Here is a 56423-nt window from a genome sequence, read left to right on the forward strand (position 1 = left end):
GCTCTGGACGATCGGCTTCATGGTGACGTTTGCCGTGGGCGGCATGACGGGCGTGCTGCTGGCCGTGCCGGGCGCGGACTTCGTGCTGCACAACTCGCTCTTTCTCGTCGCGCACTTTCACAACGTGATCATCGGCGGCGTGGTGTTCGGCTGCCTCGCGGGCGTGAGCTTCTGGTTCCCGAAGGTGTTCGGTTTCACGCTCAACGAGTTCTGGGGCAAGGTGTCGTTCTGGTGCTGGCTGATCGGCTACTGGCTTGCCTTCACGCCGCTTTACATCCTCGGCTTCATGGGCATGACGCGGCGCATGAATCACTACGACGTGCCCGGGTGGCATCCGTGGCTCGTGGTGGCGCTGGTGGGCGCGGTGTTCGTGGGCCTCGGCATCCTTGCCCTGATCGTGCAGATCGTGGTGAGCGTGCGCGACCGGGAAGCGAACCGCGATCTCACGGGCGACCCGTGGGACGGCCGCAGCCTCGAATGGTCCACGGCCTCGCCCGCGCCGTTCTACAACTTCGCCGTGCTGCCGCGGATCACGTCGATGGAGCAGCACTGGGACAACAAGGAAACGGGGCGTGCCTATGCGCAGCCGCCGGCCTACGAAGACATCCACATGCCGCGCAATACCGGCGCGGGTTTCATCATCGCCGCGTTCAGCCTGCTGTTCGGTTTTGCGTTCGTCTGGCACATGTGGCCTTTCGTGGCGGTGGGCTTCATCGGCATGCTCGGCACGTTCATTCTGCGCAGCTACGACCAGGACGTCGATTACTGGGTGCCGGCCGCCCAGGTCGAACGCATGGAGAACGCCCGCTTCGAACAACTGGCGGAACTGGAACTGAAGGAGGTGGCGTAAGTCATGGCTCACGCGGCAATACATCACAATGGCCACGCGCACGGCCACGAGGACAGCACGAAGACCACGCTCGGCTTCTGGATCTACCTGATGAGCGACTGCCTCATCTTCGCGACGCTCTTCGCCACCTTCGGCGTGCTCGCGAACGCGACAGCGGGCGGTCCCGGTGCGAAGGAACTGTTCGAACTACCTTACGTGCTGGGCGAAACGCTGCTGCTGCTCGCGAGCAGCGTCACGTTCGGCATGGCGATGCTGGGCTTGCACGCGAACCGGCGCGCCCAGGTGTTCGCGTGGCTCGCCGTGACCTTCGTGTTCGGCGCGGGTTTCGTGGGCATGGAGGTGAACGAGTTCGCCAAGCTCGTGGCCGATGGCGCGGGCCCCGACACCAGTGCGTATCTTTCGGCGTACTTCACGCTGGTCGGCACGCACGGGCTGCACGTGACGGCCGGCCTGCTGTGGATCGCGATCACGATGCATCAGACCGTGAAGTTTGGCCTCACCGGCACGGTGCGCCGGCGCCTTGCGTGCCTGAGCCTCTTCTGGCACTTCCTCGATCTCGTGTGGATCTGCGTTTTCACCTTCGTCTATTTGCGAGGCATGCTGTGACCCACGCTCACGCTCACGCACCCCATCCAGCCGGCCACGACCCTGCGCACGGCAGCCTGAAAAGCTATTTGATCGGCACGGTCCTTTCGCTCGTGCTGACGCTCGCGTCGTTCGGCGTGGTCATGTTTCATCTCGTCTCGCCCGCCGTGGGGCTCGCGGCCATCGTCGTGCTGTGCGTCGCCCAGCTGGTCGTGCAGCTTGCGTATTTCCTGCATATCGGCGCGGCGCGCAGCCAGCGTGCGAACACCTGCATTTTCGTGTGCACGGCATTCCTGATCGTCGTGATCGTCGGGCTTTCGCTGTGGGTCATGCGCAATGCGAACGACAACATGATGCCCACGCAGTTGAGCGTCGAGCGTGCGAGGGCGCACGACTAGGCTTGAGGTGAGGGTTTTCGGGGGACTGGGCGGTGCGTGATACAGGAGAATACGCATCACCCTGGGCATGCGGCAGCGAAAAGAGGGAAAAATGAGTAGTTCCAGGAGACATTCCGCACGTTTTGCAGCGAAAACGTGAAGGTTTTCGATCTGCCAGGTTCACCTGAGCGATTAAAACACGTCGTTAGCGGTCCCGACCTCCTGGAAAGGCTCACCTGAACCGGTTTAACCGGCTGTGCGGCACCCATCGCGCCGGCTGTTTCCCGAAAAGCCTCACCTTTCCTGTCCGGCGTCGCCCGGCCTCGCGATGGCCGGGCGCTGCGGGAAGTGTCTCAGAACTTGTAATCGGGATTCTTCGGATCGAACACGGCCGCGTCGAAGGTCTTCGGTTCGATCTTGTCGATCACGATCCTCTCGAACATCTGGCCACTGTCGTCATACGCTTCGACCGTGCGGAAGTACGGATGCCGCAGATCGAGGCCGAGCGTCTGTTTCTTCGCGTAGTACTGCGGCTTGCCGGCCGGCGAGACGTAGGTCAGCGCCACCACGCGCACGCCGTTCATCACCTTCACCTCGACTTGCGGCGTGTACGCGGCGCCCACTTCGACATACTTCTTCGCGTCGGTCATGAACTGGCTCGTGATGAATTCGGTGCCGAGGTCGGTGATCTTGTGGTTCGACTGCGAGCGCGCGAGCGTGCCGTCGAGTGCCGTCCACATCGTCATCACGCCCAGGATGCCGCCCAGGTGGCCGTACATTTCGTCGCTGCGCTTCGAGGCGTCGTAGATCACCTCTTCGCCCGAATGATCGCCGTCGGGCAGCCACTTCGCGTAGATGCGCAGCGGGTCGTGCTCGAGCTTCACGAGCATGTGCGCGGGCCGGCTCGGCCACTTGCCGTTCAGCCGCTCCCAGCGCCACAGTTCGAACTCGTAGGACGGATAGCCCGAGGGGCCGAGCTTGATGAGCGTGGGCACCACGAGCGGATCGAATGACTGGAAGAGCGAGGTCAACTGGGCGTCGTCCATTTTCTCGAGCGCGCCGCTGCGCTGGGCGTGCTGGAGCCAGCGTACCTGCTGTTCGACGGGCAGCTTGCCGACCTGCGCGGGGGCGGTGTTGGCTACGCCCTGGGCCGCGCCGGTGTCGTCGCCGGCGGCGGCCGGTGCGCCGCTTTGCGCGAGCGCCACGGCCGAAGCCAGCGCGAGCGCCGTACAGGCCACAGCCCGGGTGAAGCGGGTTGTGGTGCGAGGCGCTTGCGGTTGCTGCATGTTCATTTTTTGTCTCCCTGATTGAGTGATGGGCAGGACCGTGAGCGCCGGGTCCCGCGCGTTGGCTACGTGGTGCCTGCGGGGCTCGCGAGTCGCGCGGTCTCCTCGTCGCGCAGCGCGCGCCGCAGGATCTTGCCGACGTTCGTTTGCGGCAACGCGTCGCGGAACTCGACGGCGCGCGGCATCTTGTAGCCCGTGAGGTTGCGGCGGCAGTGCTGCAGAAGGTCTTCGGCGGTGAGCGCGGGATTGCGCGAGACCACGAAGATCTTCACGCGCTCGCCCTGTGCGGGGTCGGGCACGCCGATGGCCGCGACTTCGCGCACGTCCGGATGCATGGCCACCACCTCCTCGATCTCGTTCGGATAGACGTTGAAGCCCGAGACGATGATCATGTCCTTCTTGCGATCGACGATCTTCATGAAGCCCTGCGCATTCATCACGCCGATGTCGCCGGTTGCGAGCCACCCCTCGGAATCGAGCACCTTCGCCGTTTCCTCGGGCCGCCCCCAGTAGCCGAGCATCACCTGCGGACCCTTCACGCATAGCTCGCCCGCTTCGTCGATGCCGGCCCACGTGCCGTCCTCGCGCCGCAGGCGCACCTGGGTGGAAGGCACGGGCAGGCCGATCGACCCTTCGAAGTCGCGCATGTTCTTGAGATCGACGGGGTTCGTCGAGACGATGGGCGAGCACTCCGTGAGCCCGTAGCCTTCGATGATCGGCTGGCCCGTCACGGCCTTGAACCGGTCCGCCACGGCCTTCTGGGTGGCCATGCCGCCCGCCATGGCGAGCTTGAGCGCGGAGAAGTCGCGCCGGCAGAATGCCTCGTTGTCGAGGAGTGCGTTGTAAAGCGTATTGATGGCCGTGATGCCGGTGAAGGTCTCGCGGCGCAGGATCATCATCATGCGCTTCGTGTCGCGCGGGTTCGCGATCAGGATGTTGCGGCCGCCGAGGCCCAGGAAGATCAGCGCGTTCACCGTGAGCGAATAGATGTGATAGAGCGGCAGGGGCGTGAGAACCGTTTCGATCTCGCCCGTGAGCTGCGATTCGGACCACGCCTTCGCCTGCAGCACGTTCGCGATGATGTTGCGATGCGTGAGCATCGCGCCCTTCGCGACACCGGTGGTGCCGCCCGTGTACTGCAGGAAAGCAAGGTCGCCGGGGGCGCGCGGCACGGGCACGAGCGTGCGCTTTGCGCCTGCCGCGAGCGCGGCGCGCAGTTTCACTGCATGTGGAAGGCGGTATTTAGGCACCATCTTTTTCACGTGCCGCAGCACGAAGTTCAGCAGATGGCCCTTGAGGTTCGCGCCGTCGGCAAGCAGGTCGCCCAGCGCGGTGACCACGATGTGTTTCACCTGGGTGCCCGGCAGCGCTTCTTCGAGCGTGCGCGCGAAGTTCTCGAACACGACGATGGCGCGCGCGCCGCTGTCCTTGAGCTGATGCGCGAGCTCGCGCGGCGTGTAGAGCGGATTTACGTTGACGACCACGGCGCCGGCCTTGAGCGCGCCGAAGAGCGCAACCGGGTACTGGAAGGTGTTCGGCAGCATGATCGCGACACGCTCGCCCGCCTGCACACCCATCCCCTGCAACCAGGCCGCGAAGGCCTCGGCCTTGCGTGCGAGTTCGCCATAGGTGAGCGTCGAGCCGATGCTCACATAGGCCACGCGTTCGCTAAAGGTCGTCACGCATTCGTCGAAATACTCGACGATCGAAGCGTAGCGCGACACGTCGATCTCGTGCGGCACGCCCGGTGGGTAGGACGCGTACCAGATGCCGTCGGTTTCGGGCGTACCGGCTTCGGGCATACCGGCTTCGGGCGTACCGGCTACGGGCATGAGCGCGGACAAGGCCGCGCTTTGGGGTTGGGCTGCCATGCTTTGTCTCCGTTTTTTTGTGGGCGATACGTGCGCTACCTCCACAATAGCAAGGCAATCTTGTCTTGACATTTAGGTCTACCGAGCAGTTGCTCTAGTGCGTGCAATACACGCTACGCATGCCGGCGCGGGGCCTGAACGGCTTCGGGCACCCCGGCGTCGGCCGTCTCGCGAGCGCCGTCCGCCCCGCGCACCGTCGCGCCCGCCACCACGGCCTGCAGCCACGCGGCCGTCGCCTGCGGCGCGGTAACGGGCAGCATATGGCCGCCCTCCACCACCTTCAGTGCGACGCGCTTCGAGCGCCGCCGCAGCGCGTCGCCGTGGCGGACCCAGTTGAGCACGACGTCGCCGCGGCCGAACAGCACGTCGGTGTCCACTTCCAGTTGCGCATAGCGCTGCTCCATGTCGGCGAGGTCGCCGGTTCCTTCGATGGCGACGAGGTCCTCCGATGCGCCGAGAAACCCCTGGGGCCGCAGGCTCAGCATGCCGCCGCCGCGCTGCGGAAAGTCGGCCGGCACGGCCTCGGGCGCGAAGACCTGCCTGAGCACGGTTGCGCTGGTGGCGAGCGCAACGGGCGTGGCCAGCGTGCGCGCCACGATGCGCCGCACGAGCGCCGAGCGGATCACGAGCGCGCGAAACGCCTTCGGCACTTCGGTCTGTACGTGCGTGAGCGGCGCGATCAGCGCGAGCCGCGACACCGTCTGCGGATGATTGAGCGCGACGGCAAGCGCCACCGCGCCGCCCAGCGAGTGCCCCACCAGTACGGGTTTTTCGAGCTTGAGCGCCTGGAAGACGCGCACGACGGTCTGCGCCTGGGCATAGAGATTCGCCGGGGATTGCGGGCCGCGCGTGGAATAGCCGGTGCCGGGGCGGTCGATCAGGATCACGCGGTGCCGGCGCGCAAGCGCTTCGATCGGCAGGTAGGCGAAGTTGCGCATCTGCCCGGCCAGCCCATGGACGAACACGATGGGCGGTCCTTCGCCGCGCTCGACATAGTGAATGCGGTCGTCGCCGATCTCGATGAGCTGGCCGTCCATCGGCACGGCCTGTTCGATGCGGCGCGCCGTGCGCCGCGAGAAGACGGCGAGGCCCGCGCCGGCGAGGGCCAGGGCCGCCGCGGCTGCGGCGACGGTGAGAGAAAGCGTTGCGATGTCGTGCACCGGCTGACCTCTTGATGTTGGAGTGGGTCGAGGATGGGTGTGGGGTATAGGGTGCCCCGTGTCTCTTCGTCGGGTTGTCTCTCAGGTCCCTTCGGGCAAAGCATGGGCCGCCGCGGGCGCGGCGGCCGGTATGGCGGGCGGGGGCGATTCGCGCGCTACCCAGGCGGCAAAGCTGTCGATGCGCGCGGCGATGAGCGGCGCATCGCGCACCACGGTCCAGTGCGTCGATCCGATGACCTCGCGCCGGTAGCGTCCCAGCCACCGGTCGAGTCCTTCGGAGAGCGCGGGCGTGACGTAGCGGTCGAAACGCGGCACGAGGAACTGCACCGGTATGCGGGTGCTGCGCTCGCGCGGCTTGCGCGCGCGGGCGAGAAAGTTCGCGCGATACAGCTTCAACCCATTGAGGCTGTTGCGCAACTGGTGCGGATCGCGCGGCGCGCGCACGCGCTCGGTTTTCCAGAGCCACCATGGCCATAGCCGCGCGCCGCCCGCGCGCCAGACGAACTCGGGCACGAGCGGCAGATGGAAGAACGCGATGTACCACGACTTCAGCGTCTGGCGCAGGTCGAGCGGAGCGCGAAACACATGATCGAGGCATGGCCCCGAGATCGACGTGTACGACGCGATCCGCGTCGCATAAGCCGGCTCGGTGACGGCTTCCCAGCTCTGGATCGACCCCCAGTCGTGGCCCACCAGATGGAACGGCTGTGCGCCGCAGGTCGCGTCGGCGACCGCCATCAGATCGCGGGCGAGTTGCGCGAGACGGTAGGCGGCGCGCCCGCGCGGCGCTTGCGAAGCGCCGGCGCCGCGCACGTCGTAGGCGATCACGCGGTAGCGCGCATTCAGCTCGCGGCGCAGCAGCTCCCACACGGCCGCCGAGTCGGGATAGCCGTGCACGAGGATCACGGGCGGTGCGTCGATGGGGCCGCTCGCATAGACCGCGAGCCGCGCATCGCCGGACTGCACCGTGAAGGTCTCGCGCGCAGCTTCGCGCGCTGCTTCGGCCGTGGGGCGCATGGCGTCGCTCACGCGGGCTTCGCGTTCGTGCGCGGATGCAGCGGCACGCGGCGCGGTGCGGCTTGCGCCGCATATTGCGAATTGGTCGCGTCGATCTGCTCGATCAGGCCGTCGAGGCGCGCGAGATGGCGCCGGTTGTCCTGATCCCACGGATGAAAGCTGGGCTTGAAAAACCGGAGCCATTCGAGCGCGATGCCGGGGAACACGCCATGACGCGGACCATAGAGGAACTTGATGAGGCGCCACTTGCCCGTCACCTTGCCCTGGCAGCGGCCATGCGCGCGCATGAGCGCCGTGTGATAGTCGAACACGATGACCCAGAACAGCACCGTGGTCGCGAGCATGGTGCCCGTGCGCATCAGATAGCGTTTCAGGCCCGGCTTGACGGAGACGTTCCAGACGTCGAACGAGACGGACTTGTGTTCGGTTTCTTCGAGCGCGTGCCACAGCCACATCTGCTTGTAGCCTTCTACGGAGCCCCCCATGTGGCGCTCCGTATCGGCGAGCAGCAGGTCGGCGAGCATGGCCGTGTAGTGTTCCAGCGCCACCGTCTGCGCGAGCTGCAGCGAAGGCGGCAGTACCTTGCGCGCGAAGTTCAGGATGGCCCACAGCCGCTTGTCGAGCTTGTGCGCGGGCAACCCCGCGGCCTGCAGCAGATCGTTGTATTCGATGTGCTCCCGGGTGTGCATCGCTTCCTGGCCGATGAAGCCCATCACCTGCTTCTTGAGATCCGGGTCCTGTATGCCGTCGCGGTAATGCCGCACGGAGTCCATGAAAAAGCGTTCGCCCGCTGGAAAGAGGAGCGAAAGCGCGTTGAAGAAGTGAGTGACTGCCACGCCCTCGGCGTGCCAGTCACAAGCCCGGTCGGGCGGTAGTGCGAAACGTATGTCGCGCCGTATCGGCATCATGCTGTTTCTCCCTGTCGGTCCGGAGCGAGTGCTTCAGCACCTGCCCCGGTTCCATGCAACGACTGTTGCGGTTTATTGCCTGCCTCGTTATGCGTTGACGTGTGCGCGAAATCCGGTGCGCGCGCGCGGCCGGCGCTGCGCCGGGCCTTCGCGGCTTCGCGTTTCGCGCTCATGACCACGAGCGCCTGGTAGGCCGCGGGCAGCGTGCGCGCGAGCCAGTCGGCGGCGCGCGCGTCGCGCCCGATCAGCACGCGCCGGCTGTTGCGGCGCACGCCGCGCAGGATGGCGCGTGCGGCGTCGTCGGCCGTCGTGATGAAGAACTTCTCGAAGTCGTCCTTGCCCTGCTGCTCGCTCGCCACCATGAAGCCGATCATGTTGGGCGAGATGCGGCTCGACTGGGCAATGTTGGTGTGGATGCCGCCCGGGTGGACACAGGTGGCCGAAACGCCGCACTGCATCATGTCGAGCTCCTGGCGCAGCGATTCGGTGAAGCCGCGCACCGCGTACTTGGTGGCGTTGTAGGCGCTCATGCCGGGCTGCGCGAAGATGCCGAAAATGCTCGACGTATTGACGATATGCCCTTCGCCCGCGGCCTTGAGGTAAGGCAGGAACGCCTTGGTCCCGTGCACCACGCCCCAGAAGTTGACGTTCATGATCCATTCGAGGTCGGCATACGCCATGCCCTCGATCGTGCTGGAAAGCGCCACGCCCGCGTTGTTGAAGATGAGGTTCACGCGGCCGTGCGCGGCGGCGGTTTCGTCCGCGAAGGCCTGCATTGCCTCGCGGTTCGCCACGTCGAACACGAACGTCGTTACCCGCACCCTGGGAGCGAGCGTGCGCACGATGCGCTCAGTTTCGGCAAGTCCCGTGGCGCTGCGGTCGGCGAGCGAGAGATGGCAGCCGGCTTCGGCGAGCTGGATCGCGAGCGCGCGGCCCATGCCCGATCCGGCGCCGGTGATGGCCGCGATCTTGTTGCTGAAATCCTTCATGATCGGAGGTCTTCCTTTGGCTGATTTGGCTGATTTGGCTGATACACCCGCTCGTTCAGGCCGGTTCGATGGTGGAGGGTGCGGCGACGGCGACCGGCGCCTGGGCATGCTCGGGCTGCCGCACGCGGTACACCTGGTAGTCGGCCAGCGAGAAGTGCGCGGTGGCCTGCCGGAAGCGCCACGTGAAGCCCGGCCACAGCGTGGTGTTCTTGCCGCTGCGCGGGTCCAGATACCAGCTCTTGCAGCCGCCCACCGACCAGATCGCCCGCTCGAGCTTCTTCTGGATGCGTTCGTTGTAGCGCGCCTCCACATGCGGACGCACTTCGATCGCATCGGCGCGGTCGCGCTGCATGGCATCGAGCGCACCGAGGATGTATTCGATCTGCGACTCGATCATGAACACCATCGAGTTGTGACCCAGCCCGGTGTTCGGGCCCACGATCATGAAAAAGTTCGGATAACCAGGCAGTGCGGTGCCGAGGTAGGCATGGGCGCCGTTGCGCCAGGTCTCGACGATATCCGCGCCGCCGCGGCCCACCACCGTGCCGGGCGGGAATGGATCGGCCACCTGGAAGCCGGTGCCGTAAATCAGGCAGTCCACTTCGTGGTGCACGCCGTCGGCCGTGACGACGCCGCTGGCGTTCACGCGCTCGATGGGGGCCGTCACGACACTCACGTTCTTGCGCGAGAGCGCCGGGTAGTAGTCGTTCGAAATCAGCACGCGCTTGCAGCCGATGGTGTAGTCGGGCGTGACCGCCGCACGCAATGCCGGGTCGGGCACCTGGTGGCGGATATGGCGCAGCGCGAGCTTCTGCACGTTCTTCATGAGCGACGGATGGATCGCGAAGCCGAGCACGCGCGATTCGAGCATCCAGTAGAGGCCGGCGCGCGCGAGCTTCTGCGTGGAGGGCAGAGCGCGGAACATCCACTGCTCGAACTTCGAGAGCGCGCGATCGGGCTTGGGCATGATCCATGGCGGCGTGCGCTGGAAGAGCGCGAGCCGCGCCACGCGCGGCGCGATCTGCGGCACGAACTGGATCGCGCTCGCGCCCGTGCCGATCACGGCTACGCGCTTGCCTTCGAGCGCATAGCCATGGTCCCAGTGCTGCGAGTGGAACGCCTTGCCCGCGAAGGTTTCGATGCCGGCTATGGCGGGCAGTGCCGCACGCGAAAGGCCGCCCATGCCGGAGATCAGCACGCGCGCGGCAAGCCGCTTGCCGTTGGCGAAGACGAGGCGCCAGCAATGCGCGGCTTCGTCGTAGGTGGCGCTCGTGAGTTCGTGTCCGAAGCGCAGATAGGGCGCGAGGCGAAAGCGCGCCACGCAGTGATCGAGGTATGCGCGGATTTCCGGCTGCGGTGCGAACATGCGCGTCCAGCGTGGATTGGGCGCGAAGGAGAACGAATAAACGTGCGATTGCACGTCGCAGGCGCAGCCGGGGTAGTGGTTGTCGCGCCAGGTGCCGCCCACGGTGTCGGCCTTCTCGAACACGGCAAAGCGCGTGCGGCCGGTTTGCAGCAGGCGGATCGCCATGCCGAGGCCGGCAAAGCCGGTGCCGATGATGGCGATGTCGACGGCCTCCATGCCGATGGTCCCGCCGAGGCGGTCGTCGCCGGCCGGGTCGAAAGACCGGGTGCGTGCGTTCATCCGGAGCGTCTCCCTATGGTTCATTCTTAACTGTTACATTGATGGATGTAAACATAGGCGGATTTTGGCCGCTGCGCAAGCGTCTAGATGTGGCGCTCTAGGGGAGCGATCGGTCTGGGGAAAGCGTGCTGGAACGCGCCGAAGCCCCGTCTGGCGGGGCTTTCGGGCATTCAGGGCAGCGGGGGATGTGTCCGGGCGCCCGGCGCAGGAGCGGGGAAGCCGCGGGAGATCGGCGGGGCAGCGCACCGGCGGCGCCGGTACGCTGCGTTCAGGACTTCGCGGCGCTCGTTTTGCGCGTGGTGCGAATGGGCTTGGCCGCAGGCCGCGGCGTCTTGCGCGGCGCCGCGCGCACGGCAGAGGCTTTTTTCGCGGGCGTCTTGCGCCCGGTGCCGGGTGTTTCTGCCGCCTTTGCCGCCTTCGGCTCGCGCGCCGCCTGGTCGCCCAGCTTCTTGTCGAGAATGGTCGCCACCCGGCCGCCCAGATAGGCGCTCGACTGCTCCTCCAGCGCGCGCAGGATCTCGTTCTCGACGAACACGGTGGCGAGCGGGCGCAGGCGCCAGATGGCATCGACCAGCGCGGGCATGTCGGTGGGCGGCGGCAGCGCGCCCGCGTCGTAGCGGTCCAGATGCCGCACGACCATCTCCACCAGCACCTGGGCAATGGCGTCGAAGTGCGGACGCGTTTGCTGCAGCACCTCCAGCAGGTCGCGCGCGGGGATGCCTTCGCGCACGGTGGCCGCGGCCGCGTCCAGCATGGCCGGATTGCGCGCGACGAACGAGAGGCCGCGGCGCTCCACCAGCCCGAGTTCCGAGAGGCGCGTGAGCTGGCCCGGCGCCTGCGGCCCGAACATCTTCACGAGCTGGCGGATCGAGTAGGTCTTGGGGCGCGCCGTGGTCCAGCGCCCGCCGATCGCGTTTTCGAGGCCGAGGATCGAGCGCAGGTCGCCGCCGTCGTCGATGGCCTTGATGAGATCCTGAATGTTCGAGAGCGTATAGCCGCGCGCGAGCAGGTGATTGATGAGCTTGAGCCGCGCGACGTGCGAGTCGTTGTAGATACCCACGCGCCCGCGCTTCTCGGGCGGCATGAGAAGGTCGCGGTCCTGGTAGGCGCGCACGTTGCGCACCGTGGTCGCGGCCACGCGCGCGAGTTCGTCGACCGTGTATTCGCTGTCGGCCGGCGTGGATTCGGCAGTGGAGAGTCTGGACGGTTTCGGCATGCGCCGATTTTAACGCGAGCCGAAGCAGCGGCGGCAGAACGTGGCGCGGCGCGAGCGTGCGCTCGCCCACGAACGCGCGGCGGATCATGGTCCGCCCATCAGAACCGGTACGAAACGGCGAGGAACGAAATGATCGGGTCTGCCGACAGTTTGGACTTGCTCACGGCGAGTTCGGTGCCGTCCGCGGCCTTCACGATCACCGAGGAGGTAGTCTTGAGCGGGATGTAGGTGATCGAGGCCACGAGCCCGAGGTGGGCCGTGATGTTGTATTCGGCGCCGGCATTGAACACCGGCTGCCACGAGGCCGAGGCCTTCGCGCTCACCTGCGTTTGTCCCGGCTTGCCGGCGCCGGCTGCCAGCACCGAGCCGAGATCGTTCTGCGTGGCCGAGACGAAGGCCGGATTGAGCTGGATGTCCGAGAACCAGTTGTACGACACGCCGAGGCCGAGGAATGGCCGGAACTTCGCATCGGCGTCGCGGAAGTAGTACTGGAAGATGAGCGCCGGGCTCCACTGGCGCACGCTCGTGACGATCGGATTCGTGCCCGGATCGCCCAGGTTCTGGCTGCCGAGCGCGCCCGCCGGCCCGGGCGGCTTGAGCGTGCCGTGGCCGTAGAGCTTGAAGGTCGGTGGAATGCCGGCCACCGACGACACCGCGATATGGTCGGTCAGGAAGTGGGTGAAGACGAGGCCCACGGTATCCGCGCGCGCCGTGGAGAGGCCGGTGCCTTGCGAGGTGAAGCTGTTGGGCAGCCGCAGCGGCGTGTTGATCGGCACGGGTGCGACGTTGGTCGTGAGCGGCGTGCTTGAATCCACCGGTGCGACGTGAAACCAGCCGAGCACGGCCACGTTGTCGCCCGCATGCTGCGCGTGGGCGCTCATCGAGAGCCCGGCGGTCAACGCCGCCATGACGATGCGTCTCATTTAGTCCTCCCAGGTTCGGGTGTCCCTGCCCGCGCGCGGCCTCCGGTTTGCTGCCGGATCGCCGGTCCTTGCGCGCCTTTCGGTACGGCTGCCGCATTGCGCGGCAGCCGTCGGGCGGTCACCTCGTTGGCACGGGCCCCCGGTCGGGCGGGGCCCAGTCAGCACTGCTTATTGAACGAATGCGCCGGCCGTGAAGTACGGCGCAGACGGCGTGGACATGTCGAGGAAGCCGAACACGCCGCCCGTGAAGATCATCTTGCCGGTGGGCGTGCTGCCCGTTGTCGCGCCGGTGTGCGTAGTCGGCACGACGCCCGGCACGGTCTCGGTGAAGCTGAGGTCCAGTGCGGTGGCGAGCGAGGCCTGCGACGCGTTGAACGGGTCGAGCAGCGTGGCTTCGGTGCCTTCGAGCGCGGTGGTGCGATAGTCGAACTGGCTGTCCACGCCGATGTACTCGCCGTCCTGCGAGTCCACCGCAATCGCCGATTGCGGCGCGAGCACGGAGATGCCCGATTCGTCGTCGGCAACCGGGCCCGTTGCGCCGCCCTGCGGATCGGTGCCGATGTACGGATAGGCCACGCCGGTGCGCACGAGCACCGGCACGAGCTGGCCGCGCAGCTTGCCGACGACCATGAAGCCCTTCGCGGCTGGCTGCCCGGTGACGAGCGTGGGCTTGACCTGCCCCTGGAAGTGGTCGGTTTCGAAGGCGCCGCTGCCGTCGCTCGACTGCGCGAGGTTCGTGCCGGGCTGCTGGCACTTGCCCGCATTGACGCCGGTGTTGTCGCACTCGGTCCAGGTGCCGTCCGCGTTGATGGTGATCGTCGCATCCACGGCGGCCGGCAGGAAGTTCTGCGAAGGCACCTGGTGGTAGCCGAGCTGGTTCCAGACGCCCGCGACGTCGGCGATGTTGGTATCGATCGACGAGAAGCCGATGAACGGGTAGTACGGGAACGTCGTGTCCGGCACGACGCCGATGCCGCCCGTGCCGGCGTAGGCGATCTCGGCGCCGGGAATCGTGCCGCCCGCCACGCCCTCGCCGATGAACACGCGCGCCGGGCGGCTCGCGTCGAGGCTCGCGCCGTTGAGCCGGTAGGCGCACTGGTTGAGCTTCTGCGTGGGCAGCTCCGTTTCCTGGGTGAGTGTGCCCGTGACGACCTGGCCCGCGCGCGTGGGCGTGACGGTGCCGGTGGTTTGCGGAATCGGCGACTCCACGTAAGTGATTTGCCAGGTCATCTTCGTCGTATCGAGTTGCAGCTTGACGAGTTCGCCGTCGCCGCCGCCGCCCGTATAGACCGTGCTGTAGTCGAGCGTGGTCGGGCACAGAGCCGCGGCCACCGGCGCGGAACTGCTGCTGCCGCCTCCGCCGCCGCCGCACGCGGCCAGCAGCGGAGCGGCGATCATGAACGCCGCAAAAATCTTGTATTTCATACTGCGTCTCCAGATCGATTCTTGTTTGCGGGGACCGGCCCCCTCTGGCCGGTGGCTCCTCATTCTGGCTTCTCAGGTTCTACACGGGTATTTCGTAATCCGAATCAAATGCTATTGCGGCTGGATCAGCGCCCCCACGCCGAAATAAGGCGTGTTCTGCGTGGTGCTGTTCGCGGAACTGGCCGTGACGCCGCCGTTTTCCTCACCGTTGATGAAGATGCCGTAGAGGCCGCCCACGGCGATGAGGTTGCCCGCGTTGCCCTGCCCGTCCGTCACGCCGATCAGGCCCGGATGGGTTTGCGTGTAGTCGAGCACGAAGGTGCTTTCGGTCGTCATCGTGGCAGGCTTGAGGAAGCCGCCCTGCTGGCCGTGGATGAGCGCCGCGGTATAGGCGAAGTTCGAATCCGCGCCGATATAGCTGCCGTCGAACGAGCCCGACGTGAGCGAGGTGGCGGGCGCGAGCAGCGCGATGCCGGACTCGTCGTCGATCTGCGGAATCAGGCCGCCGCTGCCGATCTCCTGCACGTGGCCCGTGCGCACGACAAGCGGCACGATGGCCCCGTTGAGCTTGCCGAGGATGAGGTGCGCGCTCGCCGTGGGGCTGCCGAAGAGGCTGTTGGAAGGCGGTTCGATCTGCGGTGCATCGGTGCTCGTGAAATAGCTGCCGTTCGGGTCGGTCGTCCACGTGCTCGATGCCGTTTCGCAACTCGTGTTGGTCGCACCGCCCGGCACGCTGCAGTTGCCGTTCGCATCGTAGGACTCCTGTGCAACCTTGGCGGCTGCGGCGAATTCCGAGGACGGCACGATGTGATAAAGCAGCGCGTTATACGAACCCTTCAGGTCGGAAAGGCTGGTGCTGACCGAAGAGAAGGCGAGGAACGGATAGAAGTCGAACGTGCGCGCCGGCTGGTTCGGAAACAGCAGATTGGCCTGGACGTCGCCGTCGATATCGACCGTCGCGCCGGGAATGCCGCCGCCCGCAACGCCGAAGCCGACGTAGATGGTGGGCGGATTCTGGCTGTTGTACGCAGTCGTGTAGGTCGTGCCGTTGAGTGTGCCGGTGCCCGCCTGGAGCTGGAAGGCACAGGCGATCTGCGCAGCCGAGGGCAGCGAGCCCGAAGGCGGATGCTGCACGGTGCCGGTGATCGTGAGCCCGGTGCGGGTGTTTTGCACGGAACTCGATTGCAGCGGAATGGGCGACGCAAGCCACGTGAGCTTGTACGTCATGTTCGTGGGATTGATGTTCAGGCTCACGACTTCGCCGCTGCCCGCGCCGCCGAGATACGTGTTGGCCGCGATGTCCGAATCGGAAGGACAGAGGGCCGTGGCGGGCGTCGCGCTCGAAGGCGCTCCCTGATTTGTACAGGTCGAGCCCGAGCATTGCGCGGGAGAAATGGGACCTGGATCGCTGGCGTTGCCACCGCCGCACGCAATCAGCAAAGGACTGGCGACCATGGCTAGCGCCACGCCGCGGAATAGATCCAACATGCGTCTGCCTCCCTGTTTCTTAATTATGCGAAAGAGAGTGAATCATGACATCAGCCGCTGTCAATTGAACGAACCATCTAAATCCGCGCTTCACTGGGACATCGGCTTGTCCCGTCTTGACTTGAGCCCTGCACAACCGGGGTTTTTCCCGATGCGTAAAAGCACTATCAAGGAGGCCGAAATGGCGCGCGGAGCAAACTGCGTTCCCGTTTTTACGGGCTCATTGGCCCGACATGCTCGCGTCAACGTTTGCGCAGGAGGTTGCGTGCGAAACGATGCGGCAGGCATGCGCACGCCACCTCCATCGACAGCGGATTGAAAGACGCCGCGCATTAAATGGGAACTGCGGCGCCTCTTCGTTGCGCCGGAGGGGGAACTTCATGCAAACCCTGATGGCGGTCCCGGTCACGGGACTGGGCGTAGCGGTGTTGTCGTTGTCCTTATCGTTGCCTGCAACGGCATTCGCGCGGGCCGAAACCTGCCGGCACACGAGCCAGAAGGAAGTCGCGGCGTTGTTCGACCGCTGGAATGCATCCTTGCAGACGGGCGACCCGGACAAGGTCGTCGCCAACTACGCGACGCGCTCCATCCTGCTGCCGACGGTGTCGAACCAGCCTCGCCTCACGCCGGAGACGAAGCGCGACTACTTCGTCTCGTTCCTGAAGAAGAAACCGGTCGGCAAGATCGACATGAGCTGGATCGAGATCGACTGCAATACGGCGATCGACGCGGGGCTCTACACGTTCACGTTCGGCGACGGATCGACGGTGCACGCCCGATATACGTTCACCTATCGATGGAGCGGCAAGCGCTGGCTCATCACCAGCCATCACTCGTCGGCGATGCCGGAGGCGCAGTGACCTGCCGATGCGCCGCACCGGGTGAGAACGTTCGGGAGCCGGTTGTGCGGGCGCACATCGGCCGGCTCGCGATGATCCGGATTGGCCTGCACGCACGTATTGCCATTGCTCCGGATTTCCAGGGTGAGGGTTTGCGGGATGCAAAGCTGTACCTGGGTGCAGCTTTTCCGATTTGAGGCATCACGGTTAGCCGTTTTTGAAGCGCTCTCTCACCGCTTCCCTTCTGTATGAGAAGAGAAAGGTGAGGGTTTTCGGGAGGAGCCGCTTACCACAGCCCGTTCGGCGATTCGCGCTATAGTGCATTGTGCTGCGATGCAGCAGACACAGTTTCCAACGGAGTCCTGACATGGGCCTGTTCCACCGGCTATGGCGCCCGCGTGCGAAGGCGCCACCCGTCACGCCGCAGATTCGCAAGCTGTCCGAGCGCCTGCTGGTGCTGAGCCCGTCGCTGAAGCTGGCGGAGGGCTTTCACGAGTGCGTGACGCCCGCGCTCGCCTGCTCGATCGACTACGTAAGCGGCTTTGTGCGCAGCGTGCCGCCGCCGCGCGAGGCCAGTGCGGCGAACTGGCTGGACGACCCGTATATCCATGCCTTTTTTGCGGCGCCGGACGAAATCGCGCGCGTACTGAGCCGTTCGGCGGAACTGCATGCCTGGTTCGAAGCGCATCCGCTCGCGCACGAGACTTATGCGGTGATGAGCATGGCGATGGCCGAGCGCCGCACGTTCGGCGTGGAGCAGGTGGGCGACGCGGTGCACGCCGACGTCGCGCGCACGACCCTCAGTTTCGACGATCACCAGGTGCGCGTGTGCGGCGAAACGCAGAGCGATTTGCGCGAGCAGATCGTGGAGCGTGTGGTCGAGCAGATTGCGCTGGAGGCCCTCGCGCAGATCGGCGCCGACGAATCGCGCCGCGACGCGCTGGTGGAGGAACGCGCGCTCCTGAAGACGCGCCTGCAACTGCTCAAGCGCCAGGGGGCCGGCACGCACAGGATGCTCGGCGAGCGCGAGACGGATGGGGTCACGGAAGTCATCGCGTTGCAGGCTGCGATCGACGAGAACGAGCGCGCGCTCGGTGCGCTGGGCCTGAAGACCGACGCGCTGGCCCGCGAGCTTCGCGTGATCTGCGACGTGCTCAGCCATCCCGAGGCGCATACGCACGTGGAAATGAAGCACGTATGCTTGAACCCGATGAACGTGGTGATCGATCCTGCGGCTGGCCCGCCCGGCTCCGGCATCGTGTTTCCGCTCGCGCGCCTGCCGGCCAGTCCGCTGGGCGAGCGCGCATTCTCGCTGGTGCGCTTCTCGCGCGCCGATCTCGTGTGGATGCCAACGGTTTTAGGCGAAATTAGCCGCTTCGTGATTTGATGTTCGCGTCGCCGCGAGATCGAAGGTGAGCGTTTTCGGGAGTGGTGAGCGAATGTGCCACAACCATCGCACGTTGTACAAAAGGCGGGCATGCGGCGGCACCGGCTCGACGCCCGGTCACCTCTCTCCCCGGCAGCAAAATTTCCTGGCAGTCCCAGGTTCGACGAAGGGAATCTTGCGGATGGAAGGGCATACGGGTGCGATTCGTTGCGCCGCAACCCATTGCTTGCCATAGGTGAGCGTTTTCGGGAACGGCTCTGAAAAGCCGTGCAGAGCGAAGCACAAGGAGCAAAAACGGGGGGACGTCAGGGCGATTTGCGCACGTGCCGGCCATGCATCGCGACCGGCATCGCGCGAAAGGTGAGGCTTTTCAGGAGGCCACTGCCGGCCACACCGTCACGCCGTCGCGCTCGATCGTGAACCGCTGCGCGCCTTGCGTCGTGCGCGGCGCGTCTTCGTCGGCGATATCGAACGACTCGCCACCGATTGCAATCGTCACGTAGCGGTCGCCGTGACGCAGTGCATGGCCCGCCAGCGTACCGGTCCAGGCACCCTCGGGCGTCGCGCGCAGCGCGCGCGGCGAAACGCGCCACATCACGCGCGTGCCCGTGGCGAGCGAACTATCGTGGCAGGGCAGGCGCAGGCCCTTCGGCGTTTCGATTTCGCCGCCCGCGCGCACGATGCCTTCGCCCACGTTGTGCAGGCCGAGCAGGTCGGCTACGCGCGGTGTGGCCGGGCGGTCGAAGACTTCGTCCACGGGGCCCGCCTGGAGCACGCGGCCCTGCTCGATCACGATCACTTCGTCGGCGAGCAGTGCGGCTTCATCGGGGTCGTGCGTGACGATCACCGTGACCGCGTCGATCTCGCGCTGCAGCGCGCGCAGCGATTGCTGGAGCTTGCGGCGGCGCGGCGTGTCGAGCGCGGCGAACGGTTCGTCGAAGAGCAGCAACTGGCTGTGCCGCGTGAGCGCGCGCGCGAGCGCCACGCGCTGGCGCTGGCCGAACGAGAGTTCGCGCGGCAGGCGGCCCGTGAGCGTGTCGAGGCCCAGATGCGCGAGCCAGTAGCGCGCGCTGGCGGCGTCCGCGCCGACCGGAAACGCCAGTTGCTGCGCGACCGTCATGTGCGGGAAGAGCCCGTAGTCCTGCGGCATGTAGCCGATCTGCCGCCGTTCGGGCGGCAGCGAGCCGAGATCGGCGCCGCCCAGCGTGACCGATCCGGCGTCGTTGGGCTCGAGCCCGGCGACGATGCGCAGCGCGAGCGACTTGCCCGAGCCCGACGGTCCGATGATGGCGAGGCGCCGCGTGGACGGGCGCCACGACACGTCGAGGCTGAACGTGCCCAGCCGCCGCGTTACGTCGAACGCAAGGCGCAGGTCGGCCATCGCGCCCGCGGGCGCCGCGGGCATGAAGCCGGCGGGTTCGTCGCCGTTGTCGATCGGCGCGGCGAGCGTGGAGCGCGCGCCGCGGCTATAGACCGAGAGCACCGCGCAGACGATCGCGATGGCGAGCGTGGGCAAGAGGAGCGGCATCATCGCGGGCAGCCCCTGGCCGCCGAACACCACGTAGGTATAGACCGGCAGCGAGTACGGGTGATACGCGACCATCACCGTCGCGCCGAATTCGCCGAACGCGCGCAGCCAGGCGAGCGCGAGCCCCGCGCGGATCGCGGGCCACGCAATGGGCAGCGTCACGCGAAGGAAGCGGCTTTCGGCGCGATGGCCGAGCGTGGCCGCGACGTCGTCGTAGACGGGATCGACAGCCGTGAAGGCGGAGCGCGCGGCGACGATCAGAAACGGCGCGGCCACGAAGGTCTCGGCGAGCACGATGCCCGCGAACGAGTCGGTGAGCGTGCCGCCGAAGAGCTGGCCGATGCCGCTATACGGACCGACCAGGAAGAGCAGCAGCACGCCGCTCGTGAGCGGCGGCAGCGCGAGCGGCAGTTGCACGACGAAACCGAGGAGTGCCACATACCGCGAGCGCGAACGCGCAAGCCAGTAGCCGAGCGGCACGCCCAGCACGAGGATGACAAGCGCCGCGACGCTCGCGCTCGCCGCCGAAACACCCACGGCCGACCAGGTCGCGGACCAGTCCACGCCGGCCCAGTCGGCCTGGTCGATCTGCGGGATGCTCGCGACGAACGGCGCGCAGAGATAGACGGCGAGCAGCGCGCCGAGCCACAGCAGCGGGCGCGCGGCAGGTTGCTTCACGATCGCGGCGGCCTTTTATGGCTGTTGCGCGGCGTCGATCACGGCCTGCACCGAGGGCGGGATGGCCGTGGCCGTGCCCTGCACGGTGGGCTTCGTCACGTCGACGCCATGCTCGGCGAGCAGCTTGCGGCCTTCGGCGCTCAGCAGGAAGTTGACGAAGCGCGCGGCGCCGGCGCCATTGGGCGCGTTGTTGAGGATCGTCAGCGTGTAGTTCGCCTTGATCTTCAGTTCGGGCGCGGGATGGATCGACGGGATCTTCAGGTCGGAGGTCTCGGTCGAGTAGAAGAAGCCGGCGTCGAGCTGACCGGACTGCAGACGGCCAACCAGCGTTTCCTCAGGCAAGACCTGCTCGGGATTCTCCGGCGCGCCCAGGGTTTTCTCCACCAGATCCGGCTGGTTGTAAGCCTGTGCGGCCTTCGTCATCAGTTCGACAGTGAAGGCGCCCTTGGGGTCGAGCTTCGGATCGGTGCGGCCGAGGCGCAGGCCCGGCTCCTGCAGCACGTCGTTCCACTTCTTCGTCTTGAAGTCGGCGGCGAAGCGGCTCTTCGGGTTATAGCCGATCAGCAGCGGCGATTCCGCGAAATTCACGTACCACGAAACGTAGTTGCCGTTTGCTTCGCCCATCAGGCTCGCATTGACCTTCGGGCTCGCGCTGATGAACACGTCGCCGCGGCGCAGCTTGCCCTTGATCTCGTTGGCGATCTTGTTGGAGCCGGCGGCATAGCCCTTGAAATGCAGGCCCGTTTCCTTCTCGAACGCGGGACCCACGCTCTTTTCCATGAGGTTCACGAGCGAACCGGCGTAGAGCACGTTGACGTCGTTCTCGTCGGCGAGGGCGTTCGCACTCGCGCCGAGCACCCCGGCGAACACGACGACTGAAGCAATCAGCTTGCGGACCATGTTGGCTTTCCCGTAGCGTTATAAAGGTCGATATATTACGCTGGAGTTGCGAAATCCGGCACGCGCGCGGCTGGGTAATTTCCATCATAACGTCCGTGCGTGACGGGATTCGCGCTTGTACACTGGGTATTTCCGCTCAACCCGCGGTGCGTTGCGCCATGCTGCCGAACGCACCGCGAACCTCAAGGAGACGCTCATGCGTACCAGCGCCCGCAATCACTTCTCCGGCCAGATCAGTGCGGTCAAGGCCGGTGCCGTCAATGACGAAATCACGCTGCGCGCCGATGGCGGCCTCGAGATCGTCGCGATCATCACGCATGGCAGCGCGGCGTCGCTCGGCCTCGCGGCGGGCAAGCCCGCGTTCGCGCTCGTGAAGGCTTCGTCGGTGATCGTCATGGTGGACGGCGACGCGAGCAAGGTGTCCACGCGCAACGTCGTGCCGGGCACGGTGGCCGCGCTCACGAAGGGCGCCGTGAACGCGGAAGTCGTGATCGCCGCGCCGGGCGGCGCGCAGATCGCGGCGATCGTGACCAACGAGAGCGTCGATCGCCTGGGGCTCGCCGTGGGCAAGGCGGCCACGGCGCTGTTCAAGGCGTCGAGCGTGATCGTGGGCGTGGACGCCTGAGATCTCGTTGCGTACGCGCAGGGTTCGTTTCGTAGCAGCACGCTCATGAGCGCAACCTCGGGCTCTTCGTCCGGTTCGTCCAGTTCGTCCGGCTTGCCCGACTTCGACCGGCAGGCCGCGCTGCGCAGCGCCGAACTGTTGGGCAACGTGCCGGCGCCGCACGCGTTCGACGCGCGGCTCTTCGCCCGGCTCGTTGCGGCGCGCGAGGTGCGCGGCGAACTCGCGCTGCTCGGGTTGACGGCCGCGCAACTGGCGGACCTCGCACAGCGCCATTTCGCGCAGGGTGTGAGGCTCGCGCCGTTATCGCCCGTCCTGAACGACGACACACATGCGGCCTACGCCGTCTCGATGCGCGAGTTCCTGGCCGCCCACGCAGCACCCGGCGTGCATAGCGAAGACGCCCGTTCGCTCGCGGCCATCGTTGCGAACGCCTGCCTGCGTCCCGACCATCTGTGGCGCGACCTTGGCCTTTGCGGCCGCGACGATGTCACGGCTATGCTCGAACGTTACTTTCCCGCGCTGGTTGCGCGCAATGTCGAAGGGCTGCGCTGGAAGAAGCTGCTCGCACGCGAACTTGCGCTGGCCACGGGAGCGATGCCCGGGCCGGCGCCGGGCTGCCCGGGCTGCGAGGACTTCGGCTTTTGCTTTCCGCCGGCGCAGCAGGCGCCACCTCGGCGTTAGCGTCGCTGCGAGGGCTACGGCGCGCGAAGCGCATCGTGTATGCTTGCGCGCATGACCCCACCCCCAAACGATCGTGCGTCGAAAAAGGCGCCCGCCGAGGCATTGCCCGAAAGCGGCAAGCCGGCGGCACCGGCCAGAACGGCGAGGGCGCCGGGCGCCCCCGAAGTGCGCTTTCGCATGCGTATCCTGCAGGAAGACACGATCGCGCTGGGTCCCGGCAAGGTTTCGCTGCTGGAGGCGGTGCGCGATTGCGGCTCGATTTCGGCGGCCGCGCGCAGTCTGAACATGTCTTATCGCCGCGCCTGGCTCTTGATGGATGAACTCAATCGCGCGCTCAAGTCGCCGGCCACCGTCTCCGAGCATGGCGGCCAGAGCGGCGGCGGCAGCACGCTCACGCCGGTCGGCGAGGAAATCATCCGGCTCTATCGCGGTATCGAGGCGCGCGCGGCCGCGGCCTGCGCGCCCGAGATCGAAGCGCTGACCGACCTCGTAAAGCGCGAGGGGTGAGGCGCGAAGTTACCCGCGAAGTTACACGTGAAGTGACGCGCGATGTCGTAACCGCGCGTCAGGTAACCGCGCGTTAGCCGTGACGCAGGCAGAAGCGCGAAACGGGCACGGCCGCGAGCGGCGGCGCCGCATCGACATAGATCCGCATCATCAGTTCGACGAAGCTTGCGAGACTCGCCGTGCGTAGCGGACGGTAAGTCACCTGATGCCGCTCGCATACGCGCTTGAGCCGGTTCATCGAGTCGTGATCGACGCAATCCACCGGGAAAACAGCGAGGCTCGCGCCCGCGAGCACCGTATCGAGCAGACCCTTGCGGTCTTCGATGCCGCCGTCGTGCACGGTCAGCTCGCCCCCCGCCGATTCCACCCAGCGCCGCGCCGCCTGATACGAGCCCGGCCGCCCGCCCACATAGACGATCCGTTGGCCCTTGAGCGCATCGCGCGGCAGCGTGCGGGCAGCGCTGTCTTCGTCGCCGGGTTGCGCGGCTTGCTCCAGCGCGCGCGCTTCCGCGCGCAGGGTGTCGATCAGCGCGAGCGTATCGTCGAGTTGCGTGCGCAGGGTGCGCAGCGCGGTTTCGTCGGCGGCCGCGCGCTGTTCGGCGGCTTCGCGGCGGCTCGTTTCCAGCGCGAGACGCGCGTCGCGCGCGGCCAGCGATTCGCGCAGCGAGGCGACCAACGCGTCGCGCGATCCGTTGTCGTTGTTGCGGTCGTCGCGGTCGGGGCGTGTGGCCGCGCGGGCGCGCAGTTCGGCCAGCGCGTCGCGCGCTGCGTCCCGCTCGCGGCTCATGTCGGCGAGGCGCGCCTGCTGGCGCTCGGCTTTCGCCTGCAGCGCGGCGTTGTCCGCTTCGAGCGCGACGAGCCGGCGCAGGTCCGCGCGATTGGCGGCGCCCACCAGGTGCGAAAGCATGTGCAGTTCGCCGAAGGCGCTCTGCCGCACGGCCATGGTCGCTTCGGGATGGCTCATGAGCGCCCAGTAAGCGGGCGGAATATCGCCGCTCGCGAGCGACTCGTTCCACAGCGCGAGCACGGCTTCGCTGTCGCGTGCGGCCGAAAAGCGCCGCAATGCGCCCGCGTAACGCGTATCGAGCGCCTTTTGCAGCGCCTTGCTGCCGGCACCGCCCTCGATGGCGATTTCGACGGCCGCGTGGTGGATCTCGAGATCGGTAGCGTGCTGCGGGTCCAGCGAAGTGAATTTCGGCACGAGCTTGCGCAACTCGTGCGTGCTGAGGCACGTGCCGATGATCGAGCAATGGAGATGATGGTCGAGTTCGGCAAGGCGCGTGCGCCTGCGCGAGCGGTCCAGCTCAGCCTGGCTCGGCCCGCAGCAGCCGACGGCGGCGCGCATCGGCGAGCCCTCGTCCGGCCGCGCTAGACCCTGGGTGCGGGCGAGGCGAAACGGCGGTGCGTGCATGGATGACCTCTGATCCGGTTTAACTCGGAGCGGTGCACGGCGCGCTCGGGCCGGGCACTGTGTCGTCGCAATATATCATGGAATATAACGAGGGCCGGGGCGTGCCCCGGAACGGGAGCGTCCTCCTCAAGCGGCCTCTATATGGGGGGCGAGCGGCTGCGCATTGGTGCGCGCCGCGGCGCGCGAACCGCGCGTGCGCTCGATGGACGAAACCGCGGTCACCGCCGCAGTCTCGTGCCGCGCGAGGACGTGCTCGACACCCCATTTCACGTACAGGGCGTCCAGCCGCTCCAGTTCGGCGACGGTTTATCGCATGGCTTCGGTGTCGCGGCAGAACGTATCGGAGAACAGGGCGTCGCGCGTCTTGTCGAGCCGCCGCGTGTCGCGGATCGCGTGCTTGCGCTCGCGCAGGCGCGCGGCACCGGCGCTGCCGGTATGCGGCGCGAGCCCGGCGAGCAGGGGCAGCAGCGACGTGCCGGCAGCCGTGCAGTCGGCCTCGGGTGCCAGCAGGCAGTTCAGTCGATAGAGACTTTCGCGCAGGCGCCGGAAAGCGTCGATCACGTCGCGGATCAATTCCGCGCGCTCATGACCGGACGCCGGCCGCAGCGCCATGATGTGGGCCGGAACACCATCCGCCGGCGGCGCGTAAGCGCCCGGCCGGCGGGAGTTCGGGCGCGGGGGGCTTGCCAACCTGCACCTCCATCCAGAGTAAGACCCGGGCTGCTTCGGTGGAAGTCAGCCTGTCGATATATCCTAAAGAATACATCGATCCGGGGAGGACAGGTGGGCCGTTGTCAGGGCGTTTGCCGGTATGCTTGCGCTGTTAGCGCGGCAAACGCTGCCGCCAGCCGCGTGTTCTCATTCATTCCTTGTCCGAATATTTCGCCATGCAATCTTCTTCCCCCGGCCGCAGGAGCCCCCGATGCGCGTAGGCAGGCCCGTCAAGGCCCTGCCGCAACCGCTGTGCGACTACTGCGGCGCAAAGGCGCTGCTCGCGCGCTACGGCGAACAAGCCTACCCCTATCGCGACGACCACGGCCCGCTCTGGGTTTGCGCGGCCTGCGAGGCATGGATCGGCGTGCCGGCGCGCAGTACGCGCAACGTGCCGCTCGGGCGCCTCGCGAATGCCGCGCTGCGCGAGGCGAAAAGCCGCCTGCACGATGCGCTCGAACCGCTCGTCGCCGCCAAGGTCCGGCGCGACGGCGTGAACGCCTTCGAAGCGCGCGGCCGCGCCATGCGCTGGCTTGCCGAAGAGCTCGGCTTCGAGCTGTCCAACCCCTCCATCCACCATCTGACGCTGGAGCAATGCGAAGCGGCCATCCGCCATGTCGAGGCGTTCATGGCGGCACGACGCGGCCAGGGTCAGCACCCGCCGCAGCCCGGCGATCCGCATCAGGACGGCTGACCGGCTGATCCGACCCTCCGGCGCGCCAGGCGCGCCTGTCACTCTTGGTTACATTCGCGCGCGCGGGCATTGCTCAACCTTCGGCGCGAGTTGCCGTTATTGCACGAGATCAGTTTCTTTTGTCTATCTAGTCCTTTATGGCCAGCACCATTCCCTTTCCGCGCCAGGCGCAGGCGGCCCGGGCTCGCCGCAGCAAGGCAATGCTGTTGCCGATTCCGCGTGCGAGCGCCAACGAACTCGCGCTCCAGGTGCATCTGGCGCTCGCATCGCTGCGCGCCGGCGGCAGCGACCGCGACGCCCAGGCGCTGCTGCATGCGCACGTGCTCGCGACCTCGATGGCCGACGCCGGCTACGGCACGCTCACGCAGGAGCAGGTGTGCGAAGCCGATGCGGCGCTGCTCGCGTGCTACGAACAGGGCCGCACGGGCGGCGGCTGGCGGCTGGAGGGCGCGGGCTTCGATGCGCTGGCGGCCGTCGTGACGGTGTACGACGAGCAGTTGCAGCGCGCGCCGCTGTGGGTGCTGACCGAAGCGAGCGAGCGGCTCGATCGCATGGGCGCGGCGGGGGCGGTCGAGCCGGCGGCCATGCGCAAGCTGGCCTGAGCGCAGGCGGCCGGCGGGTAGGTGGCAGCAAACAGGCCGCAAACAGGCAGCAAACAGGCAGCGAAGATGCGCCGGGCATGCCCTGTGCGCCCTTCGCCGGCAGGTTGAAAACGAAACGAAATCATCCGTCCCCGATCCGTGTTTCGCCCGCCGGGCGGCGCTGCTGCAGCACTGTTGCGACACTGGCACGGGATTTGACGCGGCGCGCAAATCGTGTTGACTTCCGGTGTGCAGCGTGACTAAAATTCGCCCGTCTTAACAAAAGGGGCTGACGCCTTGGACAGTAGCAGTTGTCGATCTTCGAATAGTTTCGCTGCCTGACCGGCAGGACGTCCGCGCTCCCTTTCTCTAGCCGCCGTCTTGCCCCCAGGCAGACGGTGCGCGTCCAGCAGTAAAAATCTCGTGCATCCTTGTTAGCGTCATCCAGGCGCCGTTCGCGCTCATGCGCGCCGCGTATGGCTGCCGCGTGTGGCTGATATCGCGCCGCGAGCCCCCGAGGTTCGCGGCACGGTCCGTTCGTTGCGCCCCGGTGCGTCGCGAAGGGCCGGGACAGGCGTCGTTTGCGCGCCGCCAGGTAATAAGGAGTTCCAATGTCCGACAGTGACAGTTGTCCGTTATGCCGCTTCCTTTCGAGTAGCCCAGAGGAAGGCGGGCAGACGTGAGCTAGAGCGCTGCGCGCTTCGGTCTGCTGGCTTTCCTCGCAACCGCGTCCTGATCGACGCGAGGAGATCCAGCATGAACTTCGGCCTTCTCTTGCCGCACCTGCCGCAAACGCAAGACACGCAACACCGGCAACACCCGATCCACCCCGACGCGCTCGCCGCGCGCCAGCGTGCACCGGCCGCGCCGCCCTGCCGCCGGTCCGCGCTTGCCGCGCGCTGGCACAGCCTGCGCGCCCGCCTGTTCCGGGTCTGACCAGAAGACCCGGCGCGCTTCATGCGGGCCGGTTTTGCGCACCACCCCGTTGTTTCAGTGTTTCAACATGATCCAGTTCAACCGCTCTATGCGAACGACTAGCGGCGCCGCGTGCGCCTGCGACGTCCGGCGTGCAACCGGCACGGGAGGCCAGTGATGGAATTCGGCTTCAATCTGAACCGCACGGCCAACGCTTCGGCGTGGCGCGTGCTGCCCAATCGCTGGGACTTCGTCGCGTTTCCGCTCATCATCTGCCTGATCGCGATGGCGGCCATCGGCTTTCATCAGACGCTCGCGCCGATGTCCACGCTCAAGACCCAGGTCATCTCGCTCGATCCGCGCATGCTGCCCGAGTACGCCTTGCGTACGACGCTGCGCATGCTCGCCGCGATGGTGGCGTCGCTCGTCTTCACGCTGGTGTACGGCACGCTCGCCGCAAAGAGCCGCCGCGCCGAGAAGGTGCTGGTGCCGATTCTCGACATCCTGCAGTCGGTGCCGGTGCTGGGCTACATCTCGTTTACGGTCACGTTCTTCCTCGCGCTGTTCCCGGGCCGCGTGCTGGGCGCCGAACTGGCCGCGATCTTCGCGATCTTCACGAGCCAGGCCTGGAACATGACCTTCAGCTTCTACCAGTCGCTGCGTACGGTGCCGCGCGATCTGGACGAAGTGTCGAAGGGCTTTCACCTCACCGCGTGGCAGCGCTTCTGGAAGCTCGACGTGCCGTTCTCGATGCCGGGCCTCATCTGGAACATGATGATGTCGATGTCGGGCGGCTGGTTCTTCGTGGTCGCTTCCGAAGCCATCACGGTGGGCAACAACACGATCACGCTGCCGGGCATCGGTGCGTATCTGGCCCAGGCCATCAGCGACAAGAATCTCGGTGCGGTGGGCTGGGTGATTCTCGCGATGACGGTCGTGATCATCGCCTACGACCAGTTGCTGTTCCGCCCGCTCGTTGCGTGGGCCGACAAGTTCCGCATGGAAACCACCAGCTCGGGCAACGCGCCGGAATCGTGGCTGCTCGACCTCGTGCGCCGCACGCGCCTGATTCACCGCCTGCTCGTGCCGATGGGCATGGTGCTCGCCGCGCTTGCGCGCATTCCCGTGCGCGTGCAGCTGCCGAAGGCCATGCCCGCGGTCAGCACGAAGCGCAGCAAGGCGTCGGCGGTTGGCGACGTGATCTGGGGCGTTCTCGTGATCGCGCTCACCGTGTACGTGGTGTGGCGCGTGGTGGCCTATGTGCGCACGGGCGTCACGCTCGACGAAGTGGGGCATGTGTTCGTGCTCGGCCTCATCACGCTGTTGCGCGTCATGTTGCTGATCGCGATTGCCTCGGTGATCTGGGTGCCCATCGGCGTGCTGATCGGCCTGCGCCCGGCGCTTGCCGAAAAGATCCAGCCGCTCGCGCAGTTCCTCGCCGCGTTCCCGGCGAACCTGCTGTTCCCGGTGTTCGTCGTGGTGATCGTGAGGTATCACCTGAACCCGGACATCTGGCTCTCGCCGCTGATCGTGCTCGGCACGCAGTGGTACATCCTCTTCAACGTGATCGCGGGCGCGAGCGCCTATCCGAACGACTACCGCGAAGCGGCCACGAACTTCCGCATCCGCGGCTGGCAATGGTGGCGCCAGATCATGCTGCCCGGCATTTTCCCGTACTACGTGACGGGCGCGATCACGGCCTCCGGCGGCGCGTGGAACGCGAGCATCGTCTCCGAACTCGTGCAGTGGGGCGACACGAAAGTGGAAGCGCACGGCTTGGGCGCCTACATCGCGCAGACCACGGCGGCCGGCGACTTCCCGAAGATCATTCTGGGCATTGCGGTGATGTCCCTGTTCGTCACGCTGTTCAACCGCACGTTGTGGCGTCCGCTGTACGCCTATGCCGAGTCCAAGCTGCGCCTCGATTGAGAGTAGAACGCCATGTTGAATCCTAAAGCCGTATCCCCCGACCTGATCGCGCCGACGCGTCCCGCTGCCGGCGCGGAGGTCCTCTCCGTGCGCAACGTCTCGCGCGGCTTCGCGAAGACGAACGACGAACGCCTCGTGCTCGAAGACGTGAACCTCTCGCTGCGCGAAGGCGAGATCGTCGGGCTGCTGGGCCGTTCGGGCTCGGGCAAATCGACGCTCCTGCGCATCATCTCGGGCCTCATCGAAGCGAGCAGCGGCGAGGTGGACTGGCTCGGCAAGCCGCTTGCGGGGCCGGCCGAAGGCGTTTCGATGGTGTTCCAGACCTTCGCGCTCTTTCCGTGGCTCACGGTGCTGCAAAACGTGGAAGCCGGGCTCGAAGCGCAGGGCGTGGGCGCGCGCGAGCGCCGCGAACGGGCGCTGGCGGCCATCGACCTGATCGGCCTGGACGGTTTCGAAAACGCCTACCCGCGCGAGCTTTCGGGCGGCATGCGCCAGCGCGTGGGCTTTGCGCGCGCGCTCGTGGTGGATCCTTCGCTGCTGCTGATGGACGAGCCCTTCTCGGCGCTCGACGTGCTGACCGCCGAAACGCTGCGTACCGACCTGCTCGACCTGTGGACGCAGGGCCGCATGCCCATCAAGTCGATGCTGATCGTCACGCACAACATCGAGGAAGCGGTGTTCATGTGCGACCGCATTCTCGTGCTCTCGTCGAACCCGGGCCGCATCGTGGCGGAAATCAAGGTGCCGTTCAAGCACCCGCGCAACCGTCTCGACCCGTTGTTCCGCAAGCTCGTGGACGACATCTACGCGAAGATGACCGCGCGCGAGGCCACCGAAGCCACGCAGCAAGGCAAGCTGGAAGTGGGCAGCCGCCTGCCGAACGTTTCGACCAACATCATGGCCGGCCTGATCGAGACGCTGGCGGCCGCGCCGTACCATGGCCGCGCCGACATGCCGGAAATCGCGCGCACGCTGCACCTGGAAGTGGACGACCTGTTCCCCATTGCCGAAATGCTGCAACTGCTGGGCTTCGCGGACGTGCGCGACGGCGACCTGCTGCTCACGCCGCCGGCGCGCGTGTTTGCCGAGTTCGGCACCCAGGCGCGCAAGATGATGTTCGCCGAACACCTGCTGCGCAACGTGCCGCTGGCCGCGCGGATCAAGAAGGTGCTGGGCGAGCGCCCGGGCCACCGCGCACCGCGCGTGCGCTTCGAGCAGGAACTGGAGGATTTCCTCTCCGATGTCGCCGCCGAAGAAACGCTCGATACGGTGATCGACTGGGGCCGTTACGGCGAGATCTTCTCGTATAACGACCAGTCGGAAATCTTCAGCCTGGAAGACGTCGAGGCGTGATGGGCGGGGCGGGCGGCCCCCCCGCCCATTCGCAGTAAGGCACTTCGCTCCCCCGTGAAATCAAAGGTGAGCTTGTTCGGGATGGAAGGCGGGGTTGGTGCGCCGCGTCGGAAGAACGCGCGTAGGTCGTTGATTGGACTGGAAAGTCCGGCGGGCCGGCGCTTGGCCGCAGCCGCCCGCGGCCGGTTGAGGTGAGGGTTTTCGGGACTGGCAGGCGTGAGTTCGCCGCGCATTGCGCACGCACCGCCCAGACTGAAAGCGGTGCGTGCGCCTACCTCGAATCACGAGGGCTTGCGTCCCGCGCCGCGCCCATCTCCCGACGATCCATTGCGCGGCTGCGGCTGGGGCTCCGGCCGCGTCGTCGCGCGGCGCGGCGGGGAATCGGCATCGTCGTCCCCGTGGTTGCCTTCGGCCCCGGCGTTGCCGCTCTTCCCGGCCTGACGTCCTTCGACATCGGTGCCGTCCGGCAGCCCCACGAGAAAATTGCGCTGCGGGTTCGCCAGTTCGATGCCGCGCTCCGTGAAGCGCAGCAGCACGCGGCGGTTGAATTCGCGCTGCACGCCCCAGCGCGCCGAGTCCTTGCACTGGATCTGGCCCACGAGCGTCACGCTCGATCCGTCCACCTGGTCCACGCCCCAGTACGCAAAGTCGCTGAGAATCCCGTCCTTGTAAGTGTTTTCGCTGCGCAGTTCGGCGCCGATTTCCTTCAGCGTGTCGATGGCGCGCTGGAGATCCGCGCCGCGCGCGATCAGCACCTTCACGGCCGCATTGCCGATGCCGCGGTTCGTGTTGTTGACGGTGGTCACCGAACTGAACGGCACGGTGTAAAGCGAGCCGTCGCCGCCGCGCAGGCGCACCGTGCGGATCGAGAGAAACTCCACCGTGCCCGAAACGCCCGCCACGGTCACCCAGTCGCCCACCTGCATGGCGTTTTCGGTGAGCAGGAAGATGCCGGTGATGAAGTCCTGGACGAGCTTTTGCGAACCGAAGCCGAGCGCCACGCCGAAGATGCTCGCGCCCGCGATGAGCGGCGCCGTGTTCACGCCGAGCTGCGAAAGCGCGGTGAGCCCGACGATCACGAGGATCGCGACCAGCAGCGTGGTGCGGAACATCGGCAGCAGCGTGCGCAGCCGGGCGGCGCGCACGTAGTCGCCGGCATCGGTCCAGGCTTGCAGGCGGCGCTCGGCCGCGCCGTTGGCGGCCTCCCAGATCACGATGGCGACGACGACCGCCACGAGGATCGTGACGATGGCGGAGCCGAGCAGGCGGCCGATCGGCGCGTTCACGAGCAGGCGCCCCGGGTGCAGGCCCCACACGTGCAGCAGCACGTCGAAGGTGACGATGCCGATGAGGGCCAGCGCGAGCCGCCGCAGGATGGGGTAGTAGCGGTACGTGCGACGTTGCGCGACGGTCATGCTGTCGCGATGGCCGAGCGGATCGAACACGCGGCCGAGCGCCCCCATCGCGACGATGGCGACCACGCGCGCGAGCAGCATCACGACGAGCGAGACGGCGCCCGCGCGCATCAGTTCGCGATAGCCGCCGCGCAGGTCGAGCGCCCACACGAGCCACAACGCCATCACGACGAATACGCCCACGCCGGCCCAGATGTCCGCGAACCAGTGGGCGAGATAGGCGAGCGAGCCGTTCCTGGGCGCCGAGCGGCGGATCGCGGCGGCCACCGGGCGGCGGCACTGCAGGATCATGACGGCGAGCGCAAGGTGGCCGACGAGCGTGACGACTTTCACGAGCGCGAGATGCGCGTCTTCGGTCATGCCGAGCGGCACCGCGGCGTCCAGCAGGCCACCCACGCCGCCGATCACGACGATGCGCACGGTCCAGCGTTGCGCGAAGGCGGCGGAGGTGTCGGAGAACGGGATGAGGCGCAGGGCCTCGGCGTCGGGGGCGAAAAGCAGCGCACCCACGGCGATGGCGATGCGGCAGATCACGTAGGTATCCACGAGCTGGCCGACGGCCGCCGCCGCGTCGGCATCGCCCGGGCCGAACAGCGAGAGCACGCCCGCCGCGCACAGGCCGAAGGCGAGTACCGGCAACAGTTCGAGCGAGGCGAGCAGCAATGCCGCGGGCAGGCGTTGCAGGCGCTTCCAGTGGTGCGCGGTGCGGCCGGCCGGCTGCGCGGGCGGGGCAGACGGGTCCGGCGCGGCGGCGATGGCGGCGCGCGCCGTGGCGTCGGCTTCGGCCTGGGTACGCGGGCTGCCGGTGTTCGGGGTGGCGTCTTCGATGGCCGCGGGGTCGGCCGGCTCCATGCCGGCGGCCACGCGCATGGCCTCTTCATCGCCGGCTCGGTCGGCCCCGGCTTCGCGGGCCGTGGATGGGGCCGTGGATGCCGTCGATGCGGTGCGTGCCGCGGGTTCGCGCGGCGCCGTTGCGGCTGGGCCCGGGTTCGCGGCCGCGGCTTTGGCGTGCGCGACGATGGCGCGATGCGGCCGCGCGATGAGGCGACGTACCAGGGCATCGACGATCAAGGCAGGGGCAAGCGTGAGCAGCAGCACGCGCAGCAGGTCGAAGAGCAGGGCGTGACCCTGCGCCGTGGAGAGCCGCTCGGTCCACCACTTGCGTGCCGAGCCGACATCGAATAACGCCGTGCGCGCATGGATCAGCCGGCCGACGAGGACTTGCGCGGCGTGGGCGGCGTGCTTCGCGATTTGCAGCACGAGGCCGTTCGAGCGCAGCGCGTCGCCGAGTGCGGCGGAGGCCGATTGCGCCGGGCTCGCGGTGGTTGTCGCGGCTGCCGCGGAGGCGGGCGTGCCGGCGGCGGGAGCCGAGGCGGGCGTGGCCAGCGCGCCGGCCGCGGCGATGGCGCGCAGCGTGTCTTCCACGCGGCCGCGCTGGGCCGGGTCGTCGAGCACCTGCAGCGCGGCGTGCGCCTGGGCGGGCGTGAGGACAACGGGGGCGGCGGGATTGACGGAACTGGCGGCGGACGCGGCGCTGGCGGGAGCGGTTGCGGCCTGGGCGGCGTTCAGCCAGGGCGAGCAGGCCAGTGCGGCAAGAAGCAGGGTGCAGAGCGCGCGCAAAGCGGAGAGACGGGAGAGCCTTTGCATGGGGGAAACAGGGGGTTGAGCGTCGATTGCGTCGATGGAGTGCCGGGCGGCTGGCGGCGGTGCCGGCCACCCGGGACGGTCATTCGACACGCTTTCGCAAATTTTGTGCCCTGGCCGGGGCAGGCGCTTTCGGGCGACCGTTCCGGGGCGGGAATGGCGTAAGTATGCACTCACTTTGCACAGCCACGCGCTGACGCAAGCGCCCGCCTGCTTCGTTCACGCGCCAGGTCGCGAGTATGCGCCGCTTCGCTTCGCCTCTGCGGGCGCGGCGGCCGGCGTGCGTGCAACGACCTGGGCATCCGCGAAGGGCGGGGCGCGAACGCGGGTTTTGATCAGTGGCGCGGCAACGCGTGCGGGTGCTACCGTTGACGCCACAATCATCCGGGGCCGGAGCGGCTCCCCCGAGGAGACTCCATGAACAGTGTCAGCGTGGCCGGCGTGCGCAAGCACAAGCTGAGCCGTACACAGTTGATCGTCGCCGCCACGGTGGGCAACGCGCTCGAGTATTTCGACTTCACGGTCTACAGCTTCTTCGCGCTGACGATCGGCAAGCTGTTCTTTCCCACCATGTCGAGCTACGGACAACTGCTCGCCTCGGTGGCGACCTTCGGCGTGGGTTTCGTGATGCGTCCGCTGGGCGGCGTCGTGATCGGCGCCTATGCCGACCGCGCGGGCCGCAAGCCCGCGATGACGCTCACCATCTTCATGATGGCGATGGGCTGCATGCTGATCGGCCTTGCGCCCACCTATGCGCAGATCGGCGTGGCGGCGCCGGTGCTGATCGTGTTTGCCCGTCTTTTGCAGGGCTTTTCCGCAGGCGGCGAAGTGGGCGCTTCCACGACACTGCTGATCGAGGCGGGCACGCCCGCCAATCGCGGCCTCCTCGGCAGCTGGCAGTTTGCGAGCCAGGGCATGGGCGTGTCGCTGGGCGCCTTGATGGCGGCGCTGCTCACCACCTTCCTCGCACCCGCAACGCTGCTGGCCTGGGGCTGGCGCGTGCCGTTCCTGATGGGCGTGGCGATTGCGCCGATCGGCATGTGGATACGGCGGCGTCTCGAAGAAGAGACGCCCGCGCAGACGCGCGCGGCGCGCATGCCCGTGGTGGCGGTGCTGCGCGACCACGGGGACCGCGCGGCGCTCGGCACGCTGCTCACCGTCGGCTCCACGGTGACGGCCTATGTGGTCACGTTCTACATGCCCACCTACGCGATTCACGAACTGAAGGTGCCCGCGCCCACCGCGCTGGCGGCGGGGCTGGTTTCAGGCGTGGTGACTTTTATCGTGGCGCCCGTGGCGGGCTGGCTCTCCGACCGGCTGAGCCGCCGCGCGCTGATCTTCTGGCCGCGCCTCCTGGTCGTGCTGCTGATCTATCCCGCGTTTCTGTGGCTCACGAGCGAGCCCAATGCCGGGCGCCTGCTCGCGACGGTCGGCGGATTGAGCGTGCTGCTCGCGCTGCAGGCGGCGCCCTCGATTACCGTGCTGCCCGAGATGTTTCCGCGCGCGGTGCGGGCCACAGGCATGGCGATCGTTTATGGGTTGGGCGTAGCGTTGTTCGGCGGCTTTGCACAAACCATCGCCACGTGGCTGATCAAGCTTACCGGCAATCTGCTTGCGCCCGCATGGTATGTGGTGGGTTGCGTGGCGGTATCGTGCCTTGCACTGCCTTTCATTCGCGATTTGACCGGCAAGCCGCTCGACGACTGAATGACTGAAGGGCCAGGGAAGGCACCACGTGCAGGGCAGCGTGCGGCCCTGCACGTGGCGGCCCGGTTGCGCTCTTCGCGCTATTGATCAGGACTCCGTCGCATTGCTTCGAGATTCACATCGAGCTGTCGCGCGAGCCCGTACAGCATGCCGAGCGAGGGCGCCGCCACGCCGGCGCGCTGCGCCAGTTCATAAGGCGCGCCCAGCAGCGCCTCCACTTCGAGCGAGCGTCCGGCTTCCACGTCCTGGAGCATCGACGTCTTGAACGCGCCGAGTTTGCGCGTAATGGCGCTGCGCTCTTCCACGGTCATCGAAAGCGCGATGCCGATGGCCTCGCCGATTGCACGCGCCTCCAGCATCACCGCGGCCACGAGGCCCGCGGTGAGCGGATCGTCGAGAATCACGTCGGCGGTCGAGCGCGTGAGCGCGCTGATGGGGTTCATCGTCATGTTGCCCCAGAGCTTGGCCCAGATTTCGCCCTGGATCGACGCGGGCGCGACGACCTCGAAGCCCGCGCGTGCCAGCAGCGCGCGCGTTTCTTCCGCCTGGTCGGCCAGATGCGGTGCCGAAGCGCCGACGATCAGCAGATTGCCGTTGCCCTTGCGGATCGTGCCGGGCGCCGCGATCGACGAAGACAGATGCACCACGCAGCCCGACGCCTGCGCGGGCGGCAGCGCGGCGGACACGACCCCGCCCGGATCGACCGCTTCGAGCCGGCCATTGGCATAGGCGCCGCCGAAGGCGTTGAGAAACCACCAGGGCACGCCGTTCATCGCGGAAACGATGTGCGTGTGCGGCCCGACGAGGGCGCCGAGCGACGCGGCCGCCTGCACGAGCGCCTGCCCTTTCAGGCAGACGAGAACGAGGTTTTGCGGACCGAGCGCCGCGGCGTTGTCGGTGGCGTTCACGCGTACCGTGTAGCGCGTTTCGCCTTCGACGACCGTGAGCCCCTCGCGACGGATCGCTTCGAGCTGGGCGCCGCGCGCGAGCACGTTGACGGTTTCGCCCGCACGCGCAAGCCGCGCCGCGATGAGTCCGCCAATCGCACCCGCGCCGACGACGGTGATGCCGGAATTCGAGTGAGCCAACGCCTTACTCCTTGTACGAGGGATCGAGCCGCTCGACACGGCGGATGAGCGCCGCGAGCACGTTCTCGCCCGCGCCATGTTCGGGCGAGAACTGCAGCGAGTCGCGCGTGGCGCGCGCCGTGATGGCGGCGTCGATCGGAATGGGGTTGCCGCGCAGCGAGTCGGTGATCACCTGGATTTCGCAGGCGCGGTTCAGCGTCCACAGCAGCGCGAACGCATGCGCGAGGCTCGCGCCGTGCGCGAGCAGGCCATGGTTGCGCAGGATGAGCAGCCGCTTGTTGCCCATCGATTGCAGGATGCGCGACTTCTCGTCGTCGTGCACCGTGATGCCTTCGAAGTCATGATACGCGACCATGTCGTGCAGTTGCGCCGAATAGAAGTTGGTGTACGACAGTCCGCCTTCCATGCAGGCCACGGCGAGCCCCGCCGTGGTGTGCGTGTGCATCACGCAGTGCGCGTCTTCCACGTTCGCGTGAATGGCGCTGTGAATCACGAAGCCGGCCGGATTGATGGGGTAGTCGCCCGGGCTCAGAATGCGGCCTTCGAGATCGATCTTGACGAGATTCGACGCCTTGATTTCGTCATACGTCAGGCCGAACGGATTGATGAGGAAATGCTTGCGCGGCCCGGGCACGCGCAGCGTGATGTGGTTGAAGATCAGTTCGGTCCAGCCGAGCAGGTGGAACACGCGATACACCGCCGCGAGCTTCACGCGCGCGGCCCATTCCTGTTCGTCGCACCAGTCGGGGCGCGGAGCGCCTTGCGTCATGCTCATGGTCGTCTCCTTCCGTTCCAGGCTGTCACGGGACCGATGGTATCGCCGAATAAATGCGTGTGCAAGCATCAAATTTGGGGCGAAAGGGCGGCGGGAAGCGGTGCGCGCCGGTGGTATGCTAACGAACGTTGCCGCGCGCGGGGCCGGTACGGAAAGACACGAGACGAATCATGACGGTGAAGAACGGGATCGAAGAGCTGTTCACCTACAGGCTGCACGTGCTGAAGAAGCACACCGACCGTGTGCTCACGGATGCGTTCGCGGCGTCGCTCTCGCTCACGCTTACGGAGGCGCGGCTTTTGATCAGCGTGGGTGCCTTCGGTCCGATTTCGGTCTCGGATCTCGGCCGCGCTTCGAACCTGGACCGCAGCCAGGCGAGCCGCGCGACGGATGTGCTCGAACGCAAGGGGCTGCTTGCCAAGACCTCCAACGAGGCGGACGCGCGTGGCGTGCTGGTCGCGCTCACGACAAAGGGGCGCAGCACGTGGCGCCGCGCGACCGCCATTTCGAAGGCGGCCAACGACGAATTTCTTTCGCTCCTTAGCGAGCCTGAGCGTGAGCTGCTCGGCGCGGTGCTCGCCAGGCTCGTGGAGCAGTGCGGCGAGGCGGATTAGCGCGAGTTCGCTGGCCAGTCACTGGCCGCGTGCTGCTTATGTGTCCGCTTATGTGTCCGCTTCCGCGCCCTTCGGCCATTCAGCCGGCGCGCTGGCGATAGCGCGCCGCGAGTTTGCTCGCGCTGCGCGCGAGCAATGCCACATCGCTGCCCACCGCGACGAACGTCGCCCCCGCTTCGAGATAGTCCGCGGCAATGGCCGGGTCTGTGGCCAGCACCCCGGCGCCCAGGCCGCGTGCGCGCACGGTGCGAATGCCGTTGCAAATGGCCTCGCGTACGGCAGGCGCACCCGGCCGGCGAGCGCGGTCTACAGGCCGATCTGCGTCCGGCCTTGCGCGAGCGCGCGCCTGAAGGAATTGGCGGGTGCGGTCATGAGCGTGATGAGCCGGAAGTTAGACGAAGCGGAAGCCGATGCCGCCGAGCGGACCGTAGTCGACATGGAACGTATCGCCCGCGCGCGCGGGGATGGGCGCCGTGAACGAACCGCTCAGGATCACGTCGCCGGCTTCGAGCCGTTCGTCGTGGCGGGCGATCTTGTTGGCGAGCCACACCACGCCCGTGGCCGGATGGTTGAGCACGGCGGCCGCCAGGCCGCTTTCCTCCACCGCGCCGTTCTTGTAGAGCAGCGCGCCCACCCAGCGCAGATCGACGTCGAGCGGCTTCACCGGGCGCCCGCCCAGCACGACGCCCGCGTTGGCAGCGAAGTCGGCGATGGTGTCGAACACCTTGCGCGGCGCCTTCGTTTCGCGGTCGAACTGCTCGATGCGCGCGTCGATGATCTCGATGGCGGGCGTGACGTAAGCGGTGGCGTCGAGCACGTCGAAAAGCGTCACGCCGGGGCCTTGCAGCGGACGGCTCAGCACGAAGGCCAGTTCCACTTCCACGCGCGGCGCAATGAAGCGATCCGCGCGAATCTCGCTGCCGGCTTCGATGAACATGCTGTCGAGGAGCGGCGCATAGTCGGGCTCGTCGATCTGCGAGGCGCGCTGCATGGCGCGCGAGGTGAGGCCGATCTTGCGGCCCTTGACGGCATGTCCCGCGGCGAGCTTGAGCTTGACCCATTCGCGCTGGATCGCGTAGCCGTCGTCGATCGTCATCTCGGGGTGCGCGCGGGAGAGGTGGCGCAGCTGCGTGCGCGTGCGTTCCGCTTCGTCGAGCTGTGCGGCGAGCTCGCGGATAATCTGCTGATCTAGCATGTCGAAAGTCCGGTACGAGACGAGCGATGGCTCAGGTTTTCAGTCGGGCGTGCAGGTTGTTGTGCTTCCACGCGCCCTCCTCGCTGAATTCGACGATCTCCAGCGAAAGCGCGAGGCCGCGCGAGGCGAACGCCTGCGCGAAGTGCTGCTTGATGGCTTCGAAGAGCGCGTTGCCGGTGGCCTTGCGCACCTCGGGCGAGCGGCCCGCGCCGATCTTCAGGCAACCGTGCAGGAAGGCGTTGTGCGGATCGCCGTCCGCAACGAAGTACTGCTCGCAGCGCAGTGCGCGCGTGCGAATGCCGCCGCGCGGGTAGACGCGTGCGCCGGCTTCGTCGCGTTGCGCGTCGAGTACTTGCGCCAATCTGGCGCAGAGTTCGCCCAGGCTCGCTGCGTCGGCGAGATTGGCGCTGTATTCGAGGGTGAGATGCGGCATGGTGGCGTTCTCCGCGGTTCAGACGGGCAGCGGCGCGACCGGCAGGATCGCGTTGATCTGCCCGGTGCCGGAACTGCCGAAGTAAGGCGTGACGATCTCGGCGCGGCCTTCGTAGCGGTCCCAGCCCAGCGCGCCCAGCAGCATGGCGGTGTCGTGCATGCCGCCTTCGCCCCAGCACTTCTCGTTGTACATCGGCAGCATGGCGCAGAAGGTCTTCCAGTCGCCGCGTTCCCAGAGCGAGACCACATGGCGGTCCGTCTCTTCGAGGAAGGGATCCCAGACCTTGTGCATGAACTGCTCGGCCGTGCCGTTGTTTGCGAAGTGATGGCTAAGCGAGCCGCTCGCGAGAATCGCGACCGTGCCGTCGTAGCGCTCTTCGATCGCGCGCCGCACCGCCAGGCCGAAGCGCGCGCTCGTGGCGAGGTCGTGCCACATGCACCAGCCGGCCACCGAAACGCAGCGGAAGTGCTGGTCGCCGTTCATGTAGCGCATGGGCACGAGCGTGCCGTATTCGAGGTCGAGCGTGGTATCGCTGTGCGCCCGGCTCTTCACGCCCATTTCGTTGGCGACCTCGGCGATCAGATGGCCGAGCCCGGCGTTGCCGGGGTAGGCGTAGCGCATGTTCTTGATGAAATGCGGCAGTTCGTTGCTCGTGTAGACGCCTTCGAAATGCGGCGCGCAGTTGATGTGATATTCGCTGTTCACGAGCCAGTGCACGTCGAACACGACGATCGTATCGACACCGAGTTCGCGGCAGCGGCGGCCGATCTCGTGATGCCCGTCGATGGCGGCCTGGCGGCAGCCCTTGTGCGGCCCGTCGAGTTCGGACAGATAGAGCGACGGCACGTGCGTCACCTTGGCGGCCAGCGCGAGTTTGCCCATCATGCGCCCCAATGCGGAATGTGGTGAGAGCCCATCGAAACGCAAACGTTCTTCGGCTCGAGAAAGACTTCGTAGCTCCAGGTTCCGCCCTCGCGTCCCATGCCCGAGGCCTTCGTGCCGCCGAAGGGCTGGCGCAGGTCGCGCACGTTCTGGCTGTTCACGAAGCACATGCCCGCTTCGATTGCGGCGGCCACGCGCAGCGCGCGGCCCGTGTTTTCGGTCCACACGTAGCTGGACAGGCCGTAGGCGATGTCGTTGGCGAGGCGAATCGCGTCGGCTTCGTCCTCGAAGGGGATCAGGCAGGCCACCGGCCCGAAGATCTCTTCCTGTGCGATGCGCATGCGGTTGTCCACGTCCACGAACACCGTGGGCTGCACGAAGTTGCCCTGCTTCATGGCGTCGGGCAGCGCGGGCGCGTCGAGGCCGCCGCACGCGAGCGTCGCGCCTTCCTTCGCCCCCAGCTCGATATAGCTGCGCACCTTCGCGAGATGCCCCTGGCTGATCATCGGGCCCACGATGGTCTTTTCGTCGAGCGGATCGCCCACCGTAATGCGCTTCGCACGCTCGACGAAGCGCTCGGCGAACTTCGCATAGATCGAACGCTGCACGAGTATGCGCGAGCCCGCCGTGCAGCGCTCGCCGTTGTTCGAGAAGATCATGAAGACGGCGGCATCGAGCGCGCGCTCGAAATCGGCGTCGTCGAAAATCACGAACGGCGATTTGCCGCCCAGCTCCATCGAAAACTTCTTGAGCCCCGCCGTCTGCACGATACGGTTGCCCGTGGCCGTCGATCCCGTGAACGACACTGCGCGCACGTCCGGATGCGCGACGAGCGGCTCGCCCGTTTCCTTGCCGTAGCCGTGCACGACGTTCAGCACGCCGGCCGGGATGCCCGCTTCGAGCGCAAGCTGGCCGAGCATCGAAGCGGTGAGCGGCGAGAGCTCGCTCATCTTGAGCACGGCCGTGTTGCCGAACGCAAGACACGGCGCGACCTTCCACGTGGCCGTCATGAACGGCACGTTCCAGGGCGAGATCAGTGCACATACACCGACCGGATGGAACAGCGTGTAGTTCAGATGCGTGCTGGTGGGGTAGGTGTGGCCATCCACGGCGGTGCAGACTTCGGCGAAGTAGCTGAAGTTGTCGGCGGCGCGCGGCACCAGTTGCTTGCCCGTTTGCGAAATGGTCTGGCCCGTGTCCTTCGTTTCCGTCTGCGCGATCTCGGGCACGTTCTTCGCGATCAGTTCGCCCAGCTTGCGCACGGCCTTCGCGCGTTCCGCGGCAGGCTTTGCGGCCCAGGCGGGGAACGCGTCCTTCGCTGCGCGCACGGCCAGGTCGATTTCGGCGGCGCCGCCGCGCGCGACTTCAGCCAGCACTTCCTGCGTGGCGGGGTTCACGGTTTCGAAGTAGTCGCGGCTGGCGTGCGCTTCGCCATTGATCAGATGTTCGACTCGCATGGTTCTCTTACCTTGGCGTGGCGCGGCCGAATTCGGCGTCGGACGCGATCGTGTTGACAAGACGGCCGAGGCCGTCGATTTCGCAGACCACTTCGTCGCCCGCATTCACGTTGACGACGCCTTCCGGCGTACCGGTCAGGATGACGTCGCCGGGGGCGAGCGTCATGAAGCCGCTCAGGTACTCGATCAGTTCGGCGATGCCCGTCACGAGATCGCGCGTGTTGCCGCGCTGTTTGAGCTCGCCGTTCACGAAGGTGCGCAGTTCCAGCGCGTCGACGTCGGCAATGTCGGCCGCGTCGACGAACCAGGGGCCGAGCACCGTGCCGCCGTCGCGGTTTTTCACGCGCAGGTTCGGGCGGTAGTAGTTTTCCAGGTAGTCGCGGATCGCGTAGTCGTTCGCGATCGCGTAGCCGGCCACGTGCTGCATGGCGTCTTCGCGCCTGACCTGTTGCGCCGTGCGGCCGATCACCACGGCCAGTTCGCACTCGTAGTGCATGAAGGCGACGTCGTCGGGGCGGCGCGTGACGCCGCGATGGCCGATCACGCTGCCCGGGCCCTTGAGGAAGACAAGCGGCTCGTCCTGCTTCGAGAACGCCAGTTCTTTCGCGTGTTCGGCATAGTTCAGGCCGAGCGCGAAGATCGTGCCGGGCTCGAACGGCGCGAGCCACACGAGTTCGTGCTCGTCGCGCACGCGGCCGTCGGCGAGCCGCACGCGATCGCCCGCGGGCGTCGCTTCGTGAATGGCGCCTGCATAGGCAACGCGACCGCGCATCATGCCTCGGCTCCCTGTGGTGTGTGTGCTGCCGCTTGCGGTGCGACGAAGTCGATGGCGAGCGGCGCCCAGTCGCCGATGGCGAGCGTGGCGCGCGCGCCGGCTTTTGCCACGGGCGCGCCATGCGGCACGCCCAGCGTGATGATGTCGCCGGGGGCCAGCGTCATGAAGTCGGTCACGTCTTCGAGCAGTTGCGCGACACCGCGCACGCTGGCGGCAGTGCTGGCGGTGAACGGCGCTTCGCCTGCAATCTGCACGGTGATCGCCAGATCGTCGGGATGGGCGACGTGAGCGCGCGCGACGATAGCGGGGCCGATCACGCAGAAGTTGTCGCGTGCGCGAAAGCGCACGGATGGCCGGTAGACGCTCGCATGAGGTACGCTCAGATCGGCGACCAGCGTATAGCCCGCAACGTAATCGAACGCCTCGCGGGCGCTCACGCGCGCAGCGGTGCGCCCGATCACGATGCCGAGCGACGCGCCCACCTCTACGCCTTCCTCGCCCGGCACCGCCACGCGTGCGCCGTGTCCGGCGAGCGTGTTGCGCGGCTTGAGATAGAGAATGGGCGCGCGCGGCGGCGCCTTGTAGGGCGGCGCATTCACAGCGTCGCCCAGCGCTGCGAGCGCGGCCCGGTCGTTGAGCAGCGTGCCGTAGACCGCGCCGCTTACCGGCGCACGGCAACGCGCCCCGCCGGCGAGCAGCGCGCGCGCGGCGCTGGCGCTCACGTCGCGCGGCAGCGCCTCGCCTTCCACATGAAGCAGATGATCGGCTACTGAGAACATGGCTGGCTTCGTTTCCACGAAAATACTAATATGTTAGCAATGTTGCGCTTGCTATGATCCGTCGTCAACCCGTCGATACGGGATTCACGGGTTTCCCCTGGGGCCATCGGTTCGCAGGGGGGTCCCGTCCGAACCCAGGCCACCATGTCCGATACCTCGCCGTCTTCCACCCGCGTGGCGCACCGCAATCTGCCGATGCTGCTCCTGCGCGCCCGCGAAAAAATGATGGAGCGCTTCCGCCCGCTCATCACCGCGCACGGTCTTACCGAGCAGCAGTGGCGCGTGATTCGCGCGCTCAACGAAAGCGGCCCGCTGGAGCCGCGGCAGATTTCAGACCTGTGCACGATTTCGAGCCCGAGCATGGCGGGCGTGCTGGCCCGCATGGAATCGCTCGGTCTCATCACGAAGGAGCGCTTTGCCGAGGACCAGCGGCGCGTGCTCGTTTCGCTGACGAAGAAAAGCCATCAGCTCGTCAAAGCGATTTCGAGGGAACTCGAGGCACGCTATGCGGCGCTCGAAGAGGAAGTGGGGCGGGACGTGGTGGAGCGGGTCTATCGCGCGATAGACGATCTGCTCACGGGGCTGGAGTAACCACACCGGCCCGGAAGGAGGCGACGGCGCGCGAAGGTGAGCGCTTACGGGAGCAGAGCGCGAACCGGAGCGCCGGACTTACCGCTCGAATGCGGCGAACGCATCTTCCAGTTCGAAGGGCCTGGTAGGGCGCACGACGCGCGCCACTTCCACGCCGTCGCGCAGGAAGATCAGCGTGGGCCACAGCTTCACGCGGAACGAGCGGCCGAGCGCGCGGCCCGGACCGTCTTCCACTTCCAGGTGACGCACTTCGGGATGCTGCGCGAACGCGGCGCCGATCAACGGCTGGGCGCCCTGGCAGTAGCCGCACCAGTTCGTGCCGAATTCCAGCACGGCGGGGCCGCTCATGGCATCGACTTCCTGGCGCGCGGGGGCGTTGGTGGCATAGCTCATCGTGGCTTCCCTCGTGGGTTGACTCCGTGACACCTTCATACGATACCGCAATGCGCGGTTGCCTTCAGGGCGTCACGAAGGCGAGAAAGTGCGCACGGCACGATCAACCCGGCGAGCCCGGCATGCGCGTGGCCAGCATCGCCGTGGATTCGATGCGCTCGATCAGCCAGCCGTCGCTCGAATGCTCGGCCACGAGGGCGTCGATGCCCGCGAGCAGCGTGTCCAGCCGGTCGCCCAGGCGCTCGCGCGAAAGGCTCGACATCGAAAGCGGCCGCGCCTTCAATTGCTCGGCGCTCACGCGCCGGTACTCGATCACCGAAATGCGCTCCAGCGCCGCAAAGGCGGAGCGCGCGAGCACGTCCGAGTGGTTCTCCCAGTCCGCCGACTTGCGTTGGGCGCGCGCGGGATCTTCGTTGGCGTACTGGTCGAGCAGCGTGCGGTATTGCGCGGCCCATGGGCGCAGCGGGTCGTCCAGGTGCTGGGTGCCGAAGAGCGTGACGGCGCCCCGCGGGGCCAGCAGCGTCTCGAGGCGCGCGAGCGTATCGGCGCGATCCATCCAGTGAAACGCGCGGCCGATGACAGCGAGATGAAACGTGCCGAGCGCCGCATCGAGATCGTACGAACTGCCTTGCCGGTATTCGATGTTGGGCGCGATGCCCGCGCCGAGTTCGGACGCGACGGCGAGCATCGCCGGTTCGGGATCGATGGCGACCGCCTGCGCGACCCAGCTTGCGAATGCGAGCGAGAGCTGGCCGGGCCCGCAGCCGAGGTCGAGCAGGCGCTGCGTGCCGTCGAGTCCGGCGTGCTGCGCGACGCGGCGAATCAGCGCGGGCGAGTAGGCGGGGCGGCCGAGCAGATAGTGCGGGGCGGCGTGGCGGAAGCGGTCGGGGACGAAAGGCGTGATCGAGCTCATGGATAGGTCGACTGGCAGAGAGGGGCGGTGGGTAAGAGGTGCCGTGCTGGAGCGTGCAACCCGCACAGTCTGGAGAGCGCCCGCGGCGGCGTCAAGACGGGCCGGTACGCAAGAGGTGAGCTTTTTCGGGAGTGAGCCTGGAGAGTCAGGAATACGCACCTTTGTGTGAATCGTGGCGGCTGGGTAAAACCTGGTATGGAAGAAAGAGACTTGAAAACAAGGGGTGAAATGACATGTTGGCGAGATGCACCGGTGCGCGATACGCGCTTGCCTGGCTAACCGAAACAACGGCGCGTGGCATGAGGTGAGATTTTGCGGGAGGTGAGGTAGGCGAGGCATGGGCGGCTCACGGCAGCGCGGGCAGCGCACCGTCCGGGTCATGCGCTTTCGCGATCCCACCTTGTTTTCAAGGCTCTTTTCTCACACAGGCGCAAGCGCCGGTCGTTGCTCGGCAGCCAGCGTATGCGACGCACTGCCGCGCCAGGCACGCAAAGGTGAGAAGATTCGGGAGCCTGCCGCGAGCCCGGCGCGGGCACGATGGACGCCCGCGTGCGATGGGTATATAAAAGAAGTGCGGGATCCTTTCGATTACTTGTCACCCAGGAGAAACGTTTCATTATGGCGAGCGACGACACACAGAAGCAGGACGCCCAGTCGCCGGACGGCGCCCCGGCGCAACCCGATCTGGAGCATCTGAACGCGGCGCTCACGCACGTCGACGAAGGCGTGAAGTCGGGCAGCATTGCGGCAGGCGCGGCAAGAGGCCTCGTCTATAGCCTCGTGGAAACGCTGGGCGCGCTCGTGGGCGACCCGGATCTGCCCGAGCACGCGCGCTCCGGCTACCAGGGCTTGCTGGAGGCGGCGCGCGAGTTGCGCGTCAAGCTCGAACGCGCACCACGCTAACCAGGCGAACCACGCGAATGCCAACGGCGGCGACGTTCCGCGCCGCCGCCGTGCCGCCGTCCCGGCCTGGCACCCCTCACTCGGCCAGCAACGCCTGCGCCAACCCATCCGGTGCGGTGCCGATTTGCAGCGCTGGCGTGCCGTGCCACTGCGCACAACGCTGCAGCGCGCGGCGCAGATCGGTAATAAGGCGTGCGCTCACCCGCACCCCGGGTTCCAGATGCAGCGCCTTCACCTCGAATATTTGCTGCGCCCGATGCGCCTTTGCATCGATCCTGCCCACCAGGCGCCCGCGGCTCAATATCGGCAGTACGAAGTAACCGTACTTGCGCTTTGCGGCGGGCAGGTAGCACTCGATGACGTAGTCGAAGTCGAACAGCGCGGTCGCGCGCTTGCGGTCCCAGATGACCGGATCGAACGGCGAGAGCAGCGTCGTGACGGTCGATGCGAGCGTGCCGTTCGCCGCCTCGTCGAGCAGCGGCGCAAACTCGCGATGCACGAACGCGTCGTGCTTCCAGCCTTCCACGCGCACCGGCAGCAGTTCGCCTTCGTCGGCGAGCGCGTGCAGCGCGTCACTGTACGGGCGGCGCGGCAGGCGGTAGTAGTCGGCGGCCCAGTCCGCGCGGATCACGCCGAGCGCCCGGCAGGTGCGCAAGAGCAGCGTGCGTTCCGCGTCGGCGCGCGGCGGCAGGTCGCGCGCGTCGCTCCAGTGCGGCAGCACGCGTTCGGCCAGGTCATAGACGCGCTGGAAATTGCGCCGCTCGGACACCATGAGCCTGCCCGTGGCGAACAGCACTTCCAGGTGGCGCTTCTCCGGCTTCCAGTCCCACCAGCCGCCGCCTTTCTCGCCTTCGGCGCGCGCAAAATCGGCGGAACGCACCGGGCCGTTCGCGCGGATGCGCGCGAGCAGCGCGTCGATCTCGCGGCGGTACTTCGCATGCCATTCGGCCGCGTACTTCCAGCCCATGCCCGAAGGGTCGAGCATGCGATGGCGCAGCAGCCCGTAGTCTTCGATCGGCACGAAGCACGCCTCGTGCGACCAGTATTCGAAGAGTTGCCCTTCGGCGAGATGCGCGTCGAGCCATTGCGGCTCGTAGGCGCCAATGCGGCTGAACAGCACGAAATACGGGCTGCGCGCGACCACGTGGATCGTGTCGATCTGAAGCTGCGCCATGCGGCGGATCGCATCGAGCACGTCGGCCTTCGTGGCCTTGCGGCGCGGCGGCGCGAGCAGCCCCTGGGCCGCGAGGTGGATCGTGCGCGCCGCCGCGAGCGGCAGCAGGGCAAGCGGGCTGGCGCTCGCGGACGGCGTATCGGCGGCGGCGTCGAGCGCCGCGTCTTCACGCATGAGCGCTCGCCGCCGTGGGCACCTGCGCCTGCACCTGCGCCGGCATCTGCGCGAGCCACTGGTGGATCTGCGCGACCACGGCCGCGCCTTCGCCCACCGCGGCCGCAACGCGCTTGGTCGAGCCCGCGCGCGCGTCGCCGATCGCATACACGCCTTCCACCGATGTCGCGAGGCTGCACGACGCGTCGCTGTCGCCGGTCATCACGAAGCCGTGCGGATCGAGCGCCACGCCGCAGGCTTGCAACCAGGCAGTATTGGGGTCGGCGCCCGTGAAGAGGAACAGATGGCGCGCGTCGAAGCGGTCGAGGCCCGCCGGGCACGGCGACTTGAGCAGGACCGAGGCGAGCCCCATGTCGTCCTGGCCGAGCGCGCCGATCTCGCTGCCCGGATGCACGTTCACGTTCGGCAGCGAGGCGATGCGGTCGATCAGATAGCGCGACATGGTCGATTCGAAACCCGGCTTGCGGATGAGCACGTCGATCCGGTGCGCGTGCGACGAAAGATAGACGATGGCCTGGCCCGCCGAATTGCCGCCGCCCACGAGCACGACGTTCTCGTGCTTGCAGAGTTTCGCTTCGACCGGCGAGGCCCAGTAGTACACGCCGTGGCCTTCGTAGCGGTCCAGCCCGTCGATGGCCGGGCGCCGGTACACGGCGCCGCTCGCGATCACCACGGTTTGCGCGCGCACGTTGCCGCTGCACGTTTCGAGCCGCAGGGGCCGTTCTTCGCAGCACAGCTTGTGTACCTTCACCGGTATCGCCACGTGCGCGCCGAACTTCTGCGCCTGCACGAACGCGCGGCCCGCGAGCGCCTGCCCCGAGATGCCGGTGGGAAAGCCGAGGTAGTTTTCGATGCGCGAACTCGCGCCCGCCTGGCCGCCGGGCGCGCGCGCGTCGAGCACGATCACCGACAACCCTTCGGAGGCCGCATACACGGCGGTGGCCAGCCCCGCGGGACCGGCGCCGACGACGGCGACGTCATAGACGCGGTTGCCGTCGAGCTCCGGCAAAAGCCCGAGGCAGGTGGCGAGTTCGGGGGCGGTGGGGCGGCGCAGCACCGAGCCGTCCGGACAGATCACGAGCGGCAGGTCCTCGGCCCGCGCGGCGTAGCGCTCGATCACGCCGAGCATGCATTCGTCGCGCTCGTCGAGCACGCTGTACGGGTGGCCGTTGCGCGAGAGGAAGCCTTGCAGCAAGACGAGCGCGGGATCGTCGTGCTTGCCGACGAGAATCGGGCCGCCGGCGCCCTTTTCGATCAGCGCGACGCGGCGCAGGATCAGCGCGCGCACGATCCGTTCGCCCAGTTCCGCCTCGGCGATGATGGCCGCGCGCAGCCGCTCCGGCGGGATCAGGAGGGCGACGACCGCCTCGAGCGCCACGCCGTCGACGAGCGCGGGGCCGCCCGAAAGCTGGCCGACCTCGGCGAGGAACGAGCCGCGATGGTGCTCGTTGACGTGCTTCTCGCGCCCGAGCCCGTCGCGCTGATAAACCTTCACCGATCCGTCGAGCAGGACGAACATGCCCGGACCGGTTTCGCCCGTGCGGAAGAGCCAGTCGCCGGGCGCCCACTCGCGCACCTCGCCGAAGCGGCGCAGGCGGTCGATCTCTTCGTCGGTCAGCGTGGGGAACATCTGGTGGCGCCGCGTGGAAAGCATCGAGTACGGCGCTTCGGCCGGCTGCGGCAGCGTGTTGGCCTGATGAACCTCGGCTTCGTTGATGGTGCCCATCTAGCGGTTCTCCTTGTGCATCGGCGCCGGACAGCGCCGGGCCTCGATGCGGATCAATGCAGACTCATGGCGGAAATTCGGTGGCGAGACCACGGCCGCAATACGGATACGGTGTCGGTACGGCATCGGCACGGCAGCCACGCGGCGCGCCGGCGACGAACCGGCGCCGGGCCGGCAACGCGAAGCATGCGATGCGCGGCCCCGCGGCATGCAATCCGCGGCCTGGCAATGCCCGGTTAAATCGCCTTCGGCGTGATCTGCACCGCAATCGGCTCGCAGGGGGCGGGGATCAGCGACTCGAGCGGATGGCCCGAATCGCGCCAGGCGTCGATGCCGCCGAGGAGCGGCACCACGTCGTGGTAGCCGGCTTCCGCGAGCTGCTTCGCCATCCAGGCCGCGGAAATTTCATTGGGGCACGAGCAGTAGATCACGAGCTTCTGCTCGAGAGGATACTTCGAGAGAATCTCGTCGAGCTTGCGCTCGTCGGCGAAAATCGCCCCCGGAATGATGTACGGATCGAGCTTGCGCTTTTCCTCCGAGCGGATGTCGAACACCACGGGCGCCGGCTTGCCGCTCATCGCGCGATAGAGGTCGTCCACGGTGATGCGTGCGTTCGCGAGCTTCTTGAGGAGCTGGCGCCGCCGCTGCCAGCGGTAGAGCGTGTAGAGCGCGAGCAGCACGAGCACCACCACGGCGGCGAGGCGCCCGAGGCGGCTTGCGCCGGCCAGCATCATGTCGATCTGCGGCGCGAACAGCACGCCGATCAGGAGGCCCGTGCCGGACCACAGCGCGGCACCGATCCCGTCGAAGCCCAGGAACTGGCGGTACGGCGTGCCCATTGCGCCGGCCATCGGCACGGAGACGATCGAGAGGCCCGGAATGAACTTCGCGACGGCCAGCACGCGCACGCCCCAGCGCCCGAAGAAGCGTTCGGTCTTCTTCACGCAGGTGTCGCGCGAGAGCGAAAGCTTGCAGAGCGTCTTGAGCGTGTTGCCGCCATAGAGCCGCCCGGCAAGGAACCAGACGCTGTCGCCGATCAGCGTGGCGAACACGGCGAGCACGAGCACCGGCGCGACCTGCTGGCCGATCGAACCGGGATGCATGGCCGCCATCGCGCCGAACAGCACGAGGGCAGGCATGGCGGGCACGGGCAGGCCTAACGATCCGGCGAGCACGTTTGCGAACACGAGAGCAGGCCCGTACTGCTCGATGAGGTCATGTAGCATCGGCTTACTTCCGTCGCCAGGTGGGGGGCGGAAAATGGAAGAGTAACGTAACGATTATGGACGCATTTCGAAGGCGTGCAAGCGAGGCGCGCCACGCGCTTTCAGAGGGTGAGGCGTTGGGTCCGCACCGTGCCGGAAAGCCCGTGCGCGGGCGGCGGGGAAAGCGGAGCGCCATGAGGCGCGAGGGTGTGGGGGCGAGGCAGGCCGTAACGCTCGTAACGCCGCTCGTAAGACCGCTTGTAAGCGTTACGCACGGCCCGATGCCTCGCTCGGCGGTACATGGTCGTTGCCAGGGGGAAAGCCGAAAAGCGACGCGCCGGTGGCATGAGACACCTGCCGGCGCGCGCGAACGCTGGACCCAAAAAGATGGGCGCGCAGGATACCGCCGGCAAGCGGTCTACCGGGCGTGGGACTCGCCGGGCAACTCGGCGCCTTGCGCGCGGATCGCCGCGATCAATTCCGCCGGCGTGATTTCGTAACGCACTTCGCGGTGTATGCCGGGCTTGCGCTCGTCCACTTCGATCAGCAGCAGGCTCTTGCCGTCGGCCGCCGATTCGAGCCGTAGCGAACGCAGCTCGCGCCCGGTCGCGTCGTCATGCTCGGTGAGCAGGGTCATGGTTCCGGAAGACCCGGTCGTGCGCATTGATGTCGTCCTCGTGCGTAGGGTGGTCGAGCCATTGTACGGGGTCGGCGGCGCGGCGTCCTCGCGCGAGTGCGCGCGGGCGCACACTGCGCGGTTGCCTGCTCCTTCCCGACAGGCCCCGGCTAGCCAGTTTAACGCGACTCGCAACCGCGCCGCGCATTTTTGCGTGCCCTGCAACGGTGCAGGCGGACGGTGGGCGCTTGTCATGCGTATGACGCAATCCACCAGCGGCGGCGCCCGGGCCGCCATCGGCCCGGCTCCCGGATTCACTCACCTTGCCGGGCGCATCCGGTTGCCAAAAAAATACGGCTCGTCCGACCTGGCCGGGCGAGCCGATGAAACGCCGTTGTTACTCGGGTCGGCAGATTCGCGTGCGAACTGCCGACGAGCGCTATGGTGCAGGCGCGGGCACCAGGTGTCGAGATGGGACTTACGCCGATCTTTCAGACCATTCGGGCCCCGTTGAGCGATGGGCGCGGTGCTCTCGTGCCTGCGCGCTTATACGGTCTCCGCTTCCACTTCTACCGCTGCGGCCGGGCTCGTCCGGCTAACGCGCGCGGGGTTGCGCCGCGCGGTTTGTGCGCCCGCGATGGTGAACAGGCGCACGGCTTCGTCGAGCACGTCGGCCTGATCGGCGAGGCGCTGCGCCGTGGCGGCCGCCTGTTCGACGAGCGCCGCGTTCTGCTGGGTGGCGCTGTCGAGGTGCGCCACGGCCTGGTTCACCTGGCGAATGCCTTCGGCCTGTTCGCCGCTGGCGTTCGCAACTTCGACGATGATCGACGACACGCGGCTCACGGCCGCGTCGATCGCGTGCATCTGCGCCGTGGTGCGGGCTACCAGCTGCGTGCCCTTGCCGATCTCGCTCACGCTCGTATCGACCACCTGCTTGATTTCCTTGGCCGATGCCGCACAGCGCTGCGCGAGCATGCGCACTTCGCCCGCGACCACGGCGAACGAGCGGCCGGCTTCGCCCGCGCGCGCGGCCTCGACGGCGGCATTCAGCGCGAGGATGTTGGTCTGGAACGCGATGCCGTCGATCACGCCGACGATATCGCTGATGCGCCGCGACGCATCGGTAATGCCGACCATCGTGTGTTCCACCTGACCCGCGATCGAGCCGCCTTCGGCGGCGGCGGCCTGCGCTTCGCGCGCGAGATCGAGCGCGCGGGTGCTCGCTTCGGCGTTGGCCTGAACCGTGGCGGTGAGCTGATCCATGGTGGCGGCCGTCTCCTCGAGCGAGGCCGCCTGAAGCTCGGTACGGCGCGAGAGATCGACGTTGCCGCTCGAGATTTCGCGCGCGGCGTCGAGCATGCCGTCGATCTGCGAGCGCACGTCGGAGACGATGGCCGTGAGGTTCGCCTGCAACTGGTTCAGCGCCTGCAGCACGTCGCCGAGATCGTCGTTCGTGGCGATATTCAGCGTGGCGGTGAGGTCGCCCGCGGCCATGCGCGTGGAGGCGGTGGCCATCTGCTCGAGCGGCGCGCCCAGGTGGCGCGTGGTCAGCCACCAGGCCGCGGCGCTGCACACGCTTGATGCGCCGAACGCTGCCCAGAACGGCAGCGGCGGCAGCCCTTGCCATGCGGCGATACCGGCGAGCGCGAGCATGGCGGGCACGCCGGCATAACCGAGAGCGATGCGCGTGGCGATCGGCACGCGCAAGAGCGCCTGCGCGGCGCCCGCGAGCCCGGTGCGCACGATCGCGCCGCGCCGCAGACGCGCGCCGCGCAACATGCCTTCACGCATCTTTTCATAGAGCGCTTCGGCCGCGCGCACCTCCTCGCGCGAAGGCTTCACGCGCACGCTCAGATACCCCACGACGGAGCCCAGTTCGGAAACAGGCGTGACGTTCGCGCGCACCCAGTAATGGTCGCCGTTCTTGCGGCGGTTCTTCACGAGGGCGGTCCACGGACGGCCCTCGCGGATGGTGTTCCACATGTCCGAGAAGGCGTCGGCGGGCATGTCCGGGTGACGGATGATGTTGTGCGGCTGACCGATCAGCTCTTCGCGGGTGTAGCCGGAAACGGCGACGAACGCCGGGTTGCAGTACTGGATGCGGCCTTTCAGGTCGGTGGCCGAGACGAGCATCTGCGAGGCAGGGTAGTCGTATTCGTGCTGCGTGACAGGCAGGTTGTTGCGCATGGGATTCCTTGCTGGCGGGCCGCTGACGCGGCCTAACATCACTGAGCGGTATTAACGGCATATCTCCATTCGATCTTTAGGGTTTTGCGGAACCTTGATCGGTTCCGGTGGCGCAAATCCGCGGCGCGTGGAAATTTCCCTTTTGGTTCAAGGGCCAGGCGCGAGTCTCGATGAGATATGCACAGGGTTGCCCACGGAAGCTGTGGAAAAGCACTGGGGCGGGTGGGGGGCGTTGTGCGCTTATGCGGGGCGGATGGGTGTGGTTCCTGGTGCCTGCTTTTTTGCTTCCTTGCTCGAAGCGCCGGGTGGCACCGGGGTTGATGGTGGGAAGGATAACGAAGTAATCGTGCATCGTTCTGACGATGCGCGGATAATGATTCCTTTAACCGCCTCGCCCACAAAATGACGGGTAGGTCCCGTCAGGCCGTCGCCGACCATGTTTTGAACACCATCCCTAAACCTCCGCTTCACTGCGTCCGTCACCGCGGCCGCCTCCATCACCAAACGTCAAGCCTCCCGAACCAGCCGCGCCAAAGTCTTGACGGCAGATTCGATGCGCGCATCGAACGGCATGCCGTAGCTAAGCCGCAGGCAATTGCTGAACTTGTTCGTGTTCGAGAAAATCGAGCCTGGACAGATCCGGATGCCTTCGCGCAACGCTCGTTCAAATAAACTATCGGTGCTTTGCTCGTCGGACAGGCGTACCCACACCAGTAGTCCCGCCTCGGGCCGCGTTACTTCGGTACCGGCAGGGAAATGTTCGAGTATGGCTTCGACGAACTGCGTACGCTGCTGCATCAGCAACCCATTCAACCGTCGCATATGACGATTGAATGTACCGCCGGCCATGAAGTCTGCTACGACCAGTTGCGCCGTTTCCTCCGGGTGGCGCGACACCGCATACATGAGCATTTCGATTTTTTTGTGCCACTTCCCACCAAGTAGCCATCCAAGACGCAAGCCAGGGGAAAGAGACTTATTGAACGAGTTGCAATAAATAACATTGCCACTCTTGTCCCACGCCTTAAGCGGCCTCGCATCCGCCGGACTTGGCAGAAATGCGCCATATGTGTCGTCTTCAATTAGCGCAATATTATGCTTTTCGCATAGCTCAACCATTCTGGATTTCATCGCGTCGGACATTATGCTGCCAATCGGGTTTTGCACGGCGGGCATGCATACAACAGCCTGAATACTGCCTATGTGAGCAATTGCAAATTCAAGCGCGTCGATCGACATTCCGGTGCCAGGATGCGTGGGGATCTCGATTGCTTTCAACCCGAGCGATTCAATAATCTGAAGTATCCCGAAATAGGTCGGCGATTCGATCGCCACCACGCCGCCTGGGCCAGTAACCGCCCTTAGCGCCAGTGACAGTGCCTCACTGCAACCGTGCGTAACCAGAATCGCATCAGCGTCGGCATGCATCCCCCGGCTTACCAAAAAACGCGAGATCGCCTCCTTCAGTTTGCGCACGCCATCAGGTCGCGGGCCAGTTTCGTACATGCTCGGCTTCGCACGGAGCATGCGCAACATGTTGTCGCGCAACGCTGCGCCAGGATACAGCGAGGGGGCGCATACCGCTCCGCCCAAATCGACCTTCAGGGGTTGCGTAAGAGCGCGCGAGAGAGTTGCCGAAATCCGTTCGTGCACGCCGATGTAGTCCGCCGGATTGATCCACTCATCTGTTTCATCCGCTTTCTTTTCAAACACCTCTTTCAGGCTGGATATGTTTTGTATCGGATTGCGAACGAAATATCCGGATCGCGGTTTCGCTTCGACATAGCCCTGCTTTTCGAGCGCCCGGCACGCCTCGACCGCCGTTGAGATGGAGACACCATGAAGAGCCGTGATATCGCGCAATGACGGCAATCTCTCACCTTCCGCCAGAGCCCCGTTCTGGATGGCCTTCGCATAGTGTTCCGCGATCAGCCGATATTTCTTTTGCATTTTCTCCATCGCGAAAGCCAATATAGATTGGGAAAAATTATACAGAAACAGCCATTCTCAGGTGGGATCTGTATTCGGCTATTTGCTGATGTCTTGTGCCTGTATCTCATAAATTAATTCGACGACGATGGCGAACGCCGTGTACATAACGGAAAAAGAGCGCGCCAGCATGGGCAAAGCGTTGTGTGATACGCCCCGTGCCCAGACGTCACCCATGGCTCGTCGCCGCACCAGCAGCCCTTGCTGTCAGGCACCGATGTTCTCGGCGGCACCCTGCTGGAAGCGACCCTCCGACAAGCCTTAAACGTTGGTCGAGACAAGCGCTTGATTTATGCAACAAGGCCCATGAGACCGGGCACCTTAGCCGCCACGCCATACAGAGCAGCGTGTTAAATCGTCAAAAAACTTGACATCTTCTTCCGGAGCGACAGTGGAAGCTGAAAAATTCAAGGCCTACAACGCAAAGTCGATTGCTAGCTCTCCGTATTGGTCACGTGTTCCGGAGGAGATAAAGGGTGCGCTCGCATCAGTATCCAAAGTGTTACCGTTCAGAACAAACGAATACGTATTGCGCGAATTGATCGCGTGGGACAGCGTGCCTGACGATCCGGTGTTTCGCCTGACGTTCCCACACCCCGACATGCTACCGCGCGAGGACTACAGTCGACTGCGCGAACTGCTGTCAAATCCGTCGAATGAAGCCGCTGCTTCGCGATATATCGCCACGCTGCGTCACCGGATGAATCCCCATCCGGCCGGCCAGATGACGCACAACGTGCCGACTTTCGACGGCCGGCCATTGCCGGGGCTTCAGCACAAATACAAGGAAACGGTGCTGTTTTTCCCGGCGGCCGGTCAGACCTGCCACGCTTATTGCACCTTTTGCTTTCGCTGGCCGCAATTCATCGGCGCGGAAAACATGAAGTTCAACGCGCGTGAATCGGACGAGCTGATCCAGTATCTCTTGCGTCATCCAGAGGTCACCGACGTGCTGATTACCGGCGGCGATCCGATGGTGATGAATGCGGAATCGCTGGCCGGCTATATCGAGCCGCTCCTGCTGATTCCGCATCTGCAGAACATCCGGATCGGTACGAAGTCGGTGTCCTATTGGCCGCAACGCTTTGTGACAGACAAGGATGCGGATGCGCTGATGCGTTTGTTCGAGCGGGTCGTCGGTCACGGCAAGAACCTGTCGATCATGGCGCACTACAACCATCCGGCGGAGTTGCGGCCGGAACTGGCGAAACGCGCGATCAAGCGGATCACCGGGACCGGCGCGACGGTGCGGATGCAATCGCCGGTCGTGCGCCATATCAACGATTCGTCCGAAGCCTGGCAGGAGTTG

51 protein-coding genes and 1 pseudogene (2 of these 52 cut by a window edge) are annotated in these 56423 nt (G+C 66.6%); 18 read left to right on the top strand and 34 right to left on the bottom strand.

Annotated features, from left to right (window positions below; all coding sequences use genetic code 11):
• The 3 genes in view from cyoB to cyoD are tightly spaced (at most 3 nt apart) and all read left to right on the top strand, a layout consistent with a single transcriptional unit that may run on beyond the window.
• Positions 1 to 850: the final stretch of a cytochrome o ubiquinol oxidase subunit I gene (gene cyoB, locus BFE01S_RS19560; RefSeq protein ID WP_028226953.1), read on the top strand. The gene continues 1142 nt to the left of window position 1, outside the view; only the last 850 of its 1992 coding nucleotides appear in the window; its start codon lies off the left edge, out of view; its stop codon occupies positions 848 to 850.
• 3 nt (positions 851 to 853) lie between these two features.
• Complete coding sequence (cyoC, locus tag BFE01S_RS19565) at positions 854 to 1456, top strand: cytochrome o ubiquinol oxidase subunit III (protein ID WP_028226954.1); 603 nt, start codon at positions 854 to 856, stop codon at positions 1454 to 1456.
• A complete protein-coding gene (gene cyoD / locus BFE01S_RS19570; RefSeq protein ID WP_028226955.1) occupies positions 1453 to 1833 on the top strand; it encodes a cytochrome o ubiquinol oxidase subunit IV in 381 nt (126 codons plus the stop codon). The genes cyoC and cyoD overlap by 4 nt, the downstream gene beginning before the upstream one ends.
• A gap of 332 nt (positions 1834 to 2165) precedes the next feature.
• Here cyoD and BFE01S_RS19575 read toward each other — a convergent pair whose 3' ends face one another.
• The 11 genes and pseudogenes from BFE01S_RS19575 to BFE01S_RS19625 all read right to left on the bottom strand — a co-directional run bounded on the left by BFE01S_RS19575 (position 2166) and on the right by BFE01S_RS19625 (position 15740).
• Positions 2166 to 3104, bottom strand: a complete 939-nt coding sequence (locus BFE01S_RS19575) for a DUF1571 domain-containing protein (protein ID WP_028226956.1) — start codon at positions 3102 to 3104, stop codon at positions 2166 to 2168.
• Between the two features lie 59 nt (positions 3105 to 3163).
• Positions 3164 to 4930: an AMP-binding protein gene (locus BFE01S_RS39350; RefSeq protein WP_042338042.1), complete on the bottom strand. Its 1767-nt coding sequence runs from the start codon at positions 4928 to 4930 to the stop codon at positions 3164 to 3166.
• 152 nt (positions 4931 to 5082) lie between these two features.
• Positions 5083 to 6129, bottom strand: coding sequence for an alpha/beta fold hydrolase (locus BFE01S_RS39355; protein WP_052420935.1), 1047 nt, complete (start codon positions 6127 to 6129; stop codon positions 5083 to 5085).
• An 81-nt stretch (positions 6130 to 6210) separates the two neighbouring features.
• The gene (locus BFE01S_RS19590) at positions 6211 to 7146 is read right to left on the bottom strand and encodes an alpha/beta fold hydrolase (RefSeq protein WP_042338046.1); all 936 of its coding nucleotides are present in this window, start codon (positions 7144 to 7146) and stop codon (positions 6211 to 6213) included.
• An 8-nt stretch (positions 7147 to 7154) separates the two neighbouring features.
• Entirely contained in the window at positions 7155 to 8054 is a 900-nt protein-coding gene (locus BFE01S_RS19595) for a metal-dependent hydrolase (protein ID WP_028226958.1), read from the bottom strand.
• 59 nt (positions 8055 to 8113) lie between these two features.
• Positions 8114 to 9043, bottom strand: a pseudogene (locus BFE01S_RS39360) (SDR family NAD(P)-dependent oxidoreductase); the annotation flags it as partial.
• 55 nt (positions 9044 to 9098) lie between these two features.
• A complete protein-coding gene (locus BFE01S_RS19605; RefSeq protein WP_028226959.1) occupies positions 9099 to 10688 on the bottom strand; it encodes a flavin-containing monooxygenase in 1590 nt (529 codons plus the stop codon).
• 268 nt (positions 10689 to 10956) lie between these two features.
• Positions 10957 to 11904, bottom strand: coding sequence for a MerR family transcriptional regulator (locus BFE01S_RS39365; protein ID WP_084170057.1), 948 nt, complete (start codon positions 11902 to 11904; stop codon positions 10957 to 10959).
• A 98-nt stretch (positions 11905 to 12002) separates the two neighbouring features.
• Positions 12003 to 12827: an OmpW/AlkL family protein gene (locus BFE01S_RS19615; RefSeq protein WP_028226960.1), complete on the bottom strand. Its 825-nt coding sequence runs from the start codon at positions 12825 to 12827 to the stop codon at positions 12003 to 12005.
• A gap of 168 nt (positions 12828 to 12995) precedes the next feature.
• The gene (locus tag BFE01S_RS19620; protein ID WP_028226961.1) at positions 12996 to 14252 is read right to left on the bottom strand and encodes a DUF2957 domain-containing protein; all 1257 of its coding nucleotides are present in this window, start codon (positions 14250 to 14252) and stop codon (positions 12996 to 12998) included.
• A gap of 111 nt (positions 14253 to 14363) precedes the next feature.
• Positions 14364 to 15740, bottom strand: a complete 1377-nt coding sequence (locus tag BFE01S_RS19625) for a DUF2957 domain-containing protein (RefSeq protein WP_028226962.1) — start codon at positions 15738 to 15740, stop codon at positions 14364 to 14366.
• Between the two features lie 380 nt (positions 15741 to 16120).
• On the opposite strand from BFE01S_RS19625, the gene BFE01S_RS19630 reads away from it, so the two are divergent.
• Positions 16121 to 16600 (top strand): SgcJ/EcaC family oxidoreductase, encoded by a 480-nt coding sequence (locus BFE01S_RS19630; protein ID WP_245621145.1) that lies wholly within the window; start codon positions 16121 to 16123, stop codon positions 16598 to 16600.
• 346 nt (positions 16601 to 16946) lie between these two features.
• Entirely contained in the window at positions 16947 to 17966 is a 1020-nt protein-coding gene (locus BFE01S_RS39370; protein ID WP_052420936.1) for a hypothetical protein, read from the top strand.
• Between the two features lie 370 nt (positions 17967 to 18336).
• Here BFE01S_RS39370 and BFE01S_RS19640 read toward each other — a convergent pair whose 3' ends face one another.
• Complete coding sequence (locus BFE01S_RS19640; RefSeq protein ID WP_028226964.1) at positions 18337 to 20172, bottom strand: ABC transporter ATP-binding protein/permease; 1836 nt, start codon at positions 20170 to 20172, stop codon at positions 18337 to 18339.
• Positions 20173 to 20187: 15 nt separating this feature from the next.
• Entirely contained in the window at positions 20188 to 21072 is an 885-nt protein-coding gene (locus BFE01S_RS19645) for an extracellular solute-binding protein (RefSeq protein ID WP_028226965.1), read from the bottom strand.
• Positions 21073 to 21268: 196 nt separating this feature from the next.
• On the opposite strand from BFE01S_RS19645, the gene BFE01S_RS19650 reads away from it, so the two are divergent.
• Genes BFE01S_RS19650 through BFE01S_RS19660 form a run of 3 tightly spaced genes read left to right on the top strand, consistent with a single transcriptional unit; the run spans position 21269 to position 22885 of the window.
• Positions 21269 to 21697 carry a TOBE domain-containing protein gene (locus tag BFE01S_RS19650; protein WP_028226966.1) on the top strand — a complete coding sequence of 143 codons (429 nt, stop codon included), beginning with the start codon at positions 21269 to 21271 and terminating at the stop codon, positions 21695 to 21697.
• Between the two features lie 45 nt (positions 21698 to 21742).
• Positions 21743 to 22378 carry a nitrogen fixation protein NifQ gene (locus BFE01S_RS19655; protein ID WP_084170058.1) on the top strand — a complete coding sequence of 212 codons (636 nt, stop codon included), beginning with the start codon at positions 21743 to 21745 and terminating at the stop codon, positions 22376 to 22378.
• A 51-nt stretch (positions 22379 to 22429) separates the two neighbouring features.
• Complete coding sequence (locus BFE01S_RS19660; RefSeq protein WP_407668229.1) at positions 22430 to 22885, top strand: winged helix-turn-helix domain-containing protein; 456 nt, start codon at positions 22430 to 22432, stop codon at positions 22883 to 22885.
• 73 nt (positions 22886 to 22958) lie between these two features.
• On the opposite strand, the gene BFE01S_RS19665 is transcribed toward BFE01S_RS19660, so the two are convergent.
• On the bottom strand, positions 22959 to 24296 hold the full coding sequence (locus BFE01S_RS19665; protein ID WP_028226969.1) for a DUF2325 domain-containing protein: 1338 nt from the start codon (positions 24294 to 24296) through the stop codon (positions 22959 to 22961).
• A gap of 306 nt (positions 24297 to 24602) precedes the next feature.
• Positions 24603 to 24908 carry a hypothetical protein gene (locus tag BFE01S_RS39375; RefSeq protein WP_052420937.1) on the bottom strand — a complete coding sequence of 102 codons (306 nt, stop codon included), beginning with the start codon at positions 24906 to 24908 and terminating at the stop codon, positions 24603 to 24605.
• A 310-nt stretch (positions 24909 to 25218) separates the two neighbouring features.
• Here BFE01S_RS39375 and BFE01S_RS19675 point away from each other — a divergent pair, with 310 nt between their 5' ends.
• From BFE01S_RS19675 to BFE01S_RS19695, 5 genes are all read left to right on the top strand, one after another.
• Positions 25219 to 25701, top strand: a complete 483-nt coding sequence (locus BFE01S_RS19675) for a zinc-finger-containing protein (protein WP_028226970.1) — start codon at positions 25219 to 25221, stop codon at positions 25699 to 25701.
• A gap of 200 nt (positions 25702 to 25901) precedes the next feature.
• On the top strand, positions 25902 to 26303 hold the full coding sequence (locus tag BFE01S_RS19680; RefSeq protein WP_322787835.1) for a hypothetical protein: 402 nt from the start codon (positions 25902 to 25904) through the stop codon (positions 26301 to 26303).
• A 735-nt stretch (positions 26304 to 27038) separates the two neighbouring features.
• Positions 27039 to 27218, top strand: coding sequence for a hypothetical protein (locus tag BFE01S_RS19685; RefSeq protein ID WP_028226972.1), 180 nt, complete (start codon positions 27039 to 27041; stop codon positions 27216 to 27218).
• Positions 27219 to 27374: 156 nt separating this feature from the next.
• A complete protein-coding gene (locus BFE01S_RS19690) occupies positions 27375 to 29126 on the top strand; it encodes an ABC transporter permease (RefSeq protein WP_028226973.1) in 1752 nt (583 codons plus the stop codon).
• 12 nt (positions 29127 to 29138) lie between these two features.
• Entirely contained in the window at positions 29139 to 30479 is a 1341-nt protein-coding gene (locus BFE01S_RS19695) for an ABC transporter ATP-binding protein (RefSeq protein WP_028226974.1), read from the top strand.
• 281 nt (positions 30480 to 30760) lie between these two features.
• Here the strand turns inward: BFE01S_RS19695 and BFE01S_RS46270 are convergent, their stop codons facing one another.
• The gene (locus tag BFE01S_RS46270; RefSeq protein WP_042338000.1) at positions 30761 to 33541 is read right to left on the bottom strand and encodes a mechanosensitive ion channel domain-containing protein; all 2781 of its coding nucleotides are present in this window, start codon (positions 33539 to 33541) and stop codon (positions 30761 to 30763) included.
• 414 nt (positions 33542 to 33955) lie between these two features.
• On the opposite strand from BFE01S_RS46270, the gene BFE01S_RS19705 reads away from it, so the two are divergent.
• Entirely contained in the window at positions 33956 to 35245 is a 1290-nt protein-coding gene (locus BFE01S_RS19705; RefSeq protein ID WP_028226975.1) for an MFS transporter, read from the top strand.
• 80 nt (positions 35246 to 35325) lie between these two features.
• Here BFE01S_RS19705 and BFE01S_RS39385 read toward each other — a convergent pair whose 3' ends face one another.
• Together BFE01S_RS39385 and BFE01S_RS19715 are read right to left on the bottom strand one after the other, a co-directional pair.
• Positions 35326 to 36333, bottom strand: coding sequence for a ketopantoate reductase family protein (locus BFE01S_RS39385; protein ID WP_042338001.1), 1008 nt, complete (start codon positions 36331 to 36333; stop codon positions 35326 to 35328).
• A gap of 4 nt (positions 36334 to 36337) precedes the next feature.
• Positions 36338 to 37108, bottom strand: a complete 771-nt coding sequence (locus BFE01S_RS19715) for a class II aldolase/adducin family protein (protein WP_028226976.1) — start codon at positions 37106 to 37108, stop codon at positions 36338 to 36340.
• 170 nt (positions 37109 to 37278) lie between these two features.
• Between BFE01S_RS19715 and BFE01S_RS19720 the strand changes: the two genes are divergently transcribed.
• Entirely contained in the window at positions 37279 to 37722 is a 444-nt protein-coding gene (locus BFE01S_RS19720) for a MarR family winged helix-turn-helix transcriptional regulator (protein WP_028226977.1), read from the top strand.
• 79 nt (positions 37723 to 37801) lie between these two features.
• Here the strand turns inward: BFE01S_RS19720 and BFE01S_RS44425 are convergent, their stop codons facing one another.
• From BFE01S_RS44425 to BFE01S_RS19755, 7 genes are all read right to left on the bottom strand, one after another.
• Positions 37802 to 37966, bottom strand: coding sequence for a hypothetical protein (locus BFE01S_RS44425; RefSeq protein WP_156967080.1), 165 nt, complete (start codon positions 37964 to 37966; stop codon positions 37802 to 37804).
• Between the two features lie 147 nt (positions 37967 to 38113).
• Positions 38114 to 38917 carry a 2-oxo-hept-4-ene-1,7-dioate hydratase gene (hpaH, locus tag BFE01S_RS19730; protein ID WP_028226978.1) on the bottom strand — a complete coding sequence of 268 codons (804 nt, stop codon included), beginning with the start codon at positions 38915 to 38917 and terminating at the stop codon, positions 38114 to 38116.
• A gap of 31 nt (positions 38918 to 38948) precedes the next feature.
• Positions 38949 to 39350 (bottom strand): 5-carboxymethyl-2-hydroxymuconate Delta-isomerase, encoded by a 402-nt coding sequence (locus tag BFE01S_RS19735; protein ID WP_028226979.1) that lies wholly within the window; start codon positions 39348 to 39350, stop codon positions 38949 to 38951.
• An 18-nt stretch (positions 39351 to 39368) separates the two neighbouring features.
• Entirely contained in the window at positions 39369 to 40232 is an 864-nt protein-coding gene (gene hpaD / locus BFE01S_RS19740) for a 3,4-dihydroxyphenylacetate 2,3-dioxygenase (RefSeq protein ID WP_028226980.1), read from the bottom strand.
• Positions 40232 to 41689, bottom strand: a complete 1458-nt coding sequence (hpaE, locus tag BFE01S_RS19745; protein ID WP_028226981.1) for a 5-carboxymethyl-2-hydroxymuconate semialdehyde dehydrogenase — start codon at positions 41687 to 41689, stop codon at positions 40232 to 40234. Before hpaE ends, hpaD begins: the two co-directional genes overlap by 1 nt.
• A 7-nt stretch (positions 41690 to 41696) precedes the next feature.
• Positions 41697 to 42464 (bottom strand): fumarylacetoacetate hydrolase family protein, encoded by a 768-nt coding sequence (locus BFE01S_RS19750; RefSeq protein ID WP_028226982.1) that lies wholly within the window; start codon positions 42462 to 42464, stop codon positions 41697 to 41699.
• Entirely contained in the window at positions 42461 to 43243 is a 783-nt protein-coding gene (locus tag BFE01S_RS19755) for a fumarylacetoacetate hydrolase family protein (RefSeq protein ID WP_028226983.1), read from the bottom strand. The genes BFE01S_RS19750 and BFE01S_RS19755 overlap by 4 nt, the downstream gene beginning before the upstream one ends.
• A gap of 195 nt (positions 43244 to 43438) precedes the next feature.
• Here BFE01S_RS19755 and hpaR point away from each other — a divergent pair, with 195 nt between their 5' ends.
• Positions 43439 to 43834 (top strand): homoprotocatechuate degradation operon regulator HpaR, encoded by a 396-nt coding sequence (gene hpaR, locus BFE01S_RS19760; RefSeq protein WP_028226984.1) that lies wholly within the window; start codon positions 43439 to 43441, stop codon positions 43832 to 43834.
• A 78-nt stretch (positions 43835 to 43912) separates the two neighbouring features.
• Here hpaR and BFE01S_RS19765 read toward each other — a convergent pair whose 3' ends face one another.
• Together BFE01S_RS19765 and BFE01S_RS19770 are read right to left on the bottom strand one after the other, a co-directional pair.
• Positions 43913 to 44227 carry a thioredoxin family protein gene (locus tag BFE01S_RS19765; RefSeq protein WP_028226985.1) on the bottom strand — a complete coding sequence of 105 codons (315 nt, stop codon included), beginning with the start codon at positions 44225 to 44227 and terminating at the stop codon, positions 43913 to 43915.
• A 103-nt stretch (positions 44228 to 44330) separates the two neighbouring features.
• The gene (locus BFE01S_RS19770; RefSeq protein ID WP_028226986.1) at positions 44331 to 45140 is read right to left on the bottom strand and encodes a class I SAM-dependent methyltransferase; all 810 of its coding nucleotides are present in this window, start codon (positions 45138 to 45140) and stop codon (positions 44331 to 44333) included.
• Between the two features lie 618 nt (positions 45141 to 45758).
• On the opposite strand from BFE01S_RS19770, the gene BFE01S_RS19775 reads away from it, so the two are divergent.
• A complete protein-coding gene (locus tag BFE01S_RS19775) occupies positions 45759 to 46043 on the top strand; it encodes a hypothetical protein (protein ID WP_028226987.1) in 285 nt (94 codons plus the stop codon).
• A 76-nt stretch (positions 46044 to 46119) separates the two neighbouring features.
• Here the strand turns inward: BFE01S_RS19775 and BFE01S_RS19780 are convergent, their stop codons facing one another.
• The 7 genes from BFE01S_RS19780 to BFE01S_RS44430 all read right to left on the bottom strand — a co-directional run bounded on the left by BFE01S_RS19780 (position 46120) and on the right by BFE01S_RS44430 (position 55291).
• A complete protein-coding gene (locus tag BFE01S_RS19780; protein ID WP_084170060.1) occupies positions 46120 to 47391 on the bottom strand; it encodes a winged helix-turn-helix domain-containing protein in 1272 nt (423 codons plus the stop codon).
• Complete coding sequence (locus BFE01S_RS19785; RefSeq protein ID WP_028226989.1) at positions 47384 to 49117, bottom strand: FAD-dependent oxidoreductase; 1734 nt, start codon at positions 49115 to 49117, stop codon at positions 47384 to 47386. The genes BFE01S_RS19780 and BFE01S_RS19785 overlap by 8 nt, the downstream gene beginning before the upstream one ends.
• A 236-nt stretch (positions 49118 to 49353) precedes the next feature.
• Positions 49354 to 50343 (bottom strand): DedA family protein/thiosulfate sulfurtransferase GlpE, encoded by a 990-nt coding sequence (locus BFE01S_RS19795; RefSeq protein ID WP_028226991.1) that lies wholly within the window; start codon positions 50341 to 50343, stop codon positions 49354 to 49356.
• A gap of 397 nt (positions 50344 to 50740) precedes the next feature.
• Entirely contained in the window at positions 50741 to 50986 is a 246-nt protein-coding gene (locus BFE01S_RS19800) for a hypothetical protein (RefSeq protein ID WP_028226992.1), read from the bottom strand.
• Positions 50987 to 51484: 498 nt separating this feature from the next.
• Positions 51485 to 53125 carry a methyl-accepting chemotaxis protein gene (locus tag BFE01S_RS19805; protein ID WP_028226993.1) on the bottom strand — a complete coding sequence of 547 codons (1641 nt, stop codon included), beginning with the start codon at positions 53123 to 53125 and terminating at the stop codon, positions 51485 to 51487.
• A gap of 507 nt (positions 53126 to 53632) precedes the next feature.
• On the bottom strand, positions 53633 to 55075 hold the full coding sequence (locus BFE01S_RS19810) for an aminotransferase-like domain-containing protein (protein WP_028226994.1): 1443 nt from the start codon (positions 55073 to 55075) through the stop codon (positions 53633 to 53635).
• Between the two features lie 78 nt (positions 55076 to 55153).
• Positions 55154 to 55291: a hypothetical protein gene (locus BFE01S_RS44430; protein ID WP_156967081.1), complete on the bottom strand. Its 138-nt coding sequence runs from the start codon at positions 55289 to 55291 to the stop codon at positions 55154 to 55156.
• A gap of 214 nt (positions 55292 to 55505) precedes the next feature.
• Between BFE01S_RS44430 and BFE01S_RS39390 the strand changes: the two genes are divergently transcribed.
• Positions 55506 to 56423 carry the 5' portion of a KamA family radical SAM protein gene (locus BFE01S_RS39390; RefSeq protein WP_245621146.1) on the top strand. The gene runs 522 nt beyond the window's last position, so only the first 918 of its 1440 coding nucleotides appear in the window; it begins with the start codon at positions 55506 to 55508; its stop codon lies beyond the right edge, outside the window.

It is taken from the genome of Paraburkholderia ferrariae NBRC 106233, assembly GCF_000685035.1.
GTDB classification, from domain to species: domain Bacteria; phylum Pseudomonadota; class Gammaproteobacteria; order Burkholderiales; family Burkholderiaceae; genus Paraburkholderia; species Paraburkholderia ferrariae.

Bases quoted from the DNA above. Each gene is read 5' to 3' on its own strand.
- BFE01S_RS19800 (WP_028226992.1), bottom strand. From the start codon at position 50,986: ATGCGCACGACCGGGTCTTCCGGAACCATGACCCTGCTCACCGAGCAT.
- BFE01S_RS39375 (WP_052420937.1), bottom strand. From the start codon at position 24,908: ATGGCGCTGCGGCCGGCGTCCGGTCATGAGCGCGCGGAATTGATCCGC.
- hpaR (WP_028226984.1), top strand. From the start codon at position 43,439: ATGCTGCTCCTGCGCGCCCGCGAAAAAATGATGGAGCGCTTCCGCCCG.
- BFE01S_RS19650 (WP_028226966.1), top strand. From the start codon at position 21,269: ATGCGTACCAGCGCCCGCAATCACTTCTCCGGCCAGATCAGTGCGGTC.
- BFE01S_RS19765 (WP_028226985.1), bottom strand. From the start codon at position 44,227: ATGAGCTATGCCACCAACGCCCCCGCGCGCCAGGAAGTCGATGCCATG.
- BFE01S_RS19630 (WP_245621145.1), top strand. From the start codon at position 16,121: ATGCAAACCCTGATGGCGGTCCCGGTCACGGGACTGGGCGTAGCGGTG.
- BFE01S_RS19795 (WP_028226991.1), bottom strand. From the start codon at position 50,343: ATGCTACATGACCTCATCGAGCAGTACGGGCCTGCTCTCGTGTTCGCA.
- BFE01S_RS19590 (WP_042338046.1), bottom strand. From the start codon at position 7,146: ATGCGCCCCACGGCCGAAGCAGCGCGCGAAGCTGCGCGCGAGACCTTC.
- hpaE (WP_028226981.1), bottom strand. From the start codon at position 41,689: ATGCGAGTCGAACATCTGATCAATGGCGAAGCGCACGCCAGCCGCGAC.
- BFE01S_RS19695 (WP_028226974.1), top strand. From the start codon at position 29,139: ATGTTGAATCCTAAAGCCGTATCCCCCGACCTGATCGCGCCGACGCGT.
- BFE01S_RS19605 (WP_028226959.1), bottom strand. From the start codon at position 10,688: ATGAACGCACGCACCCGGTCTTTCGACCCGGCCGGCGACGACCGCCTC.
- BFE01S_RS19735 (WP_028226979.1), bottom strand. From the start codon at position 39,350: ATGCCGCATCTCACCCTCGAATACAGCGCCAATCTCGCCGACGCAGCG.
- BFE01S_RS44430 (WP_156967081.1), bottom strand. From the start codon at position 55,291: ATGGGTGACGTCTGGGCACGGGGCGTATCACACAACGCTTTGCCCATG.
- BFE01S_RS46270 (WP_042338000.1), bottom strand. From the start codon at position 33,541: ATGCAAAGGCTCTCCCGTCTCTCCGCTTTGCGCGCGCTCTGCACCCTG.
- BFE01S_RS19675 (WP_028226970.1), top strand. From the start codon at position 25,219: ATGCGCGTAGGCAGGCCCGTCAAGGCCCTGCCGCAACCGCTGTGCGAC.
- BFE01S_RS19615 (WP_028226960.1), bottom strand. From the start codon at position 12,827: ATGAGACGCATCGTCATGGCGGCGTTGACCGCCGGGCTCTCGATGAGC.
- BFE01S_RS19645 (WP_028226965.1), bottom strand. From the start codon at position 21,072: ATGGTCCGCAAGCTGATTGCTTCAGTCGTCGTGTTCGCCGGGGTGCTC.
- BFE01S_RS19750 (WP_028226982.1), bottom strand. From the start codon at position 42,464: ATGATGCGCGGTCGCGTTGCCTATGCAGGCGCCATTCACGAAGCGACG.
- BFE01S_RS19715 (WP_028226976.1), bottom strand. From the start codon at position 37,108: ATGAGCATGACGCAAGGCGCTCCGCGCCCCGACTGGTGCGACGAACAG.
- BFE01S_RS39350 (WP_042338042.1), bottom strand. From the start codon at position 4,930: ATGCCCGTAGCCGGTACGCCCGAAGCCGGTATGCCCGAAGCCGGTACG.
- BFE01S_RS19620 (WP_028226961.1), bottom strand. From the start codon at position 14,252: ATGAAATACAAGATTTTTGCGGCGTTCATGATCGCCGCTCCGCTGCTG.
- BFE01S_RS19660 (WP_407668229.1), top strand. From the start codon at position 22,430: ATGACCCCACCCCCAAACGATCGTGCGTCGAAAAAGGCGCCCGCCGAG.
- BFE01S_RS39370 (WP_052420936.1), top strand. From the start codon at position 16,947: ATGGGCCTGTTCCACCGGCTATGGCGCCCGCGTGCGAAGGCGCCACCC.
- hpaD (WP_028226980.1), bottom strand. From the start codon at position 40,232: ATGGGCAAACTCGCGCTGGCCGCCAAGGTGACGCACGTGCCGTCGCTC.
- BFE01S_RS19720 (WP_028226977.1), top strand. From the start codon at position 37,279: ATGACGGTGAAGAACGGGATCGAAGAGCTGTTCACCTACAGGCTGCAC.
- BFE01S_RS19755 (WP_028226983.1), bottom strand. From the start codon at position 43,243: ATGTTCTCAGTAGCCGATCATCTGCTTCATGTGGAAGGCGAGGCGCTG.
- BFE01S_RS19810 (WP_028226994.1), bottom strand. From the start codon at position 55,075: ATGCAAAAGAAATATCGGCTGATCGCGGAACACTATGCGAAGGCCATC.
- BFE01S_RS19575 (WP_028226956.1), bottom strand. From the start codon at position 3,104: ATGAACATGCAGCAACCGCAAGCGCCTCGCACCACAACCCGCTTCACC.
- BFE01S_RS19775 (WP_028226987.1), top strand. From the start codon at position 45,759: ATGGCGAGCGACGACACACAGAAGCAGGACGCCCAGTCGCCGGACGGC.
- BFE01S_RS19780 (WP_084170060.1), bottom strand. From the start codon at position 47,391: ATGCGTGAAGACGCGGCGCTCGACGCCGCCGCCGATACGCCGTCCGCG.
- BFE01S_RS19685 (WP_028226972.1), top strand. From the start codon at position 27,039: ATGAACTTCGGCCTTCTCTTGCCGCACCTGCCGCAAACGCAAGACACG.
- BFE01S_RS19655 (WP_084170058.1), top strand. From the start codon at position 21,743: ATGAGCGCAACCTCGGGCTCTTCGTCCGGTTCGTCCAGTTCGTCCGGC.
- BFE01S_RS19705 (WP_028226975.1), top strand. From the start codon at position 33,956: ATGAACAGTGTCAGCGTGGCCGGCGTGCGCAAGCACAAGCTGAGCCGT.
- hpaH (WP_028226978.1), bottom strand. From the start codon at position 38,917: ATGCTAGATCAGCAGATTATCCGCGAGCTCGCCGCACAGCTCGACGAA.
- BFE01S_RS19805 (WP_028226993.1), bottom strand. From the start codon at position 53,125: ATGCGCAACAACCTGCCTGTCACGCAGCACGAATACGACTACCCTGCC.
- BFE01S_RS19785 (WP_028226989.1), bottom strand. From the start codon at position 49,117: ATGGGCACCATCAACGAAGCCGAGGTTCATCAGGCCAACACGCTGCCG.
- BFE01S_RS19665 (WP_028226969.1), bottom strand. From the start codon at position 24,296: ATGCACGCACCGCCGTTTCGCCTCGCCCGCACCCAGGGTCTAGCGCGG.
- BFE01S_RS19625 (WP_028226962.1), bottom strand. From the start codon at position 15,740: ATGTTGGATCTATTCCGCGGCGTGGCGCTAGCCATGGTCGCCAGTCCT.
- BFE01S_RS19690 (WP_028226973.1), top strand. From the start codon at position 27,375: ATGGAATTCGGCTTCAATCTGAACCGCACGGCCAACGCTTCGGCGTGG.
- BFE01S_RS19770 (WP_028226986.1), bottom strand. From the start codon at position 45,140: ATGAGCTCGATCACGCCTTTCGTCCCCGACCGCTTCCGCCACGCCGCC.
- BFE01S_RS19680 (WP_322787835.1), top strand. From the start codon at position 25,902: ATGCTGTTGCCGATTCCGCGTGCGAGCGCCAACGAACTCGCGCTCCAG.
- BFE01S_RS39365 (WP_084170057.1), bottom strand. From the start codon at position 11,904: ATGCCGAAACCGTCCAGACTCTCCACTGCCGAATCCACGCCGGCCGAC.
- cyoC (WP_028226954.1), top strand. From the start codon at position 854: ATGGCTCACGCGGCAATACATCACAATGGCCACGCGCACGGCCACGAG.
- BFE01S_RS19595 (WP_028226958.1), bottom strand. From the start codon at position 8,054: ATGATGCCGATACGGCGCGACATACGTTTCGCACTACCGCCCGACCGG.